We start from the raw sequence: 57671 nt of genomic DNA, 5'->3' as shown, positions 1-57671 counted from the left end.
GCGATGCGCTTATCGTCGCCACTGAGTCCTGGGCGGCCGAGGAGCTTGCGCGCGGTCTCGATGAAGAGATCGCGCTGAATCTCTCTCACATCCCGACGAGTTCGTCTGCGACGGTCTCGATGGCGTTTCGTGCCGATGAGGTCGGCGTCGACATGGACGCCTTCGGAGTCCTGTGTCCGATGGTGGAGAACCGGGCTCTCCTCGCGGCCACCTACTCGTCGACGAAGTGGCCGGGACGTGCGCCCGAGGGCAAGGTGCTCTTCCGTGGATTCGTCGGAGGCCCGCACAACCAGGAGATGCTTCACCGGGACGACGACGGACTCATCGAGCTTGTGCTCTCGGAGTTGCGCTCGATCATCGGCGTGAGTGCCGACGCTCAGCCGCTCTTCTCGCGCGTCTTTCGCTGGGAAGGGGGCATGCCGCAGTACACGCTCGGGCACCTGGACCGTGTCGAGCAGATCGAAGAGCGGTGTGCCGACATCCCGGGCCTGGCGCTTGCGGGCGGATCGTACCGGGGGGTCGGGCTGCCGAACTGCATCGAGAGCGGCGAGCGCGCAGTATCGAAGGTCCTCGGCGAATGGGGTATCACGCTTGAGGAAGACTCCGCTGAGGAGAAGCGGGTCTACTAGCTCCTTGGCGTTGCAGCCTCAGCAGAGGCGATCACGTCGAGCATCTGGTCATGCAGCACGGGATTCGCCACACAGATGCTACGGCTGGCGCTCGTCCAGCCGACACCGTCCAGGTCGGTGACCCGAGCTCCCGCCTCGGCGCAGATGAGCGCTCCCGCCGCCATATCCCAGGGCTTGAGGGCGTACTCCCAGAAACCGTCTGCCTGACCCGACGCAACGTGGCAGCAGTCTATCGCGGCCGAGCCGTCACGGCGGATTCCGTGGACAGGGGCTCGAAGAAACGCGGCCAGCACCGCGAGCTGCCGGTCCAGCGGAAGGCCGCGATCGTAGGGGAATCCGGTCACGAGCAGCGCTTCTTGGACGGTTGACGCGGATGCACAACGAAGCACCTCGCCCTCGCACGTAGCTCCTTCGCCCACTGCTGCAGAGAACAGCTTCGCGGTGGCCGCGTTGTACACAGCGCCTGCAACCGAGCGGCCCTCACAAACCAGCGCGACCGAGACCGAGTAGCAGGGGAAGCCATGGAGGAACGAGGTAGTGCCGTCGAGGGGGTCGACGACCCACACCCGAGCGTCATCGAGGGTGCCCGGCTCTACGCCGAGATCGTGGCACACCTCGGGTTCCTCTACCACGATGCGCGCCCGTGGGTCGTGGGCCAGAATGGTGCGTACAACGGCGAGGCCGGATGCGATATCGGCCTCGGTGACGAAGTCGGTCGGTGACCCCTTCGACCGTACTGCGCCGGTATCGCCCGCCCTGCCCTCTAGGGCGGCACCGCCGGCCAGGGCGGCCAGCTGCGCAATCTCAAGCGGAGTTCGCACGCAGGGGTCCTTCCTCGGGAATACACTGATTCGACCACTCAAGTGTAGCGCCCTGGCGACGTGGTCGTGTGGGGCGTATCCATCGACATGAGAAGAGGCCATGCGCATGTTGAACGCCGGAGCCCACGCGCCGCTCGCCGATGACGACTACCGGGAGCTGGCGTCGCGCGCGCTGGCGTCGCGTCGCACGGTCCTCACGGCCACGAGTGTCGCAGCATCGGGGCATCCGGGAGGATCCTTCTCGTCCCTGGAGATCTATACGCTTCTGGTGGGAACGGCCCGGCTTCGCCCACTGGAGCCTCGCTGGGAGGGTCGCGACCGGATCGTCATGTCGCACGGGCATACGTCTCCCGGCGCGTACGCCGCGCTCGCGCATGCGGGATTCTTCCCGGCAGGCGAAGTCGAGGCGCACTTCCGCAGGGCGGGGAGTGTCTTCGAGGGACATGTAGAGCGCTCGGTCCCCGGAATCGAGTGGTCGACCGGCAACCTGGGTCAAGGGCTGTCGGCGGGCGTGGGGCTCGCCTTGGGTGCGAGGATGACAGGTGCAGACTGGCATACCTTCGTCGCCATGTCCGACGGGGAGCAGATGAAGGGACAGGTCGGTGAGGCTCGCAGGCTAGGCGCGAGGGAGGCGCTGGGGACGGTCACGGCGGTCGTCGACTGGAACGGCATACAGATCTCGGGTAGGACGCGCGATGTCATGCCCGTGGATCTGCCGGCAACGTGGGCCGCGGACGGGTGGCGGGTCTACGAGTGCGACGGGCACGACCTCAAGGCGTTGCACGAGGCGATCGCCGCTGCGGTCGACGACGGGGTGCCCAGTGTGGTTCTGGCGCGGACCATCATCGGCAAGGGCGTCTCGTTCATGGAAGGGTTGCCCGAGTTCCACGGGCGGAGCCTGACTCGCGACGAGTACGTCAAAGCGACAGATGAGCTGGGCGCAGGCCCCGACGCGCTGGGCGCTGCGGTGGTTCGCCGGACGGCCCCGTGCCAAGTCAGTCACCTCGATCACCAGACGCCAGCCATTGCGATCGAGCGTGGCAGCGCGCGCTCGTACGAACCCGGTACGCAGGCAGACTGCCGTTCGGCCTGGGGCGCGGCGCTCGTAGACCTTGCTGACGCGAATCCCGACACTGCGATCGCGGTGTTCGACTGTGACTTGGCCGTGTCGGTCAAGACGGATGGATTCCTCGCAGCGCACCCGTCCGGCTTTGTTCAGTGCGGCGTGGGAGAGCACAACGCAGCTACCGCAGCAGGGGCATGCTCCACGGTTCCCGGCGTAGTGACGTTCTGGTCGGACTTCGGGGTCTTCGGGGTTGATGAGGCCTACAACCAACAGCGGCTCAACGATTTGAACGGGGCTGCGTTGAAGTTGGCGGTCACGCACTGCGGTCTGGACGTGGGCGAGGACGGCAAGACCCACCAGTGCCTCGACTATGTGGGCGCGTTTCGCGATTTCTTCGGTTGGAAGGTGATCGTTCCTGCTGACGCCAACCAGGCCGACCGCGCCGTGCGTGAGGCCGCCGCCCTGCAGGGCTGCGTGGCGATCGCGATGGGACGCAGCAAGCTGCCCGTGATCTGTGACCGCGAGGGAGCGGCCCTGTTCGACGGTGAGTACGAGTTCAACTACGGCGACATCGTGTGGGCGCGCGACGGATCTGACGCCTGCATTCTGGCGATGGGGACGGTAGCCGGGGCGGCTGTGGCCGCATCGGATCTGCTGCGCGAGGAAGCGATCGGCGCCGCGGTGGGAATCGTCGCCTGCCCGTTGCATCTGGACGACCGCATGATGGACCGTGTCGCGTCGATGCCCGCGGTGCTGACCGTCGAGGACCACAATGTGAGCACCGGTCTCGGCGCGTCGGTCGCGCAGTGGCTTGCAGACAGTGGAGTCGGTGTGTCGTTCACGCGGCTCGGGGTGCAGGGCTTCCAGCCGTCGGGACCCGCAAGCGACCTGTTCAAGCGCGCAGGTCTGGACGCAGCGGGGATAGCGGCGTCCGTACGGCGCGCCCTCATGATGAGCGAGTAGGGCTCGGCTCGAGTCAGCCGGCGAGTCAGTCGTCCTGAGCCTCGGGCTGCGAGGCGATAGGCGCCTCCGGCATGGGTGCGTACGAGCGCAGTGCCTCTATGACGCGCGCGTGGAATCCTGCAGCGTCCGCGCGCACCTTTGGGCTGACCCCGAGCTCGCGCAGGCGATCCAGCACAGCACCTGCAGCCAGAGGCAACGCCCCTTCGCAGGGGGCCGACAGCTCAAGGACCCACTCGACGATCTCCTCGATCTGCATGACCACGCAGATGGTTTCCGGGGCGCGGTCGATAAGAGCTGCCGCACCCAGCACATCGACGAGGCGCGTATCGTGCAGTGAGTGCATGACCTGCCCGTTTGCAAGAGCCTCGGGCGTCAGGACGAGGACGGTCCCTGCGGGATGTCCGGAGTCGCGCATGGCATCGACGATGATCAGGTGGTCGAAGCCGGTGAACATGTTGAGGATCGAGTAGCCCATGGTGCCTGCGTCGGCGATCTCGACGTGCTCGGGGAAGTCGTAGGTGGTCATCAGCAGCTCGGCGACGCGCGGGCCGATGCCCTCGTCGCGCATCAAGGGGTTGCCAACGCCCATCACCAGGATGCGCTGGGGCGCGTCGGTCATCGAGGTTCCTTACCTGTTCGTCTCGCCTAACACGCGGCGAGGCTGGGTTCTGTCGAAGGCAGTGCCGAGGTGTCACCTTCAAGCAGAAGGAGGCGCTCGTCAAGGGGGAGTTCGGCACGGGCCCTGTCGCGAGCGTCGTTTGAGAGCGCGAGCGTCTCGCGCATCATGACCAGAAGCAGGTAGCGACCTTTGTCCGTGAGAGTCATCTCGTCAGCCGTGTTGGTCGCGATGCCTCCGACCGCGGTCATGAAGGCGATCTCGGCGAACAACCCGATCTCCACCGGCAGTCCGAAGTCACGCTTGAATCGCCGCTTGTCGAGTCTCAATCCGAACAGATCAGTCACGAACCGGTAGCGCATGCGCGCCAACAATCGGTAGCGCGTCCCGCGCTTGACCACTGCCATCTGCCCGCTCGATATGCGCTCGTGGTACTCGCGGAGCGAGAAGGTGTTTGCGTAGGACGTGTCCGAGAGGAACGACAGCGCGCCGGAGCCTATGCCGACGTACTCGGGGAAGTCGACGATGTACTCGTCGATCATCGCAGAGCGGTCGCGCGAGAAAGTCCATGCGCTGGCGGGCTCGAACTCGGGCGCGAGCGACTCGGAGATCTGCTCGTAGTAGCGGGCCTCCCGAGCGTAGTCCAGGTCTCCTACTGTCTCGGCGAGCTCACGTCTGCGCAGCGGTGATGCCATGAGTGGGTAAAACGTCGTCTGACTGACGCCAAGCTCTCTCACAAGCTCGATGTCGCGCGCGAGGATCTCCTCGGTCTGACTGGGGAAGTTGAATATCATGTCGACGTTGAACGAGGGGAAAGCCGTCGCGACCGATGCGACACGCTCGTAGACCTCCTGGCCGCTACCGTACTTGCCCAATCGGTCCATCTGCATCAGCAGACGGTCGTCGAAGCTTTGGATGCCGACCGAAAGCCGCTGAACGCGGCCGTCGAGGATGCTGACGAGTTCAGGTTCCAGATGGTTGGGACTCGTCTCGGAGGATACCTCGCTGATCGAGGGGAACAGCGAGCGGGCCAGATCGATCGTCTCAGCGAGCTCGTCGAGAAGAATCGTCGGAGTACCTCCACCGACGTAGAGCGAGTGGAAATCGTAGCCCAGTTCGGCGGTCATGCGCATCTCGGCGCGTAGGTCGGCGAAGTAGGCCCGCGCACGATCTTCTTGGTAGAGGAAGCGGTTGAACGAGCAGTAGGTGCACAGCCGCTCGCAGAAGGGGACGTGTGCGTACAGGAGGTAGCCGCGACCGGGTGCTGGCCCGGGCAGCATCGTCTCATCGGTGGGGTACGTCGCCAAGTAGCGGCGGTTGAGCACCCCCAAGGCGCGTGTGACAACGCGTTCAGCGAACAGGACGACCAGCTCCTTCTCGTCTTGAGTTCTGCATTCTGCCCAGGCGGGCGGTTGTCCTGCCTGTCTGCGCGGATTACCAGACTGAAGAGCCCCGGCAGTGCGCCGGGGCTCTTCTTGATCCAGCAGTCGACGCGAAGTGCGGCCGGACCTAGTGGTCCGCCGACTCCTTCCAAGCGAAGATCATCTTCGACGGAGCGAAGTTGTAGATGTTCGCCAGATACACGTGTGCAGCGGTGAAGATCAGGATGAGCCACATGGTCCAGTAGTGGATGATGCGCATCGGCATGAGGCTTGCGCCGCCGATACCGAACATGTCGGCAACCCAGATCGAACCCGCAAGGAAGAAGGGCCAGTCCGATGTCGGTCCCCACAGGGCGAAGCCCGTGTAGGCGGCCAGCAGCGTCAGGGGGATCGTGGCGAGATAGGCGATCTTCTGCAGGACACCATACTTCGCCGAGATCGGGTGATCCTTCTTCATGAACAGGTAGTACTTCACCCACGGCCACATCTGGTGACGGTTGGCCTGCTGCGGTAGCCAGTTCTTGATGTCGGTGTCGACCTCGCGCGTATCGGGCATGTTCGCCGTCTTGACGAAGAACGCCAAGAAGATGCGCAGCGCGAGGTTGATGATGAGCACAAACATCCAGAAGAAGTGCGTCCCACGAGCCACACCCATCAGACCCGGGAAGATCGGGAAGTGGATGTAGAAGCCCGAAAGCGTCAGGAAGAACATGGCTAGCACGTTGATCCAGTGCGTCAGCACGAAGGGCATCGGATGAGCTTCACGATAGAGTTTGTGAGCCATCTACCTCACCCCCCACTGACGCGTATACACGGTTCCGGTCTTGCCGGTCTTGCGTTCAGTCACGTGAACGCCGCACCCGATTCAAGGATCGAAGCTGCGGGCGATACGAGCTGCCTCCATGGGCTTCTCGACGTCCAGGACCGGGGCGCCGATGAGCGCCTCTTCCATCGGGCCGCGAACGCCCTCGGCATCGCGAGGGCTGATGTCCCACGTCGACGGAGTGACGACCTGGTAGTTGGAGATGAGTCCACCTTCGACGTTCATGAAGTGGCCTAGCGCGCCACGCGGCGCCTCCCACATACCTGCGCCCTTGCCGGCGTCCTTCTCGATCGGCTCATAGAAGGCGATGCCGCCTTCCTTGATGGCGCCGATGAGCTCGTTGACCCACTCGACAGACCAGTCGGCGACAACCGCGGTCTCGAGGTTGCGGGCCGCGACACGGCCGAGCAGTGAGACGAGAACCTCGGGCTTGCCTGCGGCACCGAGCGCTGTGAGGGCGGTATCGACGATGGACTTCACGGGAGCCACGCCACGCAGGTATGCGACGAGCATACGTGCGAGCGGTCCGACTTCCATCGACTTGCCGTCGTAGCGGGGGGCCTTGGCCCACGAATACTTGTCGTTGATGTCATAGCCGGGGAACGTATCCACGGCCTCCGTCTTGCCGTCCTGCGGATTCAGTCCGCTTTCGGACTTGAACCACGAGTGCTCGACGTACTCGAGCACCTTGTCGGGGCTCGCGTCCTCGACCTTGAGTCCCTGGGCGGTGAAGATCGCACCGTTGGGAAGGTAGCGCTTCGTCATCTCCATCGACGGGTCGTTGAAGACGCCCCACGCCAGGAAGTTGCCGGTTCCGGCGCCGTAGCTGAGGGCGTCAGCGTAGAACGGCGCGATTGCGAGCGTGTCGGGGATCATCGTGTTGTAGACCCAGTCACGCACACGCATGAAGCGGAAGAGCACGTCGTCGATCTTCTCCTCGGTGGGCACCCATGAGGTCCCGCCGGGAATCGAAGTCATGAAGTGCGGGAACTTGCCGCCCATGATCGCGATGATGCGAGCGGCCTCCGCCTGGATCTCGAGCGCCTCCAGATAGTGGGCCACCGCGATGAGGTGAAGCTCGGCGGGCATGTCCTGCGCGTAGGCGGGGTGACCGAACCACCCGTTGGTGAAGATGGACAGCTGGCCGCCTTCAACGAGGGTCTTGAGCTTGGACTGCACGGCACCGAAGTCCGCCGTCGACGTGCCGGCAGCTTGTGCGAGCGCGTACGTATCGGCGATGTCGGCCTCGAGCGCCTTTGAAGGGTCGACGTAGTCGAGTGCCGCCAGCGTGTAGAACCACAGCACGTGGCTGTGCAGGAACTCCGCGGCCTCGATGAGGTTGCGGACGATGCGCGCGCCGTTGGGGATGGTGACCCCCAAGGCCGACTCAGCGGCCATCGTAGCGCCGTGGCCGTGGGAGACCGGGCACACACCGCAGATTCGCTGCGACACATAGAATGCGTCAGCAGGCTGGCGGCCCTTCAGGACCGTCTCCATGCCACGGTACAGACCACCTGAGACCCAGGCGTCGGTGATCACGCCACCTTCGACCGAGCACTCGACACGCAGGTGACCCTCAATCCGGGTCAGCGGGTCGATGACCGCAGTCCCGCTGGCGGCCGATATAGGCACCGGTGTAGCCGACGTGGTGGTGGGTGTTGCAGTGGACGTAGTTGCCTTGGAAGCCACTACTTTTCGCCCCCCTTCGCGCCGCGCTTGGCGTCATAGTCTTTCATGGGCTCGGTAGCAGGACCTTCGCCGATACGGCCGGCAGCCTTCATGCCGATTCCGTGCACAGCGAGTGCGCCGACGACCACACCGCCGGCTACTGCTCCCACTACGCCGGGGTTGAACCCGCCGCCCTGTGGGCCGGAGCCGATGGCGACCTGCGGCATGCGACCGAGGAACGGCGCGCCGTTGTCGACCCAGTTGTAGTTCGCGCAGCCGATGCAGGGGGAGCCGGACTCGACGCACCAGCTTACCGAGTTGTTCCAGCGTACGATCGGGCAGTTGGTCTGGGTCTGGGGGCCCTTGCATCCGACGGGATACAGGCAGTAGCCCTTGGCCTCTTCGGCCGAACCGAACTGGTAGACGAACTCGCCATTCTCGAAGTGACCACGACGCGGACAGTTGTCGTGGATGGTCTGGCCGAATATGAACTTCGGCCGGCCGTACTCGTCGAGCTTGTCGAGGATGCTGCCGTCAGCCAGCTGACCGAGCAGCAGTGCGTCGATGATGATCGCGACGATCCATTCCGGATTGACCGGGCATGTGGGCAGGTTGATGACGGGTGTCGCGATGCCCTTCTCTTTCAGGTACATCGAGATGCCGGTGCCGCCTGCAGGGTTCGGCGCCGCCTTTACCCAGCCACCATCGACCGCACAGGAGCCGACCGCGATGACTGCGGCAGCCTTGGGCGCGATCTCGTCGATGTATTCCAGCCCCGTCTTGCCGGCGATTCGAAGGGTGTTGCCTTCGAGTCCCGTCATGACGGTGCCCTCGTAGATCATGATGAAGTTGCCCTCGTTCGCCTCCGCGGTGTCAAAGAGCGCCACATCGGCTTCGTGACCGGTGGCCATCATGATCGTCTCGATGTAGTTCAGGGACAGGATGTCGAGCACGATCTGCGCGATGTCGGGATACGTGGCCTGAGCAGCAGACTCAGTACAGCCCGTGCACGCGCCGCCGTTCACCCAGACGGCGGGGTAGAGTTTCGAGCCTGCGGCTGCCTCGACTGCGCCTGCGATGGTTGGAGCCATCGTCTCGGCGAGTCCGAGCATCGCCGCGACCGAGCCGCAGTACTTCAAGAAACTGCGGCGGGTCACGCCGCGCTCTGCAAGCTGGTCGTAGAACGCTCGATCCTCATGCGCCATGCCATACACCTCCTTGTGATTCGGTTCTAGACGTTGGGACAGATGCCGTGCGCCACGGACTGCGCGGGCCCCGGCGGCCCTACCGTGGCTCGTATCAGGAACGAGCAGACCCCCCCTCACTGAGACTCAGAGACGAAACGATGCATCGCGCGCACACCGGATCCCCACCGCAAAACGGCGGATAGCCGGGGATTGCCTGAGAATGGTGGGTGGCGAGAGAGGTAAGAGCGGAGAGGGGCGCACGGCCCGTCAAGGGTCGGCGTCAAACGGTTCGATGCACGAATGCCAAGACCCTGCGACCCCCTCGTTGGTCGGCTGCCCGGTCTCCTGAACCAGTACGCGCCCTGTCTTTCAGGCGGTCCCTCTCTGGCCAGCCCCTATTCTAACACCCACGTACGGCGCAAAACGACAGCGCTCGTAGGACTATTCTTCCCATAGACTCGGGTTTCCTCGTCTTGGGGTCCTGCGAGCCGGGTATGCGCTATGCTGGGTTCCTCAACCAGAAGGTGTTGCGCAGGACTCCGGCGAATAGTCCTTGCAGCACAGGTTGACTGTCTCGTACAGGGGTGAGGTTCGTGTCCAAGCACAGCGGCGAACTCGTCGTTGACATCCGCAAGCTCGATCCGGCACTGCGCCGCGCCGTCGTGTTCGCTGTCGTCGACAAGATGCTCGAGCTGGCGTCAAGCAACCAGATCGTGCTGGTGTGCGACCATGAGCCCGCAGGGCTCGGTTATCAGATCGATCTTCGGCGAGAGTCGCGCGGTCGCTTCGAGTTCACGTATGACCGGCGTTCCGACGGTGCATGGGTCGCTTTTGTGAGACCCAAGAAGGGCAAGATGGCGTCATAGCACTCGGGTGAGTAGGTCGTCCAGATCGGCGATCGACCCGCTCCAGGTGGACGTGACCCCGGGCAATCCTCCGACGTAGAACGTCCGCATCCCCACGTCCGCTGCAGCCATATCCAGCATCGGGTCATCCCCGACCATGAGGCATGCATCGGGTGCGACGCCGAGAAGCTCGGCGATCTGGCGGAAGTAGTGGGGGAGGGGCTTGCACGCCTCGGAGTTCTCGTAGGAGGTCACCAAATCGAACTGGTCCGGGCTGAAGCCTGCCCAGCGCACCCGCTCCGCTACTGCCGCGTACGGAAAGATCGGGTTGGTGGCCAGGGCGCACTTGAGTCCGTGCCCCCGGGTGGCCGCGACCGCAGAAGCCGCGCCGTCGCGAGGCCCGTTACCAGCCTTGAGAGAGGGGAAAGAGCTCTCATAGAACGTCGCCAGCGTGGATCGGGTGACGGGGTCGGCAAGATCGGCGCCGGTCAGTTTCAAGAAGTGCTCCTCGAAGACCGAGCGGTTCGTGCGGCCGACGTGAGGTTCGCACATAGCGGCCGTTGCCTGCATAACGGCCTCCAGAGCGGTCTTCTCGTCGGTGTGGACGAGCCGCGCAAGCTCCGGTCCCAGTAGTGCGAAGTACTCGCGAAGGAACCCCTGCAGATCGATGTCGAGGAGGGTTCCGTCCAGGTCGAAGAGCACTGCGTGTATCACGAAAGCCTCCCGGTTTGAGGTGCGCGGGCGCATGGTAGCACGCCTTGCGCGGACACGGAGCGGGGGTGCTCGACTTCCTGAACGAGTGTTGACACGAGGCATACCCTGTGGGGTATCATGCGGTATACCCTACGGGGCATTTAGCCCGAGGACCATTCAACGTTTTGAGCACACGGAAGGAAGCGATCACATCCCATGGGAGCAGTGAAAGACGGCGTCGAGCAGTCGCTGCGTGAGATATGCGGCGACGACCGTGTTCGGACCACCCGGGTCGAGCGCAAGATGTACTCCTTCGACATCGGGGCCATGCCCGGTCTGGTGAAGCCCTTCGTCCCCGCAGGAACAGCCGGAGCGGTCGTGCGCCCGACGAGCGAGGAGCAGCTGAAGAAGCTCGTTGTGCTCGCTCAGGATAAGGGCACCGCCCTTGTGCCCCGTGGCTGGGCTACCAGCGGCTACGGTGGGGTCTTGCCGCGCGAGGGAGCGATCGTGGTGGATCTATCCGGATGGCAGAAGGTGCTGTCCGTGGACACCGAGGCGCTCACGGTCAGAACGCAGGCCGGTGCGGTGTGGGAGCAGGTCGACCGTGACATTCAGAAGCAGGGCGTGACGCTGCGCATGTATCCGTCGTCGTACCCGAGTTCGTCGGTCGCCGGGTGGCTGGCGCAGGGGGGCAGCGGCTTCGGCAGTTACGAGTACGGGCAGTTCAAGGAGAATGTGGTCGCGGCCCGGGTCGTGTTGCCGACGGGCGAGGTCAAGGAGTTCACCGGCGAGGAGCTGCTCACCTATGTGGCCGATGCCGAAGGCATCACCGGTTTCATTACTGAGGTCGAGTTCCGAGTCCGGCCCCTTGAGCAGGAGGTTCACCGCCTCGTGGCCTTCGACACCGCCGGCAAGCTCGGCGCGGCGCTGGCGGCCGTCTCGGCACAGGGGCTTCCTCTCTGGTCGATCACGTTCCTCAACCCGGAATCAACCCGTCTGAAGAAGCAGCTTCCTCACCGTCACGGTCACCCGTGGGAGGAGGCTCACGCTCACTACGAGCCAACGATCCCCGAGGCGTACTTGGCGGTTATCGCGTACCCGGCCTCGCGCCGCGACGCCATCGATGCGGGCCTGGCCGACGCCATCGAGACCCATGGTGGTCGCGAACTGGACGCCGAGGCGGCTGAGCACGAGTGGGAGCAGCGCTTCGCGCCCATGCGCCTGAAGCGCATAGGCCCGTCGATCGTGCCGACCGAGGTCATCGTGCCTCTGGCGCAGATGCCTGCGGTCCTCGGGGAGATCGACGCCAAGATCGATCAGCCATTCATCCTCGAGGGCATGGTCGGCAAGGGCGACAACGTCGTACTCCTCGGCTTCATCCCGCACGACGAGCGCGCGTTCACGTTTAACCTGGCCTTCGCGCTTTCGCTGTCAGTCATCAAGATCGCCAAAGCACACGGTGGCGCGGCGTACTCAACCGGCCTGTACTTCCGCCGCGAGGCGCCGAGTGTGTTGGGAGACAAGCGCCTTGCTGCTCTCAAGGCCTACAAGTCCCGCGTCGACCCGCACGGCATCCTCAACCCGGGCAAGGTCTACGGGGCCGGTGGAATGCTCGACCTCTTGATGGGTACGGCGGCGGTGTTCGAGCCGATCGTGCGTCCGATCGCCAACGCGGCCAAGCCCCCCAAGGGCCCAGGCGACCTGTCCAAAGACGTGAACGGGATTCCGGGCGATGTGGCCTTCATGGCCTACGCGTGCTCGCGGTGCGGGTACTGCGTTCCGACGTGCGAGCAGTACACCGGTCGCGGCTGGGAGAGCCATTCGCCGCGCGGGAAATACGCTTACCTGCGAGAGGTCATGGCCGGTCGCGAGGAGTGGAACCGAGCGGCCATCGACACGTTCCTCGTCTGCACGACCTGCGAAGTGTGCAACACGCGCTGCCAGCTGCAGCTTCCCATCGAGCACAACTGGATGGACATGCGCGGCAAGCTCATCAACGAGGAGAAGCGCGGCACGTTCCCGCCGTTCGAGATGATGGCCGCGTCCCTTCGGGGCGAGAGAGACATCTGGGCCGGAAAAGCGGAGAACCGCGACAACTGGGTACCGGACGATGTCGCCGCCAAGATCCCCGAGAAGGCCGACATCCTCTACTTCGCCGGCTGCACAGCGAGCTTCGTGGAGACCGACATCGCCGAGGCGTCGATTCGCCTCCTCCAGGACGCCGGTCACTCGGTGGCGTATATGGGCAAGGACGAGGCCTGCTGTGGCATTCCGATGAAGGTTGCTGGCAAGTGGGACCTATTCGAGGAGATCTACGAGCACAACGTCACTGAGGCGAAGAAGCGCGGGGCCAAGACCATCGTCACCTCGTGTCCCGCGTGCGGACTGGTGTGGAAGGAGCTCTACGCGAAGCTTGCAGCCGAACGCGGCGAAGACTTCGACTTCGAGGTCAAGCACTACTCGGAACTCATCGCACCTGCGTTGGCGGACGGGACATTGGCCCTGAAGAGCGACCCGTTCGAAGGCAAGAAGATCACTTTCCACGATTCATGTCACATGGGTCGAGCGCAGGGCAACTACGAGCCGCCCCGCGACATGCTCAAGGCGATTCCCGGAGTCGAGTACGCCGAGATGGAGCACAACCGCGAAGAAGGCATGTGCTGCGGATCCGTGCTGACGCTGGTCGGTGAGATGCCGATCGCGCCGGTTCTGGGCAAGCATCGGCTGCAGGAGGCCGTCGACATCGGCGCCGATACGGTCGTGGCGCTGTGCCCGTGCTGCCAGGTGCAGCTGCGCGACTCGGTCATCAAGAACGACCTACCCTTGAAGATCGACGATCTGTCGCGCGTCGTGGCGCAGGCGGCCGGCTACGACATTCCCGAAACCACCGAGTACTCCATGTATATGTGGAGCTACTTCGAGAAGTTCATCATCTTGCTGCAGCCCGAGAACATGGCCAAGTTCATGACCCGCATCTTCCCTCAGATGATGGACGCGATGCCCGCAGGCATGGCCCCGATGATGCGCTCTATGAAACACGTGCCGGGCGGACTGGCGATGATGGAGAAGATGATGCCGCTCATGTTCCCGGCGATGGCGCCAGGGATTCTCGGCAAGGTCATGCCCGACATGGTGAGCGAAGTTGAAGACTACATCGGCGAGATGCCGCCTGACATGGCCGAGTTGATGCCCGATCTGCTCCCCAAGACGATGGACTCGCTCATGCCGACGTACTTGCCCGAGCTCATTCCGCATCTGGTTCCGTTCTGGATCGAGTTCCTTCGTGATGAGGGCGCGGCGCGTTCTGCGGCAACCGCCTAGGCACGAGCGCACGGTAGGAGATCGCCACGAGGCGGGGCTCAAACGGGTCCCGCCTCTTTCGTGTGCGCGGTCACTGGAAAAGTGTGTCTAAAGTCACACGCGCGTTTGCCGATGACAGAACCATGAACACTACAGCCTCGAAAGACCAGGTCATGTCCCGGCTCGCCGGGATTCCCATGTTCGCCGATCTCGCGCCGGACAGCGTCGAGGCGCTGGCGGAGATGGTGCAACTGCGCCGGTACCCGAAGGGCGCCTTCATCGTGGGCCAGAACGAGGTCGGCACGGCCATGTTCCTGCTGGTCGCAGGGCGCGTGAAGGTGGCGCTTGCCAACCCGGACGGCAGGGAACTGGTGCTGAGCTACCTTGAGGCCCCCGCTCACTTCGGCGAGATGGCTCTCGTTGACGGACAGCCGCGATCCTCAGATGTCATCGCGGTCACCGATGTCGAGCTGCTCGCGCTCGAGGCCAGGGACCTCTCGGCCGCCATTCAGCTACAGCCTCGACTGGCGCTCTCGCTCATCGCGACGCTCTCGAGACGTCTCAGACACACAATCGCTCGGCTTGAGGACATGGCGTTCAGCGATGCGACCCACCGGGTCATGCGGGTGGTGCTCAACGTGGCCACAGCCGGACTTGAGACACGGGGTGCGCCCGTGATCCAGGGGATGACGCACTACGACATCGCGACATTGGCGGGCACCTCGCGTGAGACCGCCAGCCGCGTCATCTCTTCGCTGGCGCGCGACGGCATCGTCACGACGAAGGGCCGGCGCATCATTGTGGACCTCGATCTTCTCGTCACGAGGCTCGAGCAGGAGTAGTCGGCTCGCGTGGGGCACAGCTGTGCACCCGCCCCTCCTGCCGCCCTTCACTTGCCACGAGTCAGCCGCTCATGTCGTGGGTATACTCTGCCTCACGTCACCGACATGACCGTTCGCGAGGAGGATTCCCATGAAGGATTTCACGCTCGAGGAGCTTGCTGAATTCGACGGCCGTGAAGGCCGACCCGCCTACGTCGCCTATGACGGCGCCGTCTACGACGTCACCGAGAGTGGCATGTGGGGAGACGGCGATCACGAGGGGATGCATCAGGCCGGGGCGGACCTCACTACCGACCACGACGAGGCTCCGCACGATGTGTACGTGACCGACTTTCCTCAGGTGGGGAAGCTCGTCTGACGCGGTGCCCGTGAGGTTCTTTCGGCCGTGTAACGGACGAGGAGCGCTCGTGTAAGACTTCGGCAACAACAACACGCCGATGATGTAACTGAATACTGCCAAGCGTGCAACCAACCCCTCGCAGGGTTCGCCTATCGTCGTGGCGGTCGGAGCCGACGCTCCGGCCGCCATTGATGTTCTCGCATCACCGAAACGAAGGAGGACCCATGCGAGGAAGGATGAAGGCCGCTTGGCTGACGGGGGCTGCGCTTGTATGCATGCTCGCGGTAGTCGGGACCGCGGTCGCCGCCACTCAGGTGCGCCTGTCTGTGGATGTGACTCCCAAGAGGGGCACGTACGGCACCGAGGTCGTCGTACGCCCGAGTATCGACAACACCGTCTCGGTCGGCGACAGGATCGACCTGTTCGTCCTCGACGCCTCAGACGCGTGGGTGAAGTACGGAGAGGGCCAGGTCGTCGAGTCTCACGAGACCACCGGCGCTGCTCCTGAGATCGAGCCCCTCTACCTCGGCATCGACGAATCACTCACGTATCCCGCCGTCATGCGTGCCGTCTACATCCCGGTGGCATCCTCGCCCAACGCTTCGGCAACGAGCGAGATATTCAGCCTTCGGATGTCGCGAAACACCCGCACAGCCGTCAGCATCTCTACGCCGTCGGCCATCCGAAAGAACAAGTCGTTCAGCACGACGTTCATGGTCGCGCCGATCAGCGGGGTGGGCAAGGTCGCCGTCAAGGTGAAGAGCGCCTCCGGCTCGTACAGCAAGTCGATGACGCTGACCACCGATGACCTCGGCAACGCCGCGACGACGCTGAAGCTTCCCCGGGCCGGACGCTACACGATCAGCGCGAAGTTCCTCGGCAATACCTTCGGTGTCGCGTCGCCGATGAAGTCCAGGACCATCACCGTCCGTTAGCTTTCGCCACCCCAGACATTAGTTCAGAGAGGAAGGTCACTGACATGCTCCGAAACCCCATCAAGCGTTTCGCATCGCTCGCCCTTGCCGTCACAGTCGTCGCCGCGCTTATGGCGCCGCAGGCCGCCTTCGCAGCCACTTCGCTCAAGCTCTCCGGCTCGACCACCGTACAGCCGCTTGCACAGGAGTTCGCGACCGCGTTCAAGAAGACGAGCACGGGCAAGGGCTGGACGATCACCGTCGCCGGCGGCGGTTCGAGCGTCGGATTCAAGGATGCTGCTGCAGGCCGCGTCGACATCGGAATGTCCTCGCGCGACCCCAAGAGCAGCGACCCGGCAGGGCTCGAGTATCACGTTGTAGCGCGTGACTCGCTCGCCGTCATCGTCCACCCGAGCAACAAGGTCCGCAAGCTGACCGAAGCGCAGGTTCGGGACATCTATCACGGCAAGATCACGAACTGGCGGCAGGTCGGTGGCGCCAACGCCTCGATCGTCCTGTGCGGACGCACCGGCGCATCCGGCACGTACGAGTACTTCAAGGAAGCATTCCTTGCCAACAAGCGCCAGTCTTCGCGCACCAAGGGCTACGCCTCCAACGGCATGGTTCGTTCGGGTGTCGCGCGCAACAAGAACGCTATCGGCTACGTGGGTATGGCGTTTGTGAACAGCTCGGTGCGCGGCGTGACCATGGGCGGCGTTGCACCGACTCGTGCCAACGCACTGTCCGGGAAGTACAAGTACGTCCGCCCCCTCTACTTCATCACCAAGGGCGCGCCGTCCGGCAACACCAAGAAGTTCCTCGACTGGTGCAAGAGCTCTGCTGGCCAGAAGGTGGCCGGCAAGGAGTTCCTGCCGATTCGCTAGTACCGCACCGTACGCCGCCGGGTCCGGAGTGATTGTGCGCTTCGGGCCCGGCGCGCGTGTGTTCTGAGAGACGTGAGAGACGTGTGGAGTGAGGAGAATTGATGACCGGGGACGAGATGTCAGCGACAGCGGTGCCCTCTATCGGAGCTTCGACGAAGACACCGACGGTGGACCTCTCTTCGCGGGTCAAGCGGGTGGGCGAGCACGTCGCGGCACCGGTCTTGGCGGCGTGCGCGATCTTCTCGGGTGCACTGGTCACGCTCGTGATCGCGTACGTGTTCCGCTACGCCGCACCCCTGTTCGCCACGCAAGGCCTTGCGTTTGTCACCACGGGCGACTGGGACACCGCTATCGACATAGCATGGTCCGAGTCGGCCGTCGTGTTCGGGGCGTTGCCGCTCATCATCGGAACCACGCTCACCACCTTGGGTGCGCTGGCGGTTTCCGTCGTCTTGGGACTGGGATGCGCGATCTTCATCGCTGAGCTTGCGCCGGATTGGCTGCGTACGCCGCTTGAGTCGGTGGTGCAGCTGATGGCAGGCATCCCGTCTGTGGTGTTCGGTTTGGTCGGGCTGGCCGTAGTAGTGCCGGTCCTGACGAAACTGGTTCCCGCCGACGCCATGGACGTAGTCCCGGACGTTCCGCTCGAAGGAGCGTCGCTTCTTGCGGGTGTTCTGGTGCTCTCCTTCATGATCCTGCCGTTCTTCGTGACCGTCGCGGTGGATTCGCTGAGGGCCGTACCGCGGGGCTTCTTCGAGGGTGGACTCGCCCTTGGGATGCACCGCTGGCGGGCGATCACCCGTATCCAGGTGCCTGCGGCCGCCCCCGGGCTGCTTGCGGGGGCCGTTCTTGCGGCGGCGCGCGCGATCGGTGAAGCAATCGCGCTTTCGATGGTCGCCGGGTCCATCGCCTTCATACCGAGCATGGAGTGGGGGGTGCAGTACTTCCCGTTCATGCCGATTCGCACGATGGCCTCTGCGATCGTGGAGACCGGCGGGGAGGCTATGAGCATCCCCGACATCGAGGCGGCCTTGTTCGGACTTGCCGCGCTTCTACTCGTGGCGAGTCTGTCGTTGAGCCTGTTCGCCCGCTGGATCGTGGACTGGTATCGACGACGGCTTTCGCTCGACACCGGGCGCTCGTTGTGAACGGGGACACCATGAGAAGCGATCACCACATCACACGACCGAGGCGGCTGTCTACGAGGATTGGTCCCGCCGCAGCGTGGCTTGCCGCAGGGATCGTCGCCGCAGTCTGCTTCTTCATCGTGGGCTACTTGATCTATGAGGGGATCCAGTATGTCGATTGGACCTTCCTGACTACCGACCCCGAGCCTAGTCTGGTCGAGGAAGCAGGAGGCGGCATACGGATTCCCATCGTGGGTACGACGGTGCTGGTCTTGCTCTCGACGTTGCTGACCGTGCCCATAGCGTTGGGCGCGGCGGTCTACCTCGCGGAGTATATGGACGAGCGCAAACCTCTCACCAAGAGTATTCGTCTGGGACTGGAGGTCCTTGCGGGCGTTCCTTCCGTCGTATTCGGCATGTTCGGTGTAGCCATGTTCTCGCATGCGGCATTCACGTTCATGTCTTCTGCGGGCGCCGAGGGCGCCGACGCTGCGTTCGGCCGCTCGTTCTTCGTGGCCGCGACGGTCATGGCGATCCACGTGCTTCCGTTCGTGATCAAGGTCATGGAGGAGGCGGTACGGTCGGTGCCTGCGAGTTACAGGCACGGCGCCGCGGCTCTCGGCGTCACGAAGTGGCGGGCGATCAGGCGCGTCATCCTGCCTGCGGCGTCACCCGGACTGATGACCGCCGTCATTCTGGGGATGGGCCTTGCAGCGGGAGACACCGCCATCGTCTGGCTCACGCTTGGCGGAACCATGAGCATGGCCGTCGACAACTGGTGGGCGCCCGAACACATTCTCACGGTCATACGCGGGACGGGATCCACACTCACGACCTTCACCTACTTCTCGTCGCCCGCCGGCGAGGGGAATGCGCCGGGCCTCGCCTACGGTGCGGCGATGGTCTTGATGCTGCTCGTGGTGACGCTCAATGCGGCCGCCACGCTGATCGGCCGCTTTGCAAAGAAGACACGATGACCACCGTGCACCAAGGAAGGGACGAGTAAATGGGTGAGCCGACCAAGCAAGCCGTACCCGAAATCGATGAGGCCGCCCTGCTTTTGGCGGATCTCGACCGCCAGATGGTGCGTGCCGAGCGCGCGCTGGAGCGAAACACGATGCTCAAGGTCGATGGCCTCGAGGTGCGCTACGGGGCAAAGACGGTGCTCACCGACGTCACCATGGATATTCCTCAGAATCAGATCACCGCGTTCATCGGGCCTTCGGGATGTGGCAAGTCCACCGCGCTGCGCTGCTTCAACCGCATGAACGATGAGATTCGGAGCTTCTCCATGAGCGGCCGAATCCTGTACGGCGGACAGGACATCCGTGAGCCGAAGGTCGACGTGACTGAACTGAGGCGACAGATCGGCATGGTGTTCCAGCACCCGAACCCCTTCCCGATGTCGATTCACGAGAACATCGCGCTCGCAGTCAAGGAGCACCGGGGACGCGTGAGCAAGGATGAGGTGGACCACGTAGTCGAGTCCGCGCTCACGCACGCGAACCTATGGGATGAGGTCAAGGGTGACCTGAAACAGTCGGCGCTGGCGCTGTCAGGCGGCCAGCAGCAGCGACTGTGTATCGCTCGCGCGCTCGCGGTGAAGCCCACGGTCATCATGCTCGATGAGCCCTGCGCCTCACTCGACCCCATCTCGACGGCGCGTATCGAGGAGTTGCTGCTTGAGCTCGTTGCCGACTACACGATCATCATCGTCACACACAACCTGGCGCAGGCCCGCCGGATCTCAGATGACGTCGCCTTCTTCCTCATGGGCCGCCTGCTTGAGTTCGGCGAGGTCAGGCGTGTGTTCGAGGACCCGATGCGCCGAGAGACCGCCGAGTATGTCCGCGGGGCGTACGGGTAGGATTCGGGGAGCCTGCAGGCTTTGCGGCCCTGCCACCGGTCCCGGGCTACGCCCCCGGTCCGCGCTCGAAGCGCGCGACCGTCTCCACATGGTACGTCTGGGGGAACAGGTCGACCGGAGTCGCGTCGGTCAGCGAGTAGCCCACCTCGACGAGCCGGGCGGCATCGCGTGCGAGGGTGGCCGGGTCACATGAGACGTACGTCACAACCCGCGGTTTCGCCGAGCCAAGCGCCGCGATCACGGCAGCGTCGAGTCCTGCTCTCGGCGGGTCGACCACGAGCGCGTCAAAACGCCCGAGGCCGACTATCTCGCGCGCCGCATCTCCGCCGACGACGTCAGCCCACACGCCGGCGTGCTCGAGATTCCGGCGCAAGTCGCGCACAGCGCTGCTCGCAGACTCGACGGCGACCACATCGCCGGCCACCTGAGCGAGCGGCAGCGTGAACGTGCCGGCGCCGGCGAACAGGTCGACCACCCGGTCGGTGCCGTCGAGTGCGAGCGAGTCGAGCACGAGCCCGATCAACGCCTCTGCCCCAGGGGTGTTGACCTGGAAGAACGAGGGGGCTGAGATGGCGAACGACATGCCGTTGAGCTGCTCGCGCCAGGCACCTTTGCCGCTCAGGACTTCGACGCCCGCCACGCGACGCTCCTTCTGCGGGCCTTTCGCCAGCACGCGCACGATGCTGGTTGCGGGGACCGCCGCTGACAGCAACTTCGCCGCAGCTGCCCGCTGGAACGGACCGGGCTCAGTCCACAGCGCGATCTCGAGGTCCCGGGTTGCAGACGCGACACGCACCGACACGCGGCGCAGGCCTAGGTCCGACTGGCCGGCAAGGTAGCGCAGTGCGCCGGTGAGCGCCTTGGGCGCCTTCTCGGCTCGCTTGGGCAGGAGCGGACAGGCGTCGATCGGAACGACCTCGTCGCTTCCTTGACGGTGGAAACCGAGGTCCAGACGCCGGGACGCGGGGTCGCAGACGAGCTCGATCTTGTTGCGGTAACCATACGGCTGGCTAGGGGCGACGGTGGGTCGGACGAGCGGTTCAACGTGGGGCAGCCGCCCAATTCGCACGAGCGCATCCACGACGATGTCGCGTTTGGCGGACAGCTGGGCATCGATGCTGACATGCTGCCACGCACAACCCCCGCACGACCCGAAGTAGGGGCAGCCGGGCTTCACGCGTGACGCTGAGGGCGAAATCACGTCGATCACACGGGCGCGCGCGAAGCGATCCCGGTCATCGGTGATCTCGGCGGCGACCCGGTCGCCGGGACAGGCGCCCTTGACGAAGACGGTTCTGCCATCGTCGAGGTGGGCGATGGCATCGCCGCCGTATGCTAGTCTTTCGATGTTGAGTTCGAGCACGCGACTCGCTCCTCGCGTAGGGATTGGTACCGGCACATCCTAACCGACGTACGCATCGGGGCCGCGGGGATGCCGGTGTGCGAGAGTGGGGCCGCGTTCATGTCTGCGCTTGAGGCCGGGTTCGCTTGCGAGGAGGTCCTGTTGTGTCGAAGCAGGTTCTGATCGTCCATGATGACGAGGCGTTCGTTGCCCAGCTGAGCGCAGCGCTTGTCGCCGCAGCTGCAGACACGCTGGTTGATACCGCGCTATCAGCTCCGCGGGCTCTGGGAATGGTCGCACAGCAGATGCCCGACGTGTTTGTCGTCGAGGCCGAGCTGATCGGCGTCGACGGCTACGCGTTCACCCAGCAGCTCAAGGCCGATCCGCAGACCAAGGACGTCCCGGTTGTGATAGTCACCGCGATGCCCAACGAGGCATCCGCCCTGCGTGCGCGCCAGGCGGGTGCCTCAGCGCACCTCTCGGCAGCTGGTGCGATCGAGGGTATTGCCGGCAAGGTGCTCACGCTTGCCGGGTCGGCGCCCGCACCAGCGGCAGCGGCTCCGGCACCGGTCAGCGACATGCCTGCGCCGATGCCGATGCCGGTGGTGCCCTCCGCCCCGGCGCCGATGCCCGCAGGGCCGCCTCCCATGCCTGTCTCGCCGATGAGCGTCGATGCCATTCGCGAGCCGATGGGGGCCCCCGAGCAGATGGCCGCCCCCTCCTCGGCGGTGCCGAGCGTGGAACCTGCTGCCGGAGTGGTGGCCGCGCCGGAGCAGACGACACCGGGGCCGATAGGTGGCCTTGGTGGGGCGTCTCCGGCCAGGTCCGTTGAAGCTGCCACTGAGGGCAGTGCTGCATCGTATGGCACACCGCAGCCCGTGACCCCGCCGAAGGCACCTGATTCGGGAGGCATGGGCAGCGGGGTTCCGCAGCCGGTCAGCGGCAGCGTCTCGGCGGCTTCGGACATCAAGATGCCGGGAAGCGACATCCCCCACATCGACGACCTTCTGCGACTCATGCTCGAGCGCGGTGGTTCCGACCTGCACATAACGGTGGGCAGTCCCCCCGGCATCCGCCAGCGGGGCGAACTGGTCGCGGTTGAGGAGATGAAGCCACTCACCCCGCGTGACACGATGGAGATGATCCTGTCGCTGCTCTCCGAGGAGCAGCGTCGGCGGTTCGAGACAGAGCTCGAGCTCGACTTCGCCTACTCCATTCCCGGGGTCTCGCGCTTCCGCGCCAACGTCTTCCAGCAGCGCAATTCGATGGGTGCGGTCTTCCGCGTCATCCCCATCAAGATCCCGACGATGGACGAGCTGGCTCTCCCGAAGGTCTGCCGCTTCCTCGCCGATCGACCGCGGGGACTCGTGCTCGTCACCGGGCCGACCGGCTCGGGTAAGTCGACCACGCTGGCTGCGATGATCAATCACATCAACGAGACCAAGTCGCTGCACATCATCACGATGGAAGACCCCATCGAGTTCATGCACCGCAACAAGAAGAGTTTCGTGAACCAGCGCGAGGTGGGCGAAGACACGCACAGCTTCGCGTCAGCGCTCAAGCGCGTGTTGCGTCAGGACCCCGATGTGATCCTCGTCGGCGAGATGCGCGACCTCGAGACGATCTCGGCGGCGATCACGGCGGCCGAGACGGGGCACCTGGTCCTCGCAACGCTTCACACCACCGGTGGCCCGGAGACCGTCGACCGCATCATCGACGTGTTCCCGCCCCACCAGCAGCAACAGGTCAGGATGCAGCTGTCCAACACGCTCGAGGGTGTTCTGTCGCAGGTGCTGCTCCGCTCCACTGACGGGCGCAACCGTATGCTCGCCATGGAGATCATGCTCGGCGTACCCGCCATCTCGAACCTCATCCGCGAAGGCAAGACCCACCAGATGGACACGATCATCCAGGGTGGCGCTCAGTTGGGGATGCAGACCCTCGATCAGCACCTCAAGATTCTGCTGACGCAGGGCAAGATCAGCTTCGAGGAGGCCATCAGCAAGGCGAAGAGCCCTCGCGAGCTGGCCGACATGGTCGGACGCAAGATTTAAGCGACACGATACGGGTGGCCGCTTCGCCGCGGTCGGCATCAGGAGGCGGGGACATGGATAGCGCACGCGTGCGGTGGACCACGAAGCGCCAGCTCGTGGGCACTGACGAGGCGGGACACAGTGTGGTCATGGATGCATCGGCCGCCTACAAGGGGGAGGGTTCCGGGTTTCGTCCCGTGGAGCTCGTTCTTCACGGGCTTGCGGGTTGCACGGGCATGGACGTCATCTCGATCCTTGAGAAGAAGCGTCAGGATGTGCGCGGGCTTGAGATCAACGTCACCGGAACACCCAGGACCGATGAGTATCCCAAGATCTACACCGACATCGCTGTCGAGTACGTGGTCACCGGCTATGGAATCAACCCCGCTGCGGTGGCCCGAGCCATCGAGCTGTCTGAGGAGAAGTACTGCTCCGTGAAGGGCATGCTCGGTCCGCAGGTGCACGTGACCACGAGTTACCGCGTGATTGACGCTCGGGCTGCGGGCACCTCCCTGCTCTCCGGCGACGAGATCGACGAGTAGAGCGACGTCGAACGTGGGCGATGCCGTCGTCATGCCCGTCCACAACGAGGCCGCGAGCGTGGACGGAGTGCTGGATAGCGTCCGTAGGTACTTCGACGGCGAGATTCTCGTGATCGACGACGGCTCGACGGACGAGACCCCGCTGCGGCTTGCACGCCGCGGTGATGTGGGTGTCGTGCGCCTCGATCGCAACTGCGGATACGGGTGCGCGCTGCGCATCGGGTTCGACGTCGCGCGCGAACTGGGCCACGAGCGTGTGGTGACCATGGACTGCGACGGACAGCACGAGCCTGCGCACATCCCTCAGTTTCTCGCTGCGCTCGAGTACCACGACATCGTGTCGGGAAGCCGCTACCTGCCAGCCAGCGCGGCGCACGGGATCGTCGTACCTGAGGACCGTCGACGCGTCAACGCCGTGATCACGAGCGAGATCAACCGCGTGACGGGCTGGGGGCTCACCGATGCCTTCTGCGGCTTCAAGGCGTACCGCGTGCTACGCCTGCAGGAGCTGTCGCTCACCGAGCCGGGCTATGCGATGCCGCTTCAGTTGTGGGCGCGCAGCTGGAGGGCCGGGCTATCGGTAGGGGAGCTTCCGGTCGAGCGCATCTACTGCGATCGCGACCGCACCTTCGGCGAGGATCTGGACGACCCGGAACGTCGGCTCGAGTACTATCTCGGCGTGTGGAACGGGGCCTTGGAGGCGCTATGAACGGCAGCGACTGGTACTACGAGGCGGTGTGCGTGGGCGCCCACCCCGATGATGTCGAGATCGGCATGGGCGCTACCATCGCCAAGCTCACGGCGGCGGGCGCGCAGGTCGCCATCGTCGATCTGACCGACGGCGAGCCGACACCGTATGGCTCGCCCGAGATCCGGGCGGGTGAGTCGGCGAAGGCCGCTGAGATCCTCGGCGCTGAGCGGCGCACGCTGACTCAGGCCAACCGCTACCTGTTTGACAGCGTCGAGGCCAGGACCGAACTCGCGACCGTGCTGCGGGAGTTGAGGCCACGGATGCTGTTCGTGCCCTATCCGGTCGACGCTCATCCGGACCATGTGGCAGCCGCTTCGATCTGTTTGGGCGCCCGCTTCTATGCGAAGTTCACCAAGACCGACATGCCGGGCGAGCCGTTCTATCCGCCGCGGGTCTTTCGCTACATGGCCGTTCATCAGCGCATCATCGCCGAGCCGTCTTTCGTGATCGACGTGACGGCGGAGCTTCCCGTGAAGCTCGAGGCGCTTCGCGCCTACGAATCCCAGTTTGCGGCGAATCCGGCCAATGCGGGCATCGTCGAATCGATGGAGGCGGCTGCAGCGATGTGGGGAGCGCTCGCCCGAGTACCCTTCGGCGAACCGTTCTTCGCCCTCGAGCCCGTGGCCCTCGGCAGCCTCGACGTGGTGTTGTAGGTATCGTGATACGCCAGCGGCCGACACTGCCGGCAGGACATGGCGAGCTGCTGACGACGCCGGTCTACGATGAGTGGGCCGCCCTTGTAGCCGCGAACCGTTCAGCCGCGGAGTCGTGGGACTTCGAGATCGGCGGGGTGGACGCACGCGAACTGCGTGCCGCCGCGCGGTGCGACATGCTCAGTAGCGCCGCGCAGTTCTCCGCGCGCCTCGGTGTGCCCGTGCGACCCGCCGGACTTTCGGATGCGCCGATCATCGCGACCGGGCACCAGCCCGAGCTCTATCACCCCGGGGTCTGGGCGAAGGACTTCCTCGTGCAGCGCTTCGCCGACGAGACCGGCGCCACTGCGGTCGATGTCGTGGTCGACACGGACGGGTTCGATGCCATCAGGGTGACGTCGCCCTGCATGGATCCCGGTCTGGCGCGGTGCCGCCAGTACCTCGCGCTGGCCACCCCCGGCGCCTGCTACGCGTCGACCCCTGTGCCGTGCGCCAGCGCGCTCGCTGACTTCCGGCGTGCGACATCGTCTGCGCTTGAGTCGCTGCCGGCGCCGTCGGTGCCTCGCCACTTCGAGCGCTTCGCCGACTGTATTGAGAGCGCAGCGCACGATGCCGAGAACCTGGCGGAGCTCGTGACGTTTGCGCGGCGCCGCTACGAGGCCGCGGCGCAGACCGACTACCTCGAGGTGCCGGTGACGCAGCTCGCCGCCGGGGAGGCGTACGCGAGGTTCGTGGTGCACCTGCTGCATGATTCACGACGGTTCGCGGGCGACCACAACGCCGAGCTTGCCGCCTATCGGGCGGCGACTCAGACGCGTTCTGCTGCACAGCCGTTCCCCGATCTGGAGATCGGCAAGGAGCGGGTCGAGGTGCCGTTCTGGTGGCTTGCGGGAGGCACGCGCAAGCGGCTGTATGTCCGAGAGGTACCGGGCGGAGTAGCGCTTGTGACAGACGACGGGCCGGTACTGGAGCTGCCGGCAGATGTGCACGTGGCGACGGCGGTGCTGTCCGAGGCGGGCCGTGCCGGGATGCTCGTGGCGCCGAAGGCTCTCACGCTCACCGCGTTCGTGCGGATGCTGTGCTGCGATCTTTTCGTACACGGCGTGGGCGGGGGGCGCTACGACCGAGTGACGGACAGCGTGATCAGGCGCTACTTCGGTGTCGAACCGCCCGCCTACGCGGTTGCGTCGATCACGCTCTACCTGCCGCTTGGCGCCCATCTGGTCTCGGATGCCGAGATCGCCCAGGCCACCGAGCGCGTGAACCGCTTCGAGCACAACCCGGATGCGCTGCTTGCGTCGGTGGATTTTGATGACCCCGACGAACAAGCGCAAGCAGCGGCGCTCGTGAAGGAGAAGGCGCGCCTCGTCGCCGATATCGCGGCTCCGGACGCCGACAAGAAGCGTCTCGGGATGCGCATCCGCGAAGTGAACGCAGAGCTGGCCGGTGTCCTCGCGCCGCTCAAGGCCGAGTTGCTGGACGACCTGGAACGCCTGAAGGCGCAGCGTGCGGCTGCCGACATCCTCACCGATCGCACGTACCCGTTCTGCTTCTGGGATCCGGAGGAGGTCGCCGACAAGGTGCGGTAGGCAGCCGGTCGTTGTCGGGTGAGCCGCCTCGCGGTATGATTCGCAGACCTTAGAGGGGTCTCGTTGTCAGGCGAAAGGAATCCACCATGTCTCTTCCCGTCGTGAACGATGGCTTGTGCACCGCTTGTGGCATCTGCATCGATGAGTGCCCGAGCAGCTGCTACGACCTCGAGGACGTCGCGCGCCTCAATCGTCCGGACGACTGCACCGAGTGCGGCATCTGCGTCGATGCCTGCCCCAACGGCGCAATCACGATGGACTAGTTCCTGCACGAATCGGATCGATCGGGGAGGGGTCGGACGCTGAGCGTCTGGCCCCTTTCGTGTCGGGGTGCCAGGCCTTCAGTCGGGTCGGTGCGGACCAAGGCGGCGGTCATCCGCGGGGGCCCATGCGGTCATTGACGTAGAGCCGGGGTTCTTTGCCCCGCAGCATTCCCACGAACCTGCGGTGGTGTGCCGCGTAGACCACCGCCCCCATAACGAGCGCGAAGGGCCAGTCGGGCGAGTCAAGCAGGATGGCTGTCACCGGAAGCGTCAGCGCCGCAGCGACCTGTCCCGCCATCATGTAGCGGGTGATGGCAATGACGGTCAAACCCACCACTACGACGGCGACGAAGTAGCGCCAGTCATAGGCGAGCAGCGCTCCACCGCCGGTAGCCAGCCCCTTGCCGGTGCGGTGGAACTGCCGCTTGATGAGTGCCATCCACACCGAGTAGTTGTGACCGAGCACCGCACCTGCGACGGCGGCCATCGGCACAGAGAAGGCGGGCACCGACGTCCACTCGATACTCACCGAACTGAGCGTCACGCCCCAAGGGGTCCTGATCGCCTCAGCGAACCCGTAGCCGACGACGAGCATCTTGGCTGCGAGCGCAGGCGCGAAACCCTTCGCGGCGTCGGCGACCATCGCCAGGGCAAACCAGCTCCACGAACCCGTCGAGCGCCGAACGTTCATCGCTCCGACGTTGCCGGTTCCGTGCGTGGTCACGTCTTGGCCCGTGACTGCCAAGACGATGAGGTAGGCGAACGGGATCGAACCGATCAGATACGCGGCGCCAAGTGCCACCGCCACCCAGGTCCACTGGTGCCCGACCGCGTCGATACTCATCATCTCGGTACCACGCACTCGATCGCATTCGGCATGACGGAGACCTCGTATCTGTTGGCAAGCAGGATCTCCCCATCGATCTGGGCCGGTAGCGCGTGGGCGCTTTCGATGACAAGCGAGCGGTGACGACGCATGTGCACAGGGCGCATACGCGTGTGCTTGCCGAAGATGACGAAGGGAAGGCGAAGCAGGGCCTCGGGTAGCGAGAGCGGATCGATCATGCACACGTCGAACAGGCCGTCGTCCGGAATAGCGTCGGGTGTGATCCTGAACCCGCCACCGTAGGTGGGGCCGATGGTTGCGGCAACGATGAGAGTCTCGTGGCGTTCGGGTGCGGCGCCATCGAAGGAGATGACCAGGCTGAACGGAGCGAGCTCGTTGAAGAGCACGTGGAGCAGGGCGGTGAGGTACAGCCATAGGCCATCACGCGACTTCGTGACCTTGTACTCGACGCTCTTCGCGGTCACCTTGGCATCGAGTCCGGCGGCGAACGAGTTGTTGAAGTAGATTCCGTTGCAGACGCCGACGTCGAAGCGACGGCGACGGCCGCTCGCCAGCGTCAGGGCGGCGGCGGTCAGGTCATCCGGAATGCCGAGCGTCCGACGCGTGTCGTTACCTGACCCGGTGGGCAGGATGCCCAGAGCGGGGCGCGAACCCTCGGGAATCGTCATGAGCCCGTTCAGCACCTCATGCACGGTGCCGTCTCCTCCGACGGCCACCACCAGATCATACTGGCCTGAGCCGGCGGCAAGCTCGGTGGCCTCGCCGACTCGCGTGGTCACTGCGGTCTCGTGGACGAAGGTGCCGAGGAGTCTGCTGATGACGGGAACGAGCTTCTCGGTCTCTCCGTGGCGTGCGGTCGGGTTGATGATCAGCAGCGCTCTTGTGTCGGACATGCTCGCCTCACCCGCCTCCCGTGGCTCATCGCCGTCTAGCATAACCTGCAGCTCCGCAGACGTGTTGGTCGCGCTTCGAGGGTGTGATAAAGTGCGTTCCCGCACCAAGCCTCGCCCTCTTAGCTCAGTGGATAGAGCGTCTGCCTCCGGAGCAGAAGGCCGCAGGTTCGAATCCTGCAGGGGGCACCACTGAAGAATCGAAAGGACCCGGCTCCCGTGGGGGGCCGGGTCCTTCTGCGTTCGCTCACGCGCGACCGATTAGTGGCCTTCGGCGCGCTCCTTCTGGTACTCCTCCACGAGCTTCTTCTGAATGTCTCCCGGGATCTGCTCGTAGCTATCGATCGAGATCGCGTAGGTGCCCGTACCGCTGGAGAGTGCACGCAGATGCGGCGAGTAGTGCACGACTTCGGCGTAGGGCACGTGTGCCTTGATCATCTGGGTTCCTGCTTCAGGTGACTCCATCCCCAGAACGCGGCCGCGCATGGAGCTGATATCGCCCATGACGGCGCCCGCGTAGGCGTCCGGTACGAGTATCTCGAGCGTGGCGATCGGCTCGAGGATGACCGGCTCCGCCTTCTCCGCGGCTGCCCGGAACCCGATGCGTGCCGCGGTCTTGAAGGCCATCTCGTTGGAGTCGACCGCGTGCATCGATCCGTCATATACCGCCACGCGCACGTCCTGCACCGGATAGCCGGCGATGGCTCCCGATGTCATGGTGTCCTGAACTCCGCGGTCGATGGCGACGATATAGGGCTTGGAGATCTTGCCGCCCACGATCTTGTCCTCGAACTCGTAGCCGCCGCCCGGGTTGGGCTCCAGCCGAAGCCAGCAGTCGGCGAACTGGCCCGAACCGCCGGTCTGCTTCTTGTGGCGACCCTGTGCCTGCGAGACCTTGCGAATCGTCTCGCGATAGGGGATACGCAGGTCGATCGTCTCGGCCTCGACGTGGAAACGATCGTGGAGTCGTGAGATCACCACGTCGACAGCGGTATCACCCATCGTCGACAGCACGGTCTGGTGTGTCTCCTCGTCACGCCTGAGGATCAAGGACGGATCCTCGTCGACGATACTCTTGAGCGCGGTCCCGAGCTTGTCTTCATCGGCCTTGGTCTTGGCGACGATCGCGACGGGGTAGAGCGGCTCAGGAAGCGGGAGATCGTCGAACGCGATCCCGCCCTTGGCTGACAGGGTGTCGTTGGTGAGCACATCACCCAGCTTGGTCAACACGGCTATGTCGCCAGCGGGAGCCGCGTCGACGGGGGAAGTCTCCTTGCCCGTCATCTTGAACACGTGAGCGACACGCTCCTTCTTGCCTGTTCTCGAGTTGATGAGCTCGATGCCTGGCTTGAGCACTCCCGAGACGACCTTGACCAGATTGAAGCGCCCCACGTACGGGTCGCTCATCGTCTTGAACACATGCGAGGTGACGTCGCCGTCGACTGAGAAGGCTATCTCCTGGCCGTCGGTGGTGTGCATCGGTCCGTGAGCCGTGGGCTCGGGGAAGAAGGTGACTATCTCGTCCATGAGGTCTTCGATGCCCTGGAGCTTCATCGCGGAGCCGACGAAGACGGGAATCACTTTGCTCTGGGAGATGGCGAGCCCGAGCAGTTTCTCGAGGTCTTGCTGGGTGAGGGGATCGCCCTCGAGGTACTTCATCATGAGTTCGTCGTCGGCCTCGGCGGTCTTGTCCGCGAGAGCCTCACGTGCCGCCTCGGCGGCGGGCAGAAGCTCCGCTGGGATGTCCATGATGTCTTCGTGATCGCCCTCGTGGTGATAGGCCTTCATGCGGATGATGTCGACCACGCCGCTGAAGTCGGCTTCGCGGCCCATCGGCAGCTGGACCGCCACAACACGGTCACCGAACTTGGAGGCCAGCGCGGCCATCACCGCATCGAAGTCCGCATGCTCCTTGTCGAGCCGGTTGATGAAGACCGCCCGGGCGATACCCATCTCGCCGGCGATCTTCCAGAGGCGTTCCGTCTGGACCTGAGGTCCCGAGACCGCGTCGACTACGAAGAGCGCCATCTCGGCGGCCTCCATGCCTGCGATGGCGTCCCCGATGAAGTCCGCGTAGCCGGGCGTGTCGATCACGTTGATCTTCACACCGTCGTGAACCACGGGGGCAAGCGACAGGTTCACGGTGAACTTGCGCTTGATCTCCTCCGCTTCGTGGTCAAGCGTGCTCTGGCCGTTGTCGACGGATCCCAATCGGTTCGTCGCGCCCGACAGGAACAGCATGGCCTCAGCAAGCGAGGTCTTTCCCGCGCCGCCGTGCCCGACAAGCACGACGTTGCGGACTTTGTCAGTGCTGGGTGCTCCCAAGTACATCGCCTCCTGGCCGAAACGGGCGCCACGGCGTTGTGGCGTCCTGTGCTGCGCGGAGAGCGACCCCATGCTCGCTTCCGCGAAAGGTCTTAAGAGCTCCAGTTTACCCCGAAAGCCCCGGGGTGTTGCCAGTCCTTATCAGCAGGCGCGGGTGCTGGTAGAATCCCCACGTGCACCGCGCCCGCTCGCGGATGCCCGTCGCGCCCCTTCTCTAGGAGGTTCTTGCTTGTGATCACTCGAAATCGCGCGCTGCTTTCGGCGGTTCTCGCCGTACTGATGATGTCAGCACTCGTTGTGGCCGGTTGCGCACAGGCGCCCGCCCCCGTACCGGAGGAGCAGGCACCGCCCGCCGAGACCACGGCCACCAGCGTCCCCGAGGAGGGCCAGTTGAAGATCCCCGCGTACAAGCCCAACGGCAAAGAGACCGCGATCTTCACCACATCCAAGGGCGAGATCGAGGTCGAGCTCTTCGGCACCGATGCACCGATTCACGTAGGCAACTTCGTCGAGCTGGCCGAGAGTGGCTTCTACGCTGACACGAAGTTCCATCGGTTCGAGGAGGGTTTCGTGGTCCAGGGTGGAGACCCTCAGTCCAAGGAGATGACCTCTGAAGAGGTGATTGCGGAGGTAGCGTCACAGGCGACCGTGCTGGGCACCGGTGGCCCCGGCCACATGATCAAGGGCGAGTTCGACCCGGCCACGAACCCGAACAAGCACACGGAGGGCGCGCTGGGTATGGCTCGCTCGCAGAGTCCCGACTCTGCCGGTTCGCAGTTCTACTTCACGCTGAGCGAGTCCCCGTTCCTCGACGGTAACTACACCGTATTCGGTCAGGTCATCAAGGGGCTTGACGTGATGCAGCAGCTTCGGGTCGGCGACACTGTCGACAAGATCGTGATCGTCGGCGCGACCAAGTAAGCGATCACAACCACTGTGGATCAGTCCAGATTCCAGGAAGCGCAGAGCGCCTACGACACCGGTGACTATCGCACCGCAGCCAAGGGTTTCTTGGCCGCCGCGGGCAAGACCCCGGCGGGCAGCGGATCGGCCTATCACATGGCCGGCAACGCGCTCATGCGGCTGCGTCGCTACCAAGACGCGGTGACGGTATACGGTCACGCACTTCGCGATGATATGTACGATCGGCGCGGCGTTGTTCACGGCAATCTCGGTCAGGCATGGGCGTGCCAGGGCGAGTACGCGGAGTCCGAGCGTGCCTATCGTGCCGCACTGGAGGAGCCTGACTACCGGACACCCTGGAAGGCATGGCAAGGGGTGGCTTCGGCCCTTCTGGAGCGCGGACGCGTCGAGGATGCCGCGTCTGCGTATCGCAAGGCGGCCATCGACTCTGAGAATCCTGAACCAGCGAAGGCGCTCGTGAACCTCGGCCTTTGCTTCATGGCTCTTGCGCGCCCGGCTGATGCTGCCGAGGCCTACAAGGCGGCACTGGGATTCGAGAACTACCCAGGTCGCGGCAAGGCGCTCGCGAACCTAGGAATCGCCTACACCCAGATGGGGGAGTACGACGAGGCGGTACGTGCCTTCGAGCGCGCGTCGCAGCTCCACTCACACAAACTGTCGGCGCCGGCTCAGCAGGCCTACGATGCTGCGCTTTCCATGGTCCGTCCCGCCAGTGCCAAGGTGGAGGGTTGGGAAACCGGTGATCTTGTTGTGACCGGTGCACCGATGGCTCCGTCCGGCTGGGCGACGGGTGAGCTCGATGCTCTTGGTTCGGACCTGCAGAGTGGAGCGGGCACGTTCGCACCCGCTGAGCTCGAGCCGGCCGCCGCTGGTGCGGCCCCGATGGACGGTGACGCCGGATTCGGCGACGAGGAGTCAGTCCAGGACTTCTTCCGAATGACAGAGGCCGAGATGAAGGTGCGTGACCGCGAAGAGCGCCGCGCACGACGCTCCGAGGGTGGCGCAGCGGGGATGTTTCGACGCTACGCATGGATCGGCGTCGCCATCGTGTTGTTGGTTGGCGCGCTTGGTGGCGCGTACTGGCTCGGGTTTGGCTGGCCAACGCAGGAGTCGACGGTCGGAGGCATGCTCGATACCTACCGTCAGGGTGGTGACGTGTCCGTCTACTGGGTGGCTGTCACCGACAAGGACGTCGACAAGGAGATGGCCAAGGTCCCTCCTCAGGTCAAGTCGTTCACGATCGACTCGATGAAGCGCGCTGCCGAGACATCGGTCGCCTTCGTCAGCATCACCCCTGACAAGGGCGCACCGCTCCACTATCGAATCACCCTGAGTCGAGAGGGCGTAGGGTGGCGCGTCGACGGGATCGACAATGACTGGCGTTCCACCGGCGGCGGCTAGGGTTGCGCCGGGAGTTGAGTCCGATAAGCAGGTACGGGAAGGATGTGCACGTGAATCAGAGGACCTACGTGATGATCAAGCCGGATGCTGTTCGGCGCGGATTCGTCGGGAGGATCGTCGCCCGCTTCGAGGATGCCGGACTGACCATCGAGCGCATGGAGTACGGCACGCTCACGCGCGAGCAGGCGGGGGCCAACTACGTCGAGCATGAGGGCAAGCCATTCTACGAGGGGCTTGTCTCCTACATCACCTCAGGACCGGTGGTGAAGATGGTGCTGGCCGGTCCGAACGCCGTTGCGGTATGTCGCAAGCTCATGGGCGTGACCAACCCTGCCGACGCGGCACCGGGAACGATCCGCGGCGACTTTGGGCTTGTCATGGATGAGAACGTCATCCATGGCTCGGACTCGCCCGAGTCGGCCGAGCGTGAGATCGGCATCTTCTTCGGTTCGTAGCTTTCATGGCGAGGCCGGCTCGTGTTTGGTTCGTCTTGTTTTGCGCTGGTGCCCGACACCGCTCCGCTCGCGCGGGGCGGTGTCGTTTCGTTTGGAAACCGGTTGGACCAACGTGTCACGTTGTGCTCGACGCTAAGGAGTACAGCCCATGGCACCACGACAGCCGATCCAGCATCAGACCGACCCGCGCAGCATCCTGCTCTCAGGTAGCGGCGAGTCCGTCACAGACGAGGGCCTGCTGGCGGTGCTGGTGGGCGAGGCCGGGGCTAAGCGGCTCAACGGTGTGCTGACCGGAGGCCCCCTGCCTCAGTGTCTATGGCGCCTCTCGGGCGACGATCTGGTCGGCCCGGGTGGCGTCGGACCGGCTGCAGCCGCCCGGTTGCTCGCATGCGTGGAGATGAGTCGGCGGGCCGGCCGATCGGTGCTCGATGAACGCCCGCTGATCGCGACGCCGGAGGATGTGGTCTCGCTGTGCGGACCACAGCTTCGGGGTGCAGACCGCGAACACTTCTGGACCCTTGCGCTCAACACGAAGAACCGGCTTCTGAGGATCATCGAGGTTTCGGTCGGCTCACTGTCTGCATCCATCGTGCATCCTCGGGAGTTGTTCAAGGACGCCTTGAAGGCGTCAGCAGCGTCGGTGGTGCTTGTGCACAATCATCCCAGCGGCGATCCGACGCCGAGCGGGGCCGATATCCAGCTCACGCGGCGGCTGGTCAAAGCGGGGGATGTACTGGGGGTGGAGGTGCTCGATCATGTCGTGATCGGGGATAGCGGAGAGCACGCGAGCCTACGCGACTTGGGCCTCATGTAACCCCTTGTCATCGCTGCTGCCAGCGGCTTCTCGCCTGCCCTATGGTAGACTTCACGCGGATTGACGAGCGTCGCGCTTCTTCACAGAAGCAGCGGGCCGTCTTGCTGTGCGTTTCGCCCGGTGCACCCGTAACGTGCTCCGGACTCGAAGGGAGACTGAGCGACCGTGTCGCTTGTGGATATGTTTTTCAACTCGTGGGGCGGCGATATGGCCGTCGACTTGGGTACCGCGAACACGCTCGTGTCGGTCCGAGGACGAGGCATCGTGCTGCTGGAGCCATCGGTGGTGGCTGTCGAGCGGGACACCAAGCGTGTGCTTGCGGTCGGCCTTGACGCCAAGCGCATGCTGGGCCGCACACCGGCCAGCATCGTTGCGATCCGTCCCCTCAAGGACGGAGTCATCGCCGACTTCGAAGTGACCGAGGCCATGCTGCGGTACTTCATCAACAAGACGCGGGTGAAGCGCTTCCCGTGGCAGCCGAAGCCCCGAGTCGTCGTCTGCGTTCCCTCGGGCGTCACCGAGGTGGAGAAGCGGGCCGTCTTCGAGGCGACCATGCAGGCCGGTGCGCGTCACGCCTACCTTATCGAGGAGCCGATGGCGGCTGCGATCGGGGCAGGTCTTCCCATTCAGGAGCCTACGGGTTCCATGGTGGTCGACATCGGCGGCGGCACGACCGAGGTCGCGGTCATCTCCCTCGGCGGTATCGTGACCGCGCAGTCGATCAGGATCGCCGGCGACGAGTTTGATGAGGCGATCATCGCGTACGTCAAGAGGCAGTACAACGTTCTCATCGGTGAGCGCACGGCCGAGGAGATCAAGTTCGAGATCGGAAGCGCGTGGCCCCTGCTCGAAGAGGTCGACGTCGAGGTTCGCGGTCGTGACCTGCTCACCGGTCTGCCCCGCACGATCACCATGGAGTCCGAGGAGATTCGCGAAGCAATCGAAGAGCCCATCGTCGCGATCATCTCCGCGGTCAAGGGCACCCTCGAGCAGACGCCTCCTGAGCTCGCGAGCGACCTCATGGAGTACGGGATAGTGCTGACAGGCGGAGGTGCGCTGCTCAAGGGCATGGACGATCGTCTGCGCCATGAGACGGGCATGCCGGTCCATGTGTCTGAGAGTGCTCTGACGAACGTGGTCTATGGGTCGGCCCAAGCGCTTGAGGAGATCGACGCCCTGAAGAAGGTGCTCCAAGGCGGTCGCTAGCCGCCGGCGGCTATGAGAGTCCAGCGAACCGAGACACGAGGACCGCGCATTCGCTGGGTTGTGCTCTACGTCGCGCTCGCCATCGTGATCATGACCGTGTGGTTCCGTGAAGGTGATACCGGTCCGCTGCATCGGTTGAGAAGTGTGGTTCAAGCGGGCACCGCTCCCGTCTCCGCGACCGGGGAGTGGGTCACGCGTCCGATCAGGGGTCTCATCGCCTGGGGATCCGATCTGGGGGTCTCCCGAAGCCAGCTCGAGGAGTTGCGCCTCCAGAACCAGCGGCTCAGGGTGACCGTGGCTGAGCTCGAAGAGGCGCGACTCGAGAACGAGCGATTGCGCGGACTCGTGAAGGTCGCGCGCGCGGGTGATGTCGAGGCGATGGGTGCGCACGTGATCGGTCGTCCGGCCAACTCATGGGACGGGATCATCACCATCGACCGCGGTGCCGACGACGGAATCACGCCGGGAATGCCGGTGGTGGGCGCGTTCGGTCTGCTGGGTCAGACGGTCGAGGTCGCGAAGACCTCCGCGAAGGTGAGACTCATCACCGACCAGCGTTCGGGTGTGGCCGGAATGATTCAGCGCAGCCGCGTCGAGGGTGTGGTGAAGGGGTCGCTGGATGGGCGGCTCACCTTCGATTTCGTCAGCGTCGACACAACGGTGACCCCGGGCGATGTCGTGATGACATCCGGGCTGGGCGGGGTGTTTCCCAAAGGTGTCGTCATCGGGGAGGTGCTTGAGGTCGAGCGCAACCCGGGCGCGCTGCAGCAGCTGATCCGGGTCACCCCGGGCGGCGATCCCTCGGGGCTGGAAGAAGTGCTGGTGCTTATCGGCGATCCGCCGGCGTCCGATCCGACGGGGGGCGAGTGATGTCTCGGTTCGTGCCAGCCGCAGTCGCGCTGTTCGTTGCGGCGATCCTTCAGGTCGGCCTTGCCCCGTATCTGGCCATCGGCGGTGTGGTTCCTAACTTCCTGCTGCTCGTCGTGGTCACCCTCGCTCTGACCACCGGCTCAGGCGAAGGCGCTGCTGTAGGATTCACCGCCGGTCTCATGTTCGACCTCATCGGTTCCGGACCGGTGGGCCCGATGGCGCTCGTACTGGCGCTTGCCGGGTTCGTCGCGGGGCTTTTGCACGAGGCGATGTTCGCTGAAGGGTGGTTGCAGCCGCTCACCGTCTTCGCCATCACCGCACTGGTGTGCGAGATCGCCTACATGTTGCTGTTATCGCTGCTGGGTGTGGAGATTCCGTTCTGGAGTGCCTTGTTGACGAAGGCCGTGCCTGCGGCGGTGTACAATACGGCACTAGCCCTGCTCGTCTATCCGTGGCTGGCCCGCTTCTTGCGCCAAGAGCGCCTGATCAAGACATTTCGCCGGCTGGCGTGACGTCAATCGCGTCGCTTTGACTGAACCCGGCGCAACACTCCGTGAGGCGGATTCCCGGTGCCCACCTTTCGTCACAGGCTCAAGCCACGCTTCGCCGTCTTCGGCGGCGTTCTTCTGCTGCTTCTGCTCGTCTTGGCCCTGCGACTGTGGTCCATGCAGGTGCTTTCCGGACCTGTCTACGCCGCGCAGGCCGATCAGAACCGAGTTCGTGAGGTCACCACCGTCGCTGCGCGCGGTCGCATCTTGGATAGAAATGGCCGCGAACTCGTCACGAACCGTCCGACGCATGTCGTGCTGGCACCGTCTCAGGTTGCCGAAGACGAAGAGATGATGGGTCGGCTGTCGAACCTGCTCAAGGTGTCGGTTCCCGAGATCCGCGAGAGGCTGCTCAGCCGCAAAGAGGCCGCGCTGTCACTGCGCGTGATAGCCGTGGACGTTCCCCTCCAGACGGTGGCCTACCTCTCCGAACACGCTTCTGAGTTCCCCGGCGTTGAGGTCGACACCCGTGCCATTCGCGAGTATCCCAACAAGACGCTCGCCTCCCACGTGCTCGGCTACACGGGTGAGATCTCCCGGGAGGAGTTGGCAAAGCCGGATTTCGCGGGCTATGACCCGAACGATATCGTCGGAAAGGCGGGCGCTGAACGCTCCTTCGAGAATGCGCTGCAGGGGGATCGCGGACGGCGCGTGATGGAAGTGGACGCGATGGGCCGTTCGCAGCGGATCATCAGCGAAGTCGATCCGGTGCCGGGGCGCGACATTCGTCTGACTATCGACTCGCGTGTGCAAAGGGTTGCAGAGAAGGCGCTCAAGGACGCGATGCAGGATGCGAAGCGTGAGAAGTTCTATCGCGCAAAGGCCGGCGCGATCGTGGCCCTCGACGTCAAGAGCGGTGAGGTCCTCGCCATGGCCAGCCTGCCCACCTACGATCCGTCGGTGTTTCTCGGTGGCATCTCAGAGCAGCAGTGGCGCTCGCTCACTTCGACGAGCTCAGAGTACCCGCTCACCAACCGCGCCATGATGGCGCAGTACCCGCCGGCATCGACATTCAAGGCGTTCACCGGCCTCGCGGGCCTGACCTATGGCGTGACAGGACAGTGGACCATGCATGACTGCGAGGGCACCTGGACCGGAATGGGCACGCAGTGGAAGAAGAGGTGCTGGAACCGTACGGGTCACGGCATGGTTTCGTTCATGGACGGGATCGAGGAATCGTGCGACACCGTCTTCTACGAGATCGGTCACAGCTTCTACAAGGGCGGCGACGAGAAGCTGCAGTCGTTCATTCGCTCGTTCGGCTACGGCAGCATGACCGGCATCGACTTGCCCGGTGAGGTGGATGGTCGTGTCCCGGACAAGGCCTGGAAGAAGGCCTGGAACGAGGACTACCCCGAGTATCAGGGCTGGAATCCGGGCGACACTGTCAACATGGCGATCGGGCAGGGTGACGTGCTGGCCACGCCGCTCCAGGTCGCTACCACCTTTGGCGGCATAGCGAACAACGGCAAAGTGATGCGGCCGCATGTGCTGCGCCAGATACTGGGCACTGACGGCAAGCCCGTGCTGACCGTGAAACCAGAAGTGGAGTTCGCGCCCAAAGTCTCCCGGTCGAACCTGGACATCATGGAGCAGGCACTTCTGAGTGTCACGCGTACGGGCACCGGCAGGAGCGCCTTCAACGGCTTCAGGGTGCCGATCGCAGGCAAGACCGGTACCGCGGAGGTCGCGAACAAGGACGACTACGCCTGGTTCGTCGGGTACGGTCCCGCAGCGAAGCCGCGTTACGTCGTCGCCGTCGTCGTGGAACAGGGTGGCGGTGGCGGTGCTGTGGCCGCCCCGGCAGCGCGGCAGGTGCTGGCGGCCCTGCTGGGTGAGAAGATCGAGCGCGTGACTGCGACGGACCCCTCCCGGTGATCGCGTGAAGGAGCGATCCCTCACCAAGAACGTCAATCCCGCGCTGATCGCGTGCGTCCTACTGCTGGCGGTCTACGGTAGCGTCATCGTGCGCTCTGCGGTGTCCGGGATGGACGCGGGCGACGCATTGTTCCGCCGCCACCTCCTCGGGCTCGCGGTCGGGCTCGTCCCGCTCGTCGTGGCGTGGGTGATCGACTACCGGAAGTTCCAAGGGTGGATCGGCCCCCTGATGCTTCTCAATGCGTTTCTCATCCTGTCCCCGCGGATTCCCGGTCTCGGCGACGAAGCGGGCGGCGCGACGTCCTGGCTGCAGATTGCGGGTTTCCGGCTGTTCCAGCCCTCAGAGCCCGCGAAACTCGTCACCATCATCATCATGGCGGCAGTCATCGCGCGCTACGACGGCTCCATCAGCAAGGCCCGCGACGTCGCCAAGATCATGGGCATTCTCGCGGTACCGCTTGGTCTGATACTTCTGCAGCCGGACCTCGGAACGGGTCTCGTGTTCATCGCCATCACGATGGGGATGCTGTTGGTCGGAGGTCTGAAGCCGCGCTGGTTCTTGCTGTTCGCACTCGTCGGTGTCGTGCTCACGGGTGTCGTGCTGAGGGCGGGGGTTCTCGAGGAGTATCAGGTCAACAGGCTGCTCGTATTCGTGGATCCGAAGCTTGATCCGACGGGCGCGGGATACAACCTGGAGCAGAGCAAGATCGCCATCGGATCGGGCGAAGTCACCGGCAAAGGGCTCGGCAAGAGCACTCAGGGCAACCTCAACTTCCTCCCCGAACGCCATACCGACTTCATCTTCAGCGTTCTGGGCGAGGAGTTCGGGTTCGCGGGAGCGATGATGCTTCTGGCCGTCTATCTCGCACTGTTGCTCACTTCGCTCGAGATCGCCGCTTCGTCGAGGGACCTGTTCGGTTCACTCATCGTGGTGGGCGTGATGAGCATGTGGACGTTTCAGATATTCGAGAACGTGGGAATGACGATCGGGCTCATGCCGATCACGGGGATTCCGCTACCCTTCATGAGCTTCGGTTCATCGTTCATGGTCACCAACCTCGCCGCCACGGGTATGCTCCTGTCGGTGTGGTCGCGACGGGCGGGCTAAGGGAGATACGACATGGGAATGCTGCTGGACGCGCGTGACCTGCTCGGATTCGGCGTGCGCGTTCGCGAGGAGCGCGAGAAGCCGGTGCGCGTCGCCGTCTTCGTCGACACCGAGGCGCCCGAGGCGCTCGTGTCGACCCTGAAGTCGGTCCTGCACCCTCAGATGAGTACCGCTCGACTTCATGTGGAGCCCGTCATGCCTGGTGACGTCCTGGTCGTCGACGATGCCGCGGACGCGGTCATCGCGATAGCGGGACCCGGCGGCACGCTCACGCCCTCACTGGCGCGCTCACGTGATGGATTCGTGCCCACAGCGCTCCTCGTTCTTGGCGAGGAGCGCGATGCGGCCGCCCGTCGGCTCGGTCACCCGCTGCTCGATACGATCGCAGGCGATGACGTGGATGGCCTTGTCAAGGAGCTCGCTGAGTGGCTGGCCGATCGCTTGGGGACGAAGCGTCTTGCCCTGGCTGCCAACTTCGCGTTCGTTCGCACGGCCGTGGCGGCCGAGTCGGTGAAGGCCACCGCGCTCCAGAACGGGATCATCGGCGGGGTCGCCATCATCCCGGGCGCAGATATGCCGCTTATGACCGCGAATCAGGCGAAGATGCTCCTTCAGATCGCGGCGGCGTACGGTCAACCGCTCGGCGCCGAACGGGCCAAGGAGCTCGTGGCGGTGGTGGGTGGGGCCTTCGTGATGCGGACCGTCGCGCGCCAAGCCGCCACGCTCATTCCCGGCTTCGGTTGGGCCCTCAAGGCCGGTATCGGATACAGCGGAACGATCGCCATGGGGTACGCGGCTATCGACTACTTCGAGCACGGCGGCGACGTGAGCGGCCTCGGGGCGCGTGTGCGCGACGCGCGTGACCGTGCGATCGAATTGGCACGAAGGCGTCGGCGCGGAGAACCGATTCCCGCACATGCGTGGGTCGCCGATGCGCCCGGCTCATCGACCTCTTCGGCCGCGTCCCCGGTAGCGCTGCCGGAGCCCGTCTCCGAGGCGGGGGAGTAGTGACGCACGTCGATCTGTGGCCCCGCGTCGAACCACTGCTGTCGCGCATCGAACGCCCTGCACGCTACGTCAACCGCGAATGGGGGGCTTCCCACCACCCTCAAGCCGAATACCGTGCGGTACTGCTCTACCCGGACACCTATGAGATCGGGCAGGCGAACCAAGCGCTCGGAATCCTGTACGAGAAGCTCAACGCCCTTGACGATGTGGCCGCTGAGCGCGCCTACCTTCCTGCAGCCGATCTGATCGCGCTGATGCGCGAGGAGAAGCTGCCGCTCTTCTCGCTCGAATCGTGTGCCCCGGTGGCTTCGTTCGACCTGTTCGGCATCACGGTGCCCTACGAGCTGACGTGGACCAATATTCTCGAAGCACTCGACCTTGCCGGTCTGCCCGTACGCTCGGCCGACCGAGATGACAAGCACCCCTTGGTGGTTGGCGGCGGGCCGTGCGTCTATAACCCCGAGCCGTTTGCGCCGTTCTTCGACGCTATCCTGATCGGCGAAGGTGAAGAGGCGCTCGCGGAGATGGTGGCGGTACACCGCAGCGCCCGGGCCGCGGGGTCGACGCGCGAGGAGGTTCTTCGTGCGCTGGCGACCGTGCAAGGCGTGTACGTTCCCTCGCTGTACGTGCCGCAGTACTGCGCTGATGGGTCCTTCTCCGGTGTCGATGTCGCCGACGGCGCGCCGTTTCCCGTGGTCAAGCGTGTCGTCGCAGACCTCGATGCTCAACGCTCGCCCACCTGCCCCATCGTCCCGTTCGTCGACGTCGTGCACGACAGGTACGCGCTTGAGGTGCTCCGGGGCTGTACGCGCGGGTGCCGGTTCTGTCAGGCCGGCATGGTCTACCGCCCCGTGCGGGAACGTTCGCCCGATACCATCGTCAGGGATGCGCTGGCTGGCTTGGCGTGCACGGGCCACGACGAAGTCTCGCTCACGTCGCTGTCCACCGCCGACCACAGTCAGCTGGAGGAGGTGCTGCGACGTCTCTCTCGCCGCCTTGCGGGAAGCGGAACCTCGGTGTCACTTCCGTCGCTTCGGGTGGACGCGTTCAGCGTGGATATGGCGCGGCTCATCGCCGGCACCGGACGCAAGAGCGGGCTCACGTTCGCGCCGGAGGCCGGGACGCAACGGTTGCGCGATGTCATCAACAAGAACGTGACCGACGAGGATCTCCTCGGCACGGTCACCCGCGCGTTCGAGGCGGGCTGGCGGCGCGTGAAGCTCTACTTCATGATTGGGCTGCCCACCGAGACCGACGAGGATGTCCGCGCCATCGGTAGTCTGGTCTGGCGCGTTCTCGATGCTGCCAGGGCGGCGACTCCACCGGCCCAACGGGGATCGATTCGCATAGCGGTGAGCGTGTCCACGTTCGTGCCCAAGGTGCAGACACCGTTCCAATGGGAGGCGCAGGTCAGCCTCGAGGAAGTTCGGCGTCGCCAGCAGATCGTGAGGGAGGCTATGCCAAGAAAGGGAGTCGACCTGCATTGGCATGATGCCGACGTCTCCTTTCTTGAGGGCGTGATGGCACGTGGCGGCAGAAAGGTCGCTGACGCGGTCGAGACAGCCTGGCGTGGCGGCGCGGTGTTCGACGCGTGGACGGAGCGATTCGACCTGGGCCGCTGGCTCGGGGCGTTCGAAGAGGTAGGGGTCGACCCCGCCGCAATCGCGAATCGCGAGCGTTCCCTCGATGAGCCGCTTCCCTGGGAGCATATCTCTGCGGGCGTTTCTCGTGCGTACCTAGAGAGCGAGCGGAACCTCGCCTTCTGCGAGCAGACCACGCCGGACTGCAGCTTCACCAGCTGTACGGGTTGCGACGTCTGCGGTGACCTGGGAGTCGATATCGTCGTCGGGGGAGTGCGCTCGTGACGCCCGGCGAGTATCGACTCCGCGTCCGCTACGGCAAGACCGGTCGGTTGCGCCACCTCTCGCACCTTGAGGTTGTCCATGCGCTGGAGCGCTCGCTGCGCCGTGCGAACCTTCCCTACGCGGTCACCCAGGGCTTCAACCCCCACATGAAAGTGGCGTTTGGGCCCGCACTACCGGTGGGAACCGCTGGTCAGAATGAGTACCTCGATGTGTGGTTGACGCGCTACACTAGCGCTGATGATGTGCTCGACACGCTCGTGCGCTCGTCACCTGAGGATCTTGCGCCTCGTGAGGCTCGCTTCGTCGGCAACGACCTGGCATCGCTGACCGCGGCGTTGACTATAGGGATGTATCGCGTCGAGATCGATGGGAAAGGCATCGAGGACAGCCAGGTGCAGGCGGCGCTCTCGCAGGTCATGGAGGAGCGCGAGTTCTCAATCGAACGCAAGGGCAAAACGAAGGTTTACGACCTGGTGCGCAGTATCCCGAAGGAACCGCGTACCGTTGGTCGGGAGGGCGGAGTCGATATCGACCTCGCCATCCGCATGGGCCCTGACGGGGCCCTTCGCCCTGAGGCGCTCGTGAGGTTCGCTCTCTCCCGTGTCGGCATCGAGCCGACCGCTTTGCGCACGACGCGCACCGATACGCTCGTCGAGAGTGATGAGGCGGTCTGGTCGCGTCCTATGTGACGGGAGTGGGACCAGTGGCCGATGTGGCCCGCGAGATGCTCATCTCGCATGACAACAACGAGACCCGAGTAGCGCTACTCGAGGATCGTGAGCTTGTCGAACTGTATATCGAACGTCCGCGCCGCAGCGTGGCGGGCAACGTCTACCTCGGCAAGGTGACCGACGTTCTGCCCGGTATGCAGGCGGCGTTCGTGGACATCGGGCTTGAGAAGAACGCGTTCCTCTACGTCGACGAGGTCGTCGACCCCGAGGGCGTCGAGGGCGTGCCACGTCGGCCGATCGCCCAGCTTCTCAGGGTCGGCCAGACGATCATCGTGCAGGTGGTCAAGGACCCCATGGGGACCAAGGGTGCCCGCGTGACGACCGAGGTCACCCTGCCGGGACGCTTCCTCGTCCTCATGCCGTTCTCGAACTTCGTCGGCGTCTCCAAGAAGATCGCCGATGAAGAGCGCGAACGGCTGCATGACATCGTGGCGCCTAAGGTACCGCAGGGCACGGGTATCATCGTGCGCACCGTCGCCCAGGGTGTCTCCGGCCGCGACCTGGAGACCGACCTCGAGTTCCTGCTGCGTCTGTGGAAGCGCGTGAGCCACCTCGCGGCCGAGTCGCTCGCCCCGGAGATCATCTACACCGAGATGGACCTGGCGCTGCGTTTCATACGCGACGTCTTCTCAGATGAGTTCAAGCGCCTCACGATCGACGACAAGCCGACCTACGACAAGGTCGCGTCGTTTCTCAAGAAGACGTCGCCGGCACTCGTGAAGCGGTTGGTGCTTCACAGGGATCGCGAATCACTGTTCGACGCGTTCGGTGTGCAGGGCACGATCGACGCCGCCCTACAGCGGGTCGTTCATCTCCCGAGCGGCGGCCATCTCACCATAGACAAGACCGAGGCGCTCACAGCCATCGACGTCAACACCGGCAAGTTCGTCGGTAAGCGCAACCTTGAAGACACGATCCTCAAGACGAACCTCGAGGCGGCCGAAGAGGCCGTTCGACAGCTGCGTCTGCGAGATATCGGTGGCATCATCATCATCGACTTCATCGACATGGAACTTGCCGCATCGAGGCAGCTGGTCATGGGACGGCTGTCGACGGCCCTGGGTCGTGACCGCACGAAGACCCGTCTGGGCGAGATGTCGCGCCTGAACCTCGTCGAGATCACGCGGAAGAACGTGACCGAAGGTCTCTACGGGATTCTGACCGAACCGTGTCCGACGTGCGGTGGAGACGGGCGCATCGTCTCCCATACAACCCGCCGCATCACGGTGGAGCGACGCATGCGCGACGTCTTGAGGTCGGGTCGGGCCGACGCCTATCTGTTCGGGCTTGAGCCTGAGACGTTCCGACTGGTGACGGGGCCGGGCCTCAACGTGGTTGCCGCATTGCGCGCCGAGACCGGGTGCCGCGTGACGATCGTTCCGGATGAAGAGGCGGCCCCCACCGAGGTGCGCATCCTGATCGAGGGGCGTGCGGGAGCGCTTGGCCGCAGGTGAGCGCCGACACATAGACACGCCCGGGGCCGTTGCAGTAGGGGAATTCGTTGACGGTCCTGGTAGCGGCTGATAAGATTGCTCCTCGCGTGTCTACAAGTGCGAACGAAAGGTCCTTTGATGTACGCAGTCGTTGCCACCGGTGGTAAGCAGCTCAAAGTCGCAGCCGGCGATGTCGTGAGTGTCGAGAAGCTCGACGCCGCGGTCGGTGATAGCGTGAAGTTTGATGTCATCTTTCTCGCGAACGAGGGTGAGATCACGGTTGACGTCGACGCCTTGGCCGCATCCACCGTCACGGGTGAGGTCGTCGAGCACTACAAGGGCGAGAAGGCCGTCATCTTCAAGTTCAAGAAGCGCAAGGGCTACAAGCGCCTCAAGGGTCATCGTCAGAATCTGACGCGCGTTCGTATCACGGACGTCGCCGCGGGTGAGGCCAAGAAGAAGGCCGCTCCCAAGAAGAAGGCCGCCGCGAAGGTCGAGGAGCCGGTCGCCGTTGCGACCGAGGCCCCCGAGACCGCCGAGTAGTCGAGGGTAGGGATCAGGAATGGCTCATAAGAAGGGTCTCGGCTCCACCAAGAACGGCCGCGATTCCCGGGCGAAGCGCCTCGGGGTCAAGCGGTACGCTGGTGAGACCGTCGGTACGGGCACGATCATCGTGCGCCAGCGCGGAACGCATTTCCACCCCGGCGACGGTGTGGGACGCGGCGGCGACGACACGCTGTTCGCTCTGCGTGACGGTATTGTCGAGTTCACACGCGGCCTCAAGCGGCGCGTTCACGTTCGACCGCTCGAGGGCTAGCGGATACGCCCGACCGAGCTTTGCGCTCACGCACGATATCGAGCCCTCCGCCTTGGCTGTCGAAGCAAAGCGGGGGGCTCGTTTTCATAGTATGACGACTGACCGGTTCGACTCGATTAGGCAGGCGTGCACAGGTGTTCATCGACCAGGTGACGATACATGTCAAAGCAGGTGACGGCGGGGCTGGCTGCATGTCGTTCCGACGCGAGGCGCACGTGCCGAAGGGCGGGCCCGATGGCGGTGATGGCGGACGCGGTGGTGACGTGGTGCTCGTGGCCGACGGGTCGCTGTCCTCGCTGATCGACTACCGCTTCAAGCACCACTTCAAGGCGACGCGTGGCACGCACGGCAAGGGAAGTCGGCTGGACGGGGCCCGGGGCGAGGTGCTGTCGCTGCGCGTGCCGTTGGGTACCGTCGTGCGCGATGCCGATACCGGCGAACAGCTCGGGGATCTCACGCACCCGGCTCAGCGACTGATCATTGCCGAGGGCGGTCACGGTGGACGCGGCAACCCGCACTTCACCACTCCTACGCGACGCGCTCCCTCTTTCGCCGAACTCGGTGAGCCGGGCGAGGAGCGCTCTCTCATCCTCGAGCTCAAGTTGCTCGCCGATGTCGCGCTGGTGGGCATGCCGAGCGTGGGCAAGTCCTCGATGATCGCTCGCATGAGTGCGGCGCGCCCCAAGATCGCCGACTACCCGTTCACCACGCTTATCCCGAACCTCGGGGTCGCCCGTGCGGGCGAGCGCAGCTTCGTGGTCGCCGACGTGCCTGGCCTCATCGAGGGTGCACATGAGGGTAAGGGGCTTGGGCATGCGTTCCTGCGTCACATCGAGCGTACGGCGCTGATCGTGCACGTGGTCGACCTGTCCGGAGGGTGGGAGGGTCGAGACGCGCTCGAAGACTACGAGATCATCAATCACGAGTTGGCCATGCACGCCGCCGAGCTTGAGAGCCGACCCCGCGTCATCGTGGGGAACAAGGCTGACGTCGAGGGTGCTGAAGTGGCCTCGGAGGCCTTGCGCGAACGCGCTCGCATCGATGAGGTGCCCTACTTCGAGGTCTCCGCGATCACCGGTGCCGGAATCGACCCGCTCATTCGCTCGCTCGCCGAGCGGGTGTTCGAGCTGCGCAGCGCAGTGGCACAACACGAGGTCCCTGAAGCGGTCTACACCTACCGTCCCAAGCGGGTGCGCGAGTTCACGGTGCGCAACCTCGGCGGCGGCGTGTTCGAGGTCGAGGGGCGCGGCGTCGAGCGCATGGTCATCACGACCGAATGGGACAACGAGGAGGGCGTGGCGTTCCTCCAGAAGCGTCTTGTGCGTGCGGGGGTCGAGCGCGCACTTGCCGAGGCGGGCGCGGTCGATGGCGACGAGATCCGCATCGCCGGGAGGAGCTTCGATTTCGATACAGGGCTCGAGTCAGACCCTGAGATCGAGTTCATCGAGGCCGAGCCCGACATCGACCTGGTGGACGACGTTGAGACGGTCGGTCAGGTGGAGGGGTCGTGACGCAGCGGGTGGTAGTCAAGGTCGGCTCCTCGACGCTCGCTCCTGACGGCGGGCCGATCGATATCGCATACGCCCGCACGCTGGTGGCCCAGATATGCGATCTGCGGGAGTCCGGGATCGAGCCGGTGCTCGTGACGAGCGGCGCGATCTCTGCGGGCGTGGATCGTTTGGGGATGACGTCGCGGCCCACGGACATGCCGTCCTTGCAGGCGGCGGCTTCCGTCGGTCAGGTTGCGCTGGTCGAGTGCTACGCCGCGCTCTTTGCTGAGCGGGGCGTGACCATCGGGCAGGTACTCCTGACTCGTCACGACACCGGACATCGCGAGGCGTTCCTGCACGCACGAGACACCCTCGAGCGGCTCATCGCCGTCGGAGTGGTCCCGGTTGTCAACGAGAACGACACCGTCGCTGTCGACGAGATCCGGTTCGGCGACAACGATACGCTGGCCGCGCTGGTGGCTACCATGGTCGGCGCGACCCTCGTGATCTTGCTCTCGGACATCGAAGGACTCTACGACGCAGACCCCCGGACCACCGATGAGGCGCGTCTGCTCGAGCATGTCGACGAGCTCACCGAAGACCTCATCGCCGCGGCGGGGGGATCGGGCAGCGTCTCCGGTAGCGGTGGCATGGCGACGAAACTCGACGCAGCCCGGGTTCTGATGAAGGCCGGCATCCCTCTGGTGGTGTGCGACGGGCGTCAGGCAGACGTCGTGACCGACGCAGCCGCAGGCAAGGCGTGCGGGACCGTGTTCTCGCCGGGGGAGGGTTCGCTCGGCGCGCGCAAGCTGTGGATCGCGCTCGGGCGCAGGCCGGCCGGCGAGATCGTGATAGACGACGGCGCCAAGCGCGCTCTTCTGGAGCGAGAGGCATCGCTGCTACCTGCCGGAGTCGTGCGTGTGAGCGGCGATTTCGCTGCGGGCGATGCGGTAGTATTGAAAGACCTGTCGAATGCGATCGTCGCGCGCGGCCTCACGGGGCTCGGGTCCGACGATCTGGAGCAGGTCAAGGGCTTGAAGTCCTCCGAGATCGCGGAGCGGTTTCCGCAGCTCGCAGGCAGGGATGTCGTGCACCGCGATAGTCTTGCGGTGCTGTAGGGCGGGTACGCCGCAGGGGTGCTCGCCAGGGTGTGTTTGAGAGGAGCGGTTCGATGTCGGAGGTCATGAACCTCGCACTGCGCGCTCGAGAGGCTGCACGGACGCTGGGAATCACGTCTGCGGGCGCCCGGAACCGCGCCCTGCTCGTGATGGCGCACGCCCTCACCTCCAAGCAGGACCAGATTCTGGCGGCGAACGAGGCAGATATCGCTGCTGCGCGTGCGAAGGGCACACCGGAGGGGCTCATCGATCGGCTGGAGCTTAATCCGGCGCGTCTCAAGAGCATGTCCGAAGCGCTCAAGGCTCTCTCGCTCCTGCCGGATCCGATAGGCGAGGTCATCGAGGGCAACATCATGCCGAACGGCATCGAGCTGACCAAGGTGCGAGTACCGCTTGGCGTGGTCGGCATGATCTACGAGGCGCGCCCCAACGTCACCGCTGACGCAGCGGGACTGTGCATCAAGACCGGAAACGCCGTCATTCTCCGAGGCGGCTCAATGGCTCACCAGAGCAACCTCACGCTTGCGCGCGTCTTGTCTGAGGCAGCGGTTGGGGCTGGCATCGCTGATGGGTGCATTCAGGCCATCGAGTCGACCGAGCACGCCGCGGCTGAGGAGATGATGGGGCTCCACGGCTACATCGACGTGCTGATTCCGCGCGGCGGGGCCAACCTCATCAGAAGCGTCGTCGAGAACGCCAAAGTGCCGGTGATCGAGACGGGCACCGGCAACTGCCACGTCTACATCCACGAAAGCGCGGACGCGCAGATGGCGCGGCACATCGTCGTGAACGCCAAGTGTCAGCGCCCCAGCGTGTGCAACGCCGCCGAGTCACTGCTCGTCGATGAAAGCGTGTACGAGCAGATGCTCCCCGCTATTCTCAAGGAGCTTGAGGACAATGGCGTCACGCTCTACGCCGACGACAAGACCCGGGGTCTGGGCGCGGTCATGCGCATCCAGCCTGCCACTGAAGAGGACTGGGGCACCGAGTATCACGAGCTCAAGATGAGCGTGAAGGTCGTGTCCGGTCTTGATGAGGCCATTCGCCATATCAACACCTACGGCACCAAGCACTCGGAGGCCATCGTCACCGCGGACTACGTCGCCGCGAGGCGTTTCCTGCGCGAGGTGGATGCGGCGGCAGTCTACGTGAACGCGTCTACGCGCTTCACCGACGGAGGCGAGTTCGGCCTCGGGGCAGAGATCGGCATCTCCACCCAGAAGCTGCACGCGCGTGGACCGATGGGTCTTGCCGCCCTCACGTCCACTAAGTACATGCTGATGGGAGACGGGCAGATCCGCGAGTGATCAGCGGCGCGCGACTGGGGATCATGGGTGGGACGTTCGACCCCATCCACTACGGGCATCTCGTCACCGCCGAGGAGGCCTTGGTTCAGTTCAACCTCGATCGCGTCGTCTTCATGCCCACCGGACAGCCTGCTATGAAGTCGGACCAGAATGTGAGCGCCGTCGAGCACCGCTATCTCATGACGGTCTTGGCGACGGCAGCCAACGACGACTTCGATGTCAGCCGCCTTGAGGTTGACAGGCCGGGCGTCACGTACACGGTCGACACACTCGAGGCGCTGCGCGACGTGCATGGACCCCAGACCGACCTGTTCTTCATCACCGGAGCCGATGCCGTGTGGGAGATCGTCGCATGGAAGGATGCTGAGCGCGTGGCCGCACTCGCGACGTTCATCGCGGCCACCCGGCCCGGGTACGACCTCACCGGAGCGCTTCGCGCGCACGAGGATGCGGCCACCGGCTTTCGGATCGAGCACCTTGAGGTTCCGGCTCTGGCCATCTCATCGACGGATCTGCGCAGGCGGGTGGCCGCACGGCGTCCGATCCGCTACCTCACGCCGGATCCGGTGGTCACCTATATCGAGAAGAACGGCTTGTATCGGGAGGCCGGCTGAGCGGTGAGCGTCTCGTATGAAACGGCGGACAAGGCACTCGCGGCGCGCATGGGCGACAAGTCGCTCGCGCACAGTCGCGGGGTCTCGCAGGCCGCTGGTCAGCTTGCGCTGATCTATGGGGTCGACACGGAAGAGGCGCGTCTTGCCGGATTGTTGCACGATTGGGACCGCGAACTCTCGCACGACGAGCTCGCCTCACGTGCCGCCGCTGCCGGGCTTCCGACCAGCGCGGCCGAAGAGGCGTCGCCGCGGCTGCTCCACGCGCGTACCGGCGCGGTGGCGCTGCGTGAGGCCGTCCCCGGGCTGTCCTCAGAGGTCCTGACCGCGATCGAGCGACACACCCTCGGCGACCCGCGCATGGGCCCGCTCGACATGGTCGTCTACGTCGCCGATATGATCGAGCCGGGCCGCCACTACCAGGGTGTGGACGATCTGCGCGAAGCCGCGGGCACGATCTCACTCGAGGAGCTGTTCGCTGAGGCATATCGCCACTCCGTCTCGCATCTGATCAAGGCAAGGAAGCCGATCCATCCGCTGACGGTAGAGGTTTGGAACACGCTCGTGGCGAGGAGGCGGCCGTGAGCGCGGAGAAGCCCAGGCGCTCCCGGCTGCCCGAAGCACCGGACACGCCGAGCGGCTACCGTCAGACAAGGCGGGGGTCGACGGCCCTCAGGAGCGCCAGGCGGGCGCAGAAGAAGCACGATGTCGCCCTTGCTGCGACGCGCGGGGCGCGCGGCTTTCGCAACGTACTGCTCGTCATCGTGCAGGCACTCGCGATCGTCGGCCTGACGATGATAGTGCTGCTGCTCATCGCCAACGGAGTCAACACCTTCGTACGATGGAACTCCCAGCGAATCGCTGAGAAGGCGTCCTCGCCAGAGGAGAGAGACCGCTTGTCCCAAGAGAATGTGCTGATCGTCGGGGTGGACGGTGACAAGGCAGTGGGCTTCCTTGCGGTGCGTGTGGATCGCACGACGGGTCAGGTCTTCGGTATCGCGATACCCGACGGCGCGTTCGTCGATATCCCCGGACGCGGGTTCGAACGCATGGGCGAGGCATGGGAGGCGGGCGCCGATGTCGCGCTCTCGACGGTCTCGAACTTCTTCACCGTTCCGTTCGTCGACTACGTTGCGGTGCCCGCGGACGCGTATCAGAGCGCCGTTTCCTCTCAGAGCGTGTCAGCGCTGCCTTCCGTCGCTGTGAGCAGTAGCCTGTCCGCTGACGAGCTCGCTTCCCTGACCTCAGAACTGGAGAAGATTCCGCAGAAGAGCGTCGCGCTGGTGCCTCTGCCGGTCAAGCCGATCAAACTGGGAGACCAGACGTACTTCGAGCCGCAGCGAGATGAGATCGCCGACCTGCTCAAGACGTGGTGGGGCGTGGACGTCACGGACGAGGATCAGGCGCCCCGAGTCATCGTGTACAACGGCGCGGGTAAGCCCGGTATCGCCGGTCAGGCTGCTCAGGTGCTCATCAGGTCGGGATTCAGGGTGATCGACACCAAGAACGCCGACGACTTCAACTACAAGAAGACCGAGATCGTGGTGCGTCGTGGTGATCTCGCGCGGGGTGAAGAGGTCAGGAAAGCGCTCGGAATCGGGTCCGTGGTGGTCGATACGTCGACGGCGGATGTGACCGACGTGATAGTGATCATAGGCAAGGATTACAAGCCAAAGTGAGCGCCGAAAGGGGCAGCGTGGATCAGATCAAGGAACGAGCCGTCTTGGCTGCAATGGCAGCGGCGGACAAGAAGGCCACCGATATCGTGGTTATGAACGTGGCCGAGACCCTCGTGGTCACGGACTTCTTCGTGATAGCCAGCGGAAACACGGCCATACAGGTGCGGGCTATCGCCGACGAAGTGGAGGACCGGGTCCGCCTCGAAGCGGGGGTCAAGCCCATCGGGCGCGAGGGGACCGAAGAGGCCAAGTGGGTGCTCCTCGACTTCGGGGATTTCGTGGTTCACGTCTTCCAGCCCGACGAGCGGGAGTTCTATCGCCTTGAGAAGCTGTGGAACGATGCGCCACGAGTGGAGTTGCCCGGGCTGGAGACGGGTGCGTAGGTGACCCTGAGAGGCTCCAAGTCGGGTGCCGCCGCAGCGCTCATCGGTGTGGCGGCGGTGTGGGGTGCCACATTCGTCATCGTCGCCGACGCCATCGCGGTCTATCCGATGTATGCCTTTCTCGGGTGGCGCTTCGCGCTGGCCACGGTGACCTTCGCAATCATCTTTCCGCGCAGTATCAAGCGTCTCGATGGCGCGAACCTGCGAATGGGGCTCTTCGCCGGCGCCTTCCTGACCGCCGGCTACATCTTTCAGACCTGGGGACTCGACGGAGAGACGGCGACGACTCCCGCCCGCGCGGCGTTCATCACCGGGCTCTACGTGGTGATCGTCCCGCTGGCGCAGGCGGTGTTCTTGCGCCGCATGCCGCGCCCGGCGACGCTGATGGGTGCCGGTCTCGCGCTGGCGGGGCTGTGGCTGTTGTCGGGCGTGGACGCGAGCGGACTGGGCGGCTGGGTGTTCGGGGACTCGATGATCGTGGTCTGCGCGGTGGCGTACTCTGCACACATGCTCGTGCTGGGCTCGACCGACGAGCGGCACGACACGGGTGCTCTGACACTCGTGCAGCTCGTCACCGTCACCGTGGTCACGGCCTCGATCTCGCTGCTGACCGAGGATGCAGGCCTGCCGACGGAGCCAAGCGTGCTGTTTGCCATAGCGGTATGCGGCATTCTGGCCAGCGCACTCGCCTTCGCCATCCAGACCTGGGCCCAACGTCGCATGCCACCTGCTCGAGTCGCCCTGATCCTGGTCACCGAGCCTGCGTTTGGCGGCGTCATCGGTTGGGCTGCTGCGGGAGTGTGGCCACTGATGGAGGTCGCGGGTGCGTCATTGATGCTGGGCGGAATGATCACGAGCGAAGTGGTGGCAGCCGCCGCTCCCGAATCGGAGATGGTCGAGTTCGAGGCGGGCGTGCAGGGCATGGCCGCGCCGGTGGTCGAGGACGAGCACCGTCCGTCGCGCCTGTTCGACGACTCTGACGACGAGCCCGGTTCGGGTCAGGCATCTGCGCACCAGAGCGCTATTGACCCCAAGAGGGGCGCTTTGTAGACTACCGCTTGCCGCTTTGACGCGGCTCTTTGATGGTGAACGGGGCCTTAGCTCAGCTGGGAGAGCGCTTGGCTGGCAGCCAAGAGGTCAGGGGTTCGATCCCCCTAGGCTCCACCACACCACTGCCATGGGACACCTGCCGAATCGGCGGGTGTTTTCGTTTTCTGCGACAGGTCGGCGAGTGGGGATTGATCGCGATCGTGTTCGGCGTGACGATAGGCGTGGTGCTGCGCTAGTCGCTTCGACCGCGTTTCGGCTACGATTCGGGTTCGTGAGCCGACGTGGGGGAGCATCGAGGCAGTGAACCGAACGCGAGTTGTGCGCAGCGCCTACGCGGCCGCACGCGGATTCGCCTTGTTCGTCGGGGTCTTCGGTTTCGCCAACTCCGTGGGCTCGCTTTTCGGTCGGGGGACCGAGAACCTGTGGTGGGTTGATGCATCGATCCTGCCCGGATCCCTCTCTTCGCTGGTGCCGACGGCGATCGCCGTGGTCCTTGTCGTGTGGGCTGCCGCACCGACGCGGTCAAGCCGCGGCCGGTACGTGGTTGCTGCGTGCTGCACCGTGCTCGCAGCCCTCGCGGCCTTCAATAGCGGCACCTTCTATCGTGCCTGGAGCGAGGGGCGCATCGAGCCCGCAGTCGGAGCGCCGTTCTCCGCTGTGCTCGCCGGCGCCTTCATCGCCCTTGCGCTCCTGATCGGGTGGGGCGAGCCTCCTGTCGAATCACGCCGGGGTCTGACCTGGGGCGTCGTGGGGTGGACCGCTGCGTTCGCGCTTCTCTTTCCTCTGGCACACGTCTCGTTCTTCGGCACGACCGACTACCGTCGGACTGCCGATGCCATCGTCGTGCTCGGCGCGCGTGTTCACGAGAACGGAATGCTCTCGTCCTCGTTGCGCGATCGCGTGGACGCAGCGGTCGGGCTGCACGAAGAGGGCCTGGCCCCGCTTGTCATCATGTCGGGCGGCATCGACGACAACGGAACGGATGAGGCGGCCGCGATGGCGCAGTACGCCATCGCACGCGGTGTGCCTCAGGCGGCCATCGAGATCGACTATGCAGGCGAGAACACCGATGCCACCGTGCGCAACACGATCGAGATGCTCGGCTCGGGCGCGCGGGTGATGGCGGTCAGCCAGTTCTATCATCTGCCGCGCATCAAGATGGCGTTTCGGTTGGCGGGTGAGGATGTCGCCACCGTTCCTGCGCCGGCGCTCCAGCCGATTCCGGGTACCCCCGCCTTCGTTGCGCGTGAGATACCTGCCTTCTGGGTGTACTGGCTGCGCGGGCTGCTGAGCCGGAGGGCGTGAGGCGGTCGGTCGCGTGGTCGGCTAGAATCACTCCTACCGCGCGGGCCGCGAGGCGGCACGTGAGACACCGACCGGAAGGGCGCCGTTCGTGAGCGACCGCAAGTACGATCCACACGCTATCGAGCCGAAGTGGCAGGCCGCCTGGGAGGCCACTGGCGCCGACCGTGCCGTCGAGGACCCCGACAGGCCGAAGAAGTATGTGCTGGAGATGTTTCCGTACCCCTCGGGCGATATCCACATGGGCCACGTGCGCAACTACACGATCGGCGATGTGGTGGCCCGCCACGCCCGGATGGCTGGCTTCAGCGTGCTGCATCCCATCGGTTGGGACGCCTTCGGTCTGCCGGCTGAGAACGCCGCCATCAAGAGCAACTCACACCCTGCGAAGTGGACGTACGCCAACATCGAGACACAGGCAGCGTCGTTCAAGCGCATGGGCTTCTCGTATGACTGGGACCGCACCGTGAAGTCGTGCGACCCCGCGTACTACCGCTGGGGCCAGTGGATCTTCCTCAAGATGTGGGAACGGGGCCTGGTCGAGCGCAAGTCTTCGCCGGTCAACTGGTGTCCCGACTGCGCGACCGTGCTCGCCAACGAGCAGGTGCTGGGCGACGGCGTGTGCTGGCGCTGCAAGAGCGCCGTCACCAAACGCGAGCTGGAGCAGTGGTACTTCAAGATCACCGACTACGCCCAAGAGCTGCTCGACGACCTCGACACGCTGCCGGGCTGGCCCGAGCGCGTCAAGACGATGCAGGCGAACTGGATAGGACGCAGCGAGGGCGCGCACGTGGACTTCGAGCTGTGTGACGCCGACGGCGAGCCCTGCGGCGAGCAGATGACCGTCTTCACGACACGCCCGGACACGCTCTTTGGCTGCTCGTTCTTCCTGCTCGCGCCGGAGCACCCGCGCGTTAAGGAGTTCGTGGCGGGCACCGAGTACGAGGACGCCGTCATGGCGGTGGTCGCATCAGCAGCGCGCGAGACGGCCGTCGAGCGCCAGCTGGGCGAGCGCGTCAAGAGCGGCGCCTTCACCGGCCGCTACGTGGTCAACCCCGTAAACGGCGAGAAGGTGCCGGTGTGGGTGAGCGACTACGTGCTCATGGAGTACGGCACCGGCGCGGTCATGGCCGTGCCCTGCGGTGACCAGCGCGACTTCGAGTTCGCGCGCCAGTATGGGCTGCCGATCCCGCCGGTGGTGGTGGCCGAGGACGATCCGCTGCTGACGGAGCTCGCGGGCGTGAAGGAGCGCGTGCTCAACGAGGTTCCGTGGGCCGAGGCGTATGCCGGCGACGGCATCATGGTGCAGTCGGGCGAGTTCACGGGTCTGCCGACAGGCAAAGGTGGCGAGGGCGTGCGCGCGGTGACCGCCTGGCTCGCCGAGGGCGGACGCGGTCACGAGGCCATCAACTTCCGGCTGCGCGACTGGCTCATCAGCAGGCAGCGCTACTGGGGCAACCCGATTCCGGCGATTCACTGCCCGGACTGCGGGCTGCATCCGGTGCCGGAGGAGCAGTTGCCGGTGCTTCTGCCGATGGACATCGATGTGACCAAGGGCGAGACGCTCGCCGATCATCCGGAGTTCTACGAGACGACGTGTCCGGTGTGCGGCGATCCCGCGCGGCGTGAGACTGACACGATGGACACGTTCACGTGCTCGAGCTGGTACTACCTGCGCTACTGCGACGCCCGCAACGGTAAGTCGCCGTTCTACCGGGACAAGGCCGACTACTGGATGCCGGTCGACCAGTACATCGGCGGCATCGAGCACGCGATTCTGCACCTGCTGTACTCGCGCTTCTTCACCAAGGTCCTGCGCGATATGGGGTTGCTCGGCTTCGACGAGCCCTTCACCAACCTGCTCACGCAAGGCATGGTGAAGAAGGACGGCGAGACGATGTCCAAGTCGAGGGGCAATGTGGTGGCTCCCGAGGACATGGTCGCCCGCTATGGCGCCGACGCGCTGCGCGCGTTCATCCTGTTCATGGCGCCGCCCGACAAGGACCTGGATTGGAACCAGGACGGTCTCGAGGGCATGTGGCGGTTCCTCAGTCGGTTCTGGAGGTATGTGACCGACGTGGGCGACGCCTCCGGGAGCGCCGATGCCGCAACCGACGATCCCGCGTCAGCGATCCTGCGCCGCGAACGGCATCGCGTGGTGGGCAAGGTCACCTCAGACATCGAGCGGTTCGGCTTCAACACCGCGCTCTCGGCAATGATGGAGCTGCTGAACGCTGCCGGTGACTACCGGCGCGCGGTGGCCGAGGGCGCGCGCGACAGCCTGCTCGAGCGCGACGTGGCCGAGACGCTCACCCTGCTGATCGCCCCCTTCGCGCCACACATGGCCGAGGAGTTGTGGCGCGAAGTGCTGGGACACGATCGGTCGGTACACCGCGAGGAGTGGCCGACCTTCGACCCGGCGCTCGCCGCGGCCGACGAGGTCGAGATCGTCGTGCAGGTCAACGGCAAGG

Annotated in this window: 53 protein-coding genes and 2 tRNA genes (1 of these 55 running past the window's edge); 44 read left to right on the top strand and 11 right to left on the bottom strand. The window is 64.8% G+C overall.

Annotation, left to right across the window (positions count from 1 at the left end; translation table 11 throughout):
• On the top strand, nucleotides 1–629 hold the 3' end of the coding sequence (gene hemG / locus U1E26_12015) for a protoporphyrinogen oxidase (protein MDZ4170361.1). It extends 886 nt beyond the left edge of the window; the window shows 629 of its 1515 coding nt (coding positions 887–1515); its start codon lies beyond the left edge, outside the window; the stop codon is at nucleotides 627–629.
• Here the strand turns inward: hemG and U1E26_12010 are convergent.
• Nucleotides 626–1450 carry an inositol monophosphatase family protein gene (locus U1E26_12010; protein MDZ4170360.1) on the bottom strand — a complete coding sequence of 275 codons (825 nt, stop codon included), beginning with the start codon at nucleotides 1448–1450 and terminating at the stop codon, nucleotides 626–628. The two genes, hemG and U1E26_12010, sit on opposite strands and share 4 nt — an antisense overlap.
• Before the next feature lie 100 nt (nucleotides 1451–1550).
• On the opposite strand from U1E26_12010, the gene U1E26_12005 reads away from it, so the two are divergent.
• Nucleotides 1551–3479, top strand: a complete 1929-nt coding sequence (locus U1E26_12005; GenBank protein MDZ4170359.1) for a transketolase — start codon at nucleotides 1551–1553, stop codon at nucleotides 3477–3479.
• A 25-nt stretch (nucleotides 3480–3504) separates the two neighbouring features.
• On the opposite strand, the gene U1E26_12000 is transcribed toward U1E26_12005, so the two are convergent.
• The 5 genes from U1E26_12000 to U1E26_11980 form a co-directional block, all read right to left on the bottom strand.
• Nucleotides 3505–4098, bottom strand: coding sequence for a hydrogenase maturation protease (locus U1E26_12000; GenBank protein ID MDZ4170358.1), 594 nt, complete (start codon nucleotides 4096–4098; stop codon nucleotides 3505–3507).
• Between the two features lie 26 nt (nucleotides 4099–4124).
• Nucleotides 4125–5456, bottom strand: a complete 1332-nt coding sequence (locus U1E26_11995; protein ID MDZ4170357.1) for a coproporphyrinogen III oxidase family protein — start codon at nucleotides 5454–5456, stop codon at nucleotides 4125–4127.
• A gap of 148 nt (nucleotides 5457–5604) precedes the next feature.
• The gene (locus U1E26_11990) at nucleotides 5605–6261 is read right to left on the bottom strand and encodes a cytochrome b/b6 domain-containing protein (protein MDZ4170356.1); all 657 of its coding nucleotides are present in this window, start codon (nucleotides 6259–6261) and stop codon (nucleotides 5605–5607) included.
• A gap of 81 nt (nucleotides 6262–6342) precedes the next feature.
• The gene (locus U1E26_11985) at nucleotides 6343–7989 is read right to left on the bottom strand and encodes a nickel-dependent hydrogenase large subunit (GenBank protein ID MDZ4170355.1); all 1647 of its coding nucleotides are present in this window, start codon (nucleotides 7987–7989) and stop codon (nucleotides 6343–6345) included.
• Nucleotides 7989–9173 carry a hydrogenase small subunit gene (locus U1E26_11980; GenBank protein ID MDZ4170354.1) on the bottom strand — a complete coding sequence of 395 codons (1185 nt, stop codon included), beginning with the start codon at nucleotides 9171–9173 and terminating at the stop codon, nucleotides 7989–7991. Before U1E26_11980 ends, U1E26_11985 begins: the two co-directional genes overlap by 1 nt.
• 575 nt (nucleotides 9174–9748) lie before the next feature.
• On the opposite strand from U1E26_11980, the gene U1E26_11975 reads away from it, so the two are divergent.
• The gene (locus U1E26_11975) at nucleotides 9749–10021 is read left to right on the top strand and encodes a DUF2249 domain-containing protein (protein MDZ4170353.1); all 273 of its coding nucleotides are present in this window, start codon (nucleotides 9749–9751) and stop codon (nucleotides 10019–10021) included.
• Here U1E26_11975 and U1E26_11970 read toward each other — a convergent pair.
• The gene (locus tag U1E26_11970) at nucleotides 10016–10714 is read right to left on the bottom strand and encodes an HAD family hydrolase (GenBank protein MDZ4170352.1); all 699 of its coding nucleotides are present in this window, start codon (nucleotides 10712–10714) and stop codon (nucleotides 10016–10018) included. The two genes, U1E26_11975 and U1E26_11970, sit on opposite strands and share 6 nt — an antisense overlap.
• 195 nt (nucleotides 10715–10909) lie before the next feature.
• On the opposite strand from U1E26_11970, the gene U1E26_11965 reads away from it, so the two are divergent.
• From U1E26_11965 to pstB, 8 genes are all read left to right on the top strand, one after another.
• The gene (locus U1E26_11965) at nucleotides 10910–14014 is read left to right on the top strand and encodes an FAD-binding and (Fe-S)-binding domain-containing protein (protein ID MDZ4170351.1); all 3105 of its coding nucleotides are present in this window, start codon (nucleotides 10910–10912) and stop codon (nucleotides 14012–14014) included.
• 122 nt (nucleotides 14015–14136) lie between these two features.
• Nucleotides 14137–14835, top strand: a complete 699-nt coding sequence (locus U1E26_11960; protein ID MDZ4170350.1) for a Crp/Fnr family transcriptional regulator — start codon at nucleotides 14137–14139, stop codon at nucleotides 14833–14835.
• 130 nt (nucleotides 14836–14965) lie between these two features.
• Nucleotides 14966–15193 (top strand): cytochrome b5 domain-containing protein, encoded by a 228-nt coding sequence (locus tag U1E26_11955; protein MDZ4170349.1) that lies wholly within the window; start codon nucleotides 14966–14968, stop codon nucleotides 15191–15193.
• A 206-nt stretch (nucleotides 15194–15399) separates the two neighbouring features.
• Nucleotides 15400–16110, top strand: a complete 711-nt coding sequence (locus U1E26_11950; protein ID MDZ4170348.1) for a hypothetical protein — start codon at nucleotides 15400–15402, stop codon at nucleotides 16108–16110.
• 44 nt (nucleotides 16111–16154) lie between these two features.
• Complete coding sequence (locus U1E26_11945) at nucleotides 16155–16973, top strand: phosphate ABC transporter substrate-binding protein (protein MDZ4170347.1); 819 nt, start codon at nucleotides 16155–16157, stop codon at nucleotides 16971–16973.
• Between the two features lie 101 nt (nucleotides 16974–17074).
• The gene (gene pstC, locus U1E26_11940) at nucleotides 17075–18121 is read left to right on the top strand and encodes a phosphate ABC transporter permease subunit PstC (protein ID MDZ4170346.1); all 1047 of its coding nucleotides are present in this window, start codon (nucleotides 17075–17077) and stop codon (nucleotides 18119–18121) included.
• 11 nt (nucleotides 18122–18132) lie between these two features.
• Complete coding sequence (gene pstA / locus U1E26_11935; GenBank protein MDZ4170345.1) at nucleotides 18133–19077, top strand: phosphate ABC transporter permease PstA; 945 nt, start codon at nucleotides 18133–18135, stop codon at nucleotides 19075–19077.
• Nucleotides 19078–19217: 140 nt separating this feature from the next.
• Entirely contained in the window at nucleotides 19218–19967 is a 750-nt protein-coding gene (gene pstB / locus U1E26_11930) for a phosphate ABC transporter ATP-binding protein PstB (GenBank protein ID MDZ4170344.1), read from the top strand.
• Nucleotides 19968–20013: 46 nt separating this feature from the next.
• On the opposite strand, the gene rlmD is transcribed toward pstB, so the two are convergent.
• A complete protein-coding gene (gene rlmD, locus U1E26_11925) occupies nucleotides 20014–21330 on the bottom strand; it encodes a 23S rRNA (uracil(1939)-C(5))-methyltransferase RlmD (GenBank protein MDZ4170343.1) in 1317 nt (438 codons plus the stop codon).
• Between the two features lie 143 nt (nucleotides 21331–21473).
• Here rlmD and U1E26_11920 point away from each other — a divergent pair, with 143 nt between their 5' ends.
• The 6 genes from U1E26_11920 to U1E26_11895 all read left to right on the top strand — a co-directional run bounded on the left by U1E26_11920 (nucleotide 21474) and on the right by U1E26_11895 (nucleotide 27140).
• The gene (locus U1E26_11920) at nucleotides 21474–23363 is read left to right on the top strand and encodes a PilT/PilU family type 4a pilus ATPase (GenBank protein MDZ4170342.1); all 1890 of its coding nucleotides are present in this window, start codon (nucleotides 21474–21476) and stop codon (nucleotides 23361–23363) included.
• Between the two features lie 53 nt (nucleotides 23364–23416).
• Nucleotides 23417–23884: an OsmC family protein gene (locus U1E26_11915; GenBank protein MDZ4170341.1), complete on the top strand. Its 468-nt coding sequence runs from the start codon at nucleotides 23417–23419 to the stop codon at nucleotides 23882–23884.
• 13 nt (nucleotides 23885–23897) lie between these two features.
• A complete protein-coding gene (locus U1E26_11910) occupies nucleotides 23898–24593 on the top strand; it encodes a glycosyltransferase family 2 protein (protein MDZ4170340.1) in 696 nt (231 codons plus the stop codon).
• A complete protein-coding gene (locus tag U1E26_11905; GenBank protein MDZ4170339.1) occupies nucleotides 24590–25288 on the top strand; it encodes a PIG-L family deacetylase in 699 nt (232 codons plus the stop codon). Before U1E26_11910 ends, U1E26_11905 begins: the two co-directional genes overlap by 4 nt.
• A gap of 5 nt (nucleotides 25289–25293) precedes the next feature.
• Complete coding sequence (locus tag U1E26_11900; protein MDZ4170338.1) at nucleotides 25294–26877, top strand: hypothetical protein; 1584 nt, start codon at nucleotides 25294–25296, stop codon at nucleotides 26875–26877.
• 86 nt (nucleotides 26878–26963) lie between these two features.
• Complete coding sequence (locus U1E26_11895) at nucleotides 26964–27140, top strand: 4Fe-4S binding protein (protein MDZ4170337.1); 177 nt, start codon at nucleotides 26964–26966, stop codon at nucleotides 27138–27140.
• 109 nt (nucleotides 27141–27249) lie between these two features.
• Here the strand turns inward: U1E26_11895 and U1E26_11890 are convergent, their stop codons facing one another.
• Nucleotides 27250–27987 (bottom strand): glycerol-3-phosphate acyltransferase, encoded by a 738-nt coding sequence (locus tag U1E26_11890; protein ID MDZ4170336.1) that lies wholly within the window; start codon nucleotides 27985–27987, stop codon nucleotides 27250–27252.
• Nucleotides 27984–28880, bottom strand: a complete 897-nt coding sequence (locus tag U1E26_11885; GenBank protein ID MDZ4170335.1) for a diacylglycerol kinase family protein — start codon at nucleotides 28878–28880, stop codon at nucleotides 27984–27986. Before U1E26_11885 ends, U1E26_11890 begins: the two co-directional genes overlap by 4 nt.
• A gap of 113 nt (nucleotides 28881–28993) precedes the next feature.
• Between U1E26_11885 and U1E26_11880 the strand changes: the two genes are divergently transcribed.
• Nucleotides 28994–29069: transfer RNA gene (locus U1E26_11880), tRNA-Arg, on the top strand.
• 69 nt (nucleotides 29070–29138) lie between these two features.
• Here U1E26_11880 and fusA read toward each other — a convergent pair.
• Complete coding sequence (fusA, locus tag U1E26_11875; GenBank protein ID MDZ4170334.1) at nucleotides 29139–31208, bottom strand: elongation factor G; 2070 nt, start codon at nucleotides 31206–31208, stop codon at nucleotides 29139–29141.
• 225 nt (nucleotides 31209–31433) lie between these two features.
• On the opposite strand from fusA, the gene U1E26_11870 reads away from it, so the two are divergent.
• From U1E26_11870 to leuS, 26 genes are all read left to right on the top strand, one after another.
• Nucleotides 31434–32123: a peptidylprolyl isomerase gene (locus tag U1E26_11870; protein MDZ4170333.1), complete on the top strand. Its 690-nt coding sequence runs from the start codon at nucleotides 31434–31436 to the stop codon at nucleotides 32121–32123.
• A gap of 15 nt (nucleotides 32124–32138) precedes the next feature.
• The gene (locus U1E26_11865; protein MDZ4170332.1) at nucleotides 32139–33527 is read left to right on the top strand and encodes a tetratricopeptide repeat protein; all 1389 of its coding nucleotides are present in this window, start codon (nucleotides 32139–32141) and stop codon (nucleotides 33525–33527) included.
• 50 nt (nucleotides 33528–33577) lie between these two features.
• Nucleotides 33578–33982, top strand: a complete 405-nt coding sequence (ndk, locus tag U1E26_11860) for a nucleoside-diphosphate kinase (GenBank protein MDZ4170331.1) — start codon at nucleotides 33578–33580, stop codon at nucleotides 33980–33982.
• Between the two features lie 148 nt (nucleotides 33983–34130).
• On the top strand, nucleotides 34131–34796 hold the full coding sequence (gene radC / locus U1E26_11855) for a DNA repair protein RadC (protein MDZ4170330.1): 666 nt from the start codon (nucleotides 34131–34133) through the stop codon (nucleotides 34794–34796).
• A 165-nt stretch (nucleotides 34797–34961) separates the two neighbouring features.
• Nucleotides 34962–36002, top strand: coding sequence for a rod shape-determining protein (locus U1E26_11850; protein MDZ4170329.1), 1041 nt, complete (start codon nucleotides 34962–34964; stop codon nucleotides 36000–36002).
• Between the two features lie 12 nt (nucleotides 36003–36014).
• Nucleotides 36015–36872, top strand: a complete 858-nt coding sequence (mreC, locus tag U1E26_11845; protein MDZ4170328.1) for a rod shape-determining protein MreC — start codon at nucleotides 36015–36017, stop codon at nucleotides 36870–36872.
• Nucleotides 36872–37384: a rod shape-determining protein MreD gene (gene mreD, locus U1E26_11840; GenBank protein MDZ4170327.1), complete on the top strand. Its 513-nt coding sequence runs from the start codon at nucleotides 36872–36874 to the stop codon at nucleotides 37382–37384. Before mreC ends, mreD begins: the two co-directional genes overlap by 1 nt.
• A gap of 57 nt (nucleotides 37385–37441) precedes the next feature.
• Nucleotides 37442–39298: a penicillin-binding protein 2 gene (gene mrdA, locus U1E26_11835; protein ID MDZ4170326.1), complete on the top strand. Its 1857-nt coding sequence runs from the start codon at nucleotides 37442–37444 to the stop codon at nucleotides 39296–39298.
• Between the two features lie 4 nt (nucleotides 39299–39302).
• The gene (rodA, locus tag U1E26_11830; GenBank protein ID MDZ4170325.1) at nucleotides 39303–40406 is read left to right on the top strand and encodes a rod shape-determining protein RodA; all 1104 of its coding nucleotides are present in this window, start codon (nucleotides 39303–39305) and stop codon (nucleotides 40404–40406) included.
• A gap of 12 nt (nucleotides 40407–40418) precedes the next feature.
• Nucleotides 40419–41414 (top strand): hypothetical protein, encoded by a 996-nt coding sequence (locus U1E26_11825; protein ID MDZ4170324.1) that lies wholly within the window; start codon nucleotides 40419–40421, stop codon nucleotides 41412–41414.
• Nucleotides 41414–43279, top strand: a complete 1866-nt coding sequence (locus tag U1E26_11820; GenBank protein MDZ4170323.1) for a TIGR03960 family B12-binding radical SAM protein — start codon at nucleotides 41414–41416, stop codon at nucleotides 43277–43279. Before U1E26_11825 ends, U1E26_11820 begins: the two co-directional genes overlap by 1 nt.
• A complete protein-coding gene (locus U1E26_11815) occupies nucleotides 43276–43968 on the top strand; it encodes a TIGR03936 family radical SAM-associated protein (GenBank protein MDZ4170322.1) in 693 nt (230 codons plus the stop codon). The genes U1E26_11820 and U1E26_11815 overlap by 4 nt, the downstream gene beginning before the upstream one ends.
• A gap of 14 nt (nucleotides 43969–43982) precedes the next feature.
• On the top strand, nucleotides 43983–45464 hold the full coding sequence (locus U1E26_11810) for an Rne/Rng family ribonuclease (protein ID MDZ4170321.1): 1482 nt from the start codon (nucleotides 43983–43985) through the stop codon (nucleotides 45462–45464).
• A 117-nt stretch (nucleotides 45465–45581) separates the two neighbouring features.
• Nucleotides 45582–45986, top strand: a complete 405-nt coding sequence (gene rplU / locus U1E26_11805; protein MDZ4170320.1) for a 50S ribosomal protein L21 — start codon at nucleotides 45582–45584, stop codon at nucleotides 45984–45986.
• 19 nt (nucleotides 45987–46005) lie between these two features.
• Nucleotides 46006–46260, top strand: coding sequence for a 50S ribosomal protein L27 (gene rpmA, locus U1E26_11800; GenBank protein ID MDZ4170319.1), 255 nt, complete (start codon nucleotides 46006–46008; stop codon nucleotides 46258–46260).
• Between the two features lie 134 nt (nucleotides 46261–46394).
• A complete protein-coding gene (gene obgE / locus U1E26_11795; protein ID MDZ4170318.1) occupies nucleotides 46395–47771 on the top strand; it encodes a GTPase ObgE in 1377 nt (458 codons plus the stop codon).
• On the top strand, nucleotides 47768–48868 hold the full coding sequence (proB, locus tag U1E26_11790; protein ID MDZ4170317.1) for a glutamate 5-kinase: 1101 nt from the start codon (nucleotides 47768–47770) through the stop codon (nucleotides 48866–48868). The genes obgE and proB overlap by 4 nt, the downstream gene beginning before the upstream one ends.
• Nucleotides 48869–48921: 53 nt before the next feature.
• On the top strand, nucleotides 48922–50175 hold the full coding sequence (locus U1E26_11785) for a glutamate-5-semialdehyde dehydrogenase (protein MDZ4170316.1): 1254 nt from the start codon (nucleotides 48922–48924) through the stop codon (nucleotides 50173–50175).
• A complete protein-coding gene (gene nadD, locus U1E26_11780; GenBank protein ID MDZ4170315.1) occupies nucleotides 50172–50789 on the top strand; it encodes a nicotinate-nucleotide adenylyltransferase in 618 nt (205 codons plus the stop codon). Before U1E26_11785 ends, nadD begins: the two co-directional genes overlap by 4 nt.
• A 3-nt stretch (nucleotides 50790–50792) precedes the next feature.
• The gene (gene yqeK / locus U1E26_11775; protein ID MDZ4170314.1) at nucleotides 50793–51371 is read left to right on the top strand and encodes a bis(5'-nucleosyl)-tetraphosphatase (symmetrical) YqeK; all 579 of its coding nucleotides are present in this window, start codon (nucleotides 50793–50795) and stop codon (nucleotides 51369–51371) included.
• Nucleotides 51368–52465 carry a LytR C-terminal domain-containing protein gene (locus U1E26_11770; protein MDZ4170313.1) on the top strand — a complete coding sequence of 366 codons (1098 nt, stop codon included), beginning with the start codon at nucleotides 51368–51370 and terminating at the stop codon, nucleotides 52463–52465. Before yqeK ends, U1E26_11770 begins: the two co-directional genes overlap by 4 nt.
• 17 nt (nucleotides 52466–52482) lie before the next feature.
• Complete coding sequence (gene rsfS, locus U1E26_11765) at nucleotides 52483–52848, top strand: ribosome silencing factor (protein MDZ4170312.1); 366 nt, start codon at nucleotides 52483–52485, stop codon at nucleotides 52846–52848.
• A complete protein-coding gene (locus U1E26_11760; GenBank protein MDZ4170311.1) occupies nucleotides 52849–53898 on the top strand; it encodes a DMT family transporter in 1050 nt (349 codons plus the stop codon). It abuts the gene before it with no gap.
• Nucleotides 53899–53939: 41 nt separating this feature from the next.
• A tRNA-Ala gene (locus U1E26_11755) sits at nucleotides 53940–54015 on the top strand.
• A gap of 183 nt (nucleotides 54016–54198) precedes the next feature.
• Complete coding sequence (locus tag U1E26_11750) at nucleotides 54199–55203, top strand: YdcF family protein (GenBank protein ID MDZ4170310.1); 1005 nt, start codon at nucleotides 54199–54201, stop codon at nucleotides 55201–55203.
• A gap of 88 nt (nucleotides 55204–55291) precedes the next feature.
• Nucleotides 55292–57671, top strand: a 2380-nt coding sequence (leuS, locus tag U1E26_11745; protein ID MDZ4170309.1) for a leucine--tRNA ligase, incomplete at its 3' end; no start/stop codon positions are given.

It is taken from the genome of Coriobacteriia bacterium (genome assembly GCA_034370385.1).
Taxonomy (GTDB): Bacteria; Actinomycetota; Coriobacteriia; order Anaerosomatales; family PHET01; genus JAXMKZ01.
Note: the sequence above shows the minus strand (reverse complement) of the source record. Positions and strands in the feature narration are given on the sequence as shown.

Coding starts and splice junctions, on each gene's coding strand:
- U1E26_11785 (MDZ4170316.1), top strand. CDS start 48,922: ATGTCGGAGGTCATGAACCTCGCACTGCGCGCTCGAGAGGCTGCACGG.
- pstC (MDZ4170346.1), top strand. CDS start 17,075: ATGACCGGGGACGAGATGTCAGCGACAGCGGTGCCCTCTATCGGAGCT.
- U1E26_11950 (MDZ4170348.1), top strand. CDS start 15,400: ATGCGAGGAAGGATGAAGGCCGCTTGGCTGACGGGGGCTGCGCTTGTA.
- U1E26_11890 (MDZ4170336.1), bottom strand. CDS start 27,987: ATGATGAGTATCGACGCGGTCGGGCACCAGTGGACCTGGGTGGCGGTG.
- fusA (MDZ4170334.1), bottom strand. CDS start 31,208: ATGTACTTGGGAGCACCCAGCACTGACAAAGTCCGCAACGTCGTGCTT.
- U1E26_11965 (MDZ4170351.1), top strand. CDS start 10,910: ATGGGAGCAGTGAAAGACGGCGTCGAGCAGTCGCTGCGTGAGATATGC.
- rplU (MDZ4170320.1), top strand. CDS start 45,582: ATGTACGCAGTCGTTGCCACCGGTGGTAAGCAGCTCAAAGTCGCAGCC.
- U1E26_12005 (MDZ4170359.1), top strand. CDS start 1,551: ATGCGCATGTTGAACGCCGGAGCCCACGCGCCGCTCGCCGATGACGAC.
- U1E26_12000 (MDZ4170358.1), bottom strand. CDS start 4,098: ATGACCGACGCGCCCCAGCGCATCCTGGTGATGGGCGTTGGCAACCCC.
- rpmA (MDZ4170319.1), top strand. CDS start 46,006: ATGGCTCATAAGAAGGGTCTCGGCTCCACCAAGAACGGCCGCGATTCC.
- pstA (MDZ4170345.1), top strand. CDS start 18,133: ATGAGAAGCGATCACCACATCACACGACCGAGGCGGCTGTCTACGAGG.
- U1E26_11945 (MDZ4170347.1), top strand. CDS start 16,155: ATGCTCCGAAACCCCATCAAGCGTTTCGCATCGCTCGCCCTTGCCGTC.
- mreC (MDZ4170328.1), top strand. CDS start 36,015: ATGAGAGTCCAGCGAACCGAGACACGAGGACCGCGCATTCGCTGGGTT.
- U1E26_11915 (MDZ4170341.1), top strand. CDS start 23,417: ATGGATAGCGCACGCGTGCGGTGGACCACGAAGCGCCAGCTCGTGGGC.
- U1E26_11825 (MDZ4170324.1), top strand. CDS start 40,419: ATGGGAATGCTGCTGGACGCGCGTGACCTGCTCGGATTCGGCGTGCGC.
- U1E26_11895 (MDZ4170337.1), top strand. CDS start 26,964: ATGTCTCTTCCCGTCGTGAACGATGGCTTGTGCACCGCTTGTGGCATC.
- U1E26_11955 (MDZ4170349.1), top strand. CDS start 14,966: ATGAAGGATTTCACGCTCGAGGAGCTTGCTGAATTCGACGGCCGTGAA.
- U1E26_11905 (MDZ4170339.1), top strand. CDS start 24,590: ATGAACGGCAGCGACTGGTACTACGAGGCGGTGTGCGTGGGCGCCCAC.
- pstB (MDZ4170344.1), top strand. CDS start 19,218: ATGCTCAAGGTCGATGGCCTCGAGGTGCGCTACGGGGCAAAGACGGTG.
- U1E26_11960 (MDZ4170350.1), top strand. CDS start 14,137: ATGAACACTACAGCCTCGAAAGACCAGGTCATGTCCCGGCTCGCCGGG.
- U1E26_11885 (MDZ4170335.1), bottom strand. CDS start 28,880: ATGTCCGACACAAGAGCGCTGCTGATCATCAACCCGACCGCACGCCAC.
- radC (MDZ4170330.1), top strand. CDS start 34,131: ATGGCACCACGACAGCCGATCCAGCATCAGACCGACCCGCGCAGCATC.
- mreD (MDZ4170327.1), top strand. CDS start 36,872: ATGTCTCGGTTCGTGCCAGCCGCAGTCGCGCTGTTCGTTGCGGCGATC.
- U1E26_11980 (MDZ4170354.1), bottom strand. CDS start 9,173: ATGGCGCATGAGGATCGAGCGTTCTACGACCAGCTTGCAGAGCGCGGC.
- U1E26_11990 (MDZ4170356.1), bottom strand. CDS start 6,261: ATGGCTCACAAACTCTATCGTGAAGCTCATCCGATGCCCTTCGTGCTG.